The organism is Allobosea sp. 05T439, from assembly GCF_056396005.1.
Genome location: NZ_JBFTKP010000006.1, coordinates 115344 through 173014, shown reverse-complemented (window position 1 = coordinate 173014; position 57671 = coordinate 115344). Strand labels below are relative to the sequence as shown.

Below are 57671 nucleotides of genomic sequence, written 5' to 3'. Positions count from 1 at the left end.
GGCGCGGGCCGCGAAGCTCGAGCCCGAGATGATCATGTCGACGGTGCCCAGCGTCAGGCCCTGGTTGATGTCGGTTTCCTTGCCGAGTTGCGAGGCCGGGTAGACCGTGATCTCGTATTTGCCGTTGGTGCGCTTCTTGATCTCGTCCGCAGCCCAGACCGACTCGGTGTGGAACGGCTCGGATGTCTCGTAGACATGCGCCCATTTCAGCTTGGTCTGGGCCTGGGCCGGCGCCCCGGCAAGAACGAGGCCGGCGGCAAAGGCTGCAGCCAGTGTCAGATAGCTCTTCATCAGGTGTCCTCCCATGGACTCGAAGATCGTTGCTTGGCGTCAATTCTTGCTGGCCGGGCAGGAGTTGACGCTCTCCTGCCCGCTTGAAACCCCTTCACCGAAACTCTGCGAAAAACGCTCCTGCGAGCAGCGCAGGTGCCGGCGCATCGCGGTGCTGGCGGCCTCTCCCGATCCAGCGGCCAGCGCATCACGGATAACCCGGTGCTCGGCGACGGCGGTGCGCCAGGATGTCTCGTTCTCGAAGTAGCTCGCGAGTTGCTGGAAATACGGATTGATGCGCTGATCGAACAAGGTGCCAACAAAGCGCGCCAGAACGGAGTTCCCCAGGATTCCGGCGATCGCGACATGGAAGGCGCGGTCGAGCGCGACGAGTTCGTCGCTCGGCAATCCGGGAGCCTCCATTCCGCACAGGATTTCCTCGAGGCGCGCGAGATCCTCGCCCGTTGCCTGCCCTCCCGCCTCGGCGCAGATCGCGCTCTCCACCAGCTCGCGGGCCTTCAGGACCTCGAAAGGCCCCTCGGGCGCATCATCGGAGACAAGGATGGCGCTGGGAACCGGACGTGGCGGATCGATCACGTAGACGCCGGAGCCCATGCGGATACGCACCCGCCCCTCGACCTCGAGCGCGATCAAGGCCTCGCGCACTGAAGGACGAGAGACGCCGAGCTTTTCCGCGAGTTCCCGCTCAGGTGGCAGGCGTGCGCCAACGGGAAACTCCTGCCGGTCAATGAGATGACGCAGCTGATCGGCGATCTGACGATAAAGGCGCGGCGACTCGACGGCTTCGAGCGGCACGTGTCACTCCCCGGTCCATCCCCTGCCTCGGCAGTACCGAGGTCAATTTGGCCATGTGGTCAGGCCAATTTTGGAGAAGAAACCATCGTAGCGACCGGCATGTCAATGAGCCTTCGCAGGCAGGCGCCTTCCGTTCCAGCGATGGCCCTGCCCCTGCCGTTACGCCCCGTACCAGCAGCTCGGTCTTTCAGAACGCCAGCGGCCGATGGTACGGCTGAGTGCGACCAAGGTCGCGGACTTTGGTTTGTCGATTTGTCCGACCATGGTCTCTCCCCGCAGTCCGGCCTCATGGGTATAATTGTTGAGGCGGCTCGCACCCATTGGCCAGATGCGGGGAGGCGGACATGTATCTTCCGCGCGAGACCACCGGCGTCCTGTTGAAGGAAGCTGAGCGCGCTCTGGAAAACCGGCTCGAGATCGTCAGAGCCCTCGCCTTGGGGCAGATCACCAAACGCGATCTGCTGCGCTGGGGATATTTCGCGACCGGCGGGCTTCTGATMGCGAGGAACGGGCTCGGCCGGTTCGTCGGTAGCGCCTATGCCGACAGCGTGCCGCGCAGCCCGACTTTCGGCGCAGTCAAGTTCCAGACGCCGATGCCGCGGGCCGAGCTTCAGAGGCCGGTCCCGCTGCTGCGCCTGCCGAATGGCGATGCGGCCTGGCAGACGGGTGGGGGCGGTACGGAACTGGCCGCCAGGAGCTTTTCCTATCACACCGACTTCACCAATTCCGGCGGTGCGGTCTTCCGCAATCCGGTGACCGGTGTCGGGCCGTTCGAGGGGCGGCCGCCCGGCGAGTTCTTCGCGCATCAGCGCTGGGAGGAGCTTTACCCGAAGGTGGGCTATCTGCTGTCGGTCGGACAGGTCCGACCGGGCAGCAAATTCGGCCAAGGGCTGCCGGACCAGAACGCGAACTCCGTCTGGTCCTTCGGCCCCCGGCAGCCTGGGCAGACGGGGAATGCCGCCGGCCTGCGCACGGGGTTGGCGAGGCCCGTTCTGATCAAGGCCCGCTACGGCGAACCGATCCTCACGCGAATCTACAACGACCTGCCGGTCGACCGGGCCATCAATGGCGGATTCGGGCGCAACGAAAGCTCGGTTCACCTTCACAATTCGCATAACGGCGCCGAGAGCGACGGTGCCTGCAACGCGTTCAATTTCCCCGGGACTTTCTATGACTATCACTGGGCAATGGCCATGGCGCGGCGCGATTTGCCGAGCGTCTGGCCGACCAGCGACCGCGACTTTGCGCGCAAGGCCTCGGGACCCGACGATGGCAACGGCCTGGTTCAGGTCCCGGGCGATTTCCGGGAGATCCAGGGCAGCCTCTGGTTCCACGACCATCGCTTCTTCTTCACGGCGCAGAACGTCTACAAGGGCATGTTCGCTGTCTTCAACATCTACAGCGGCCCTGATCGAGGCCGCGAAGATCTCGATGACGGCATCAACCTGCGGCTGCCGAGCGGCTCGCAGCTCAAATGGGGCAATGTCGATTTCGACATCAACCTCGCGATCTCGAACCCGGCCTTCGACGCCAATGGGCAGCCCCGGTTCGACATCTTCGACACCGATGGCTTCCTGGGTGACATCCTGTTGGTCAACGGCACCTATTATCCGTATTTCGAGGTGCTGCCGCGACGTTACCGCTTCCGCCTCCTGAACGTCTCCGTCGCGCGCTTCATCAAACTGGCACTCGGGGTCAACAAGAGTGCTCGCTTCTCGCAAGCCACCAAAGTTCCGTTCTACTTCATCGCCAATGACGGAAATCTGGTTGTCAGTCCGATCGCCCTGACCGAGCTGGACGAGCAGGGCGTTGCGGAGCGCTACGACATCGTTGTCGATTTTTCCGCCTTTGCGCCAGGCGACAGCATCTATCTGGTGAACCTGTTGCAGCAGACCGACGGGCGCCGGCCAGACGGCGCCGTCTCGATCGACAGGGCACTCAAGGCTGGCGGTGACGATCCTTGTGTCGGCCCCTTCCTTGAGTTCCGGGTCGTGAATTCGCTGCAAAGCGTCGACAATCCCGGCAAGATCTACAATGCCAGCAATCCGCTCGACAAGGATCGCAGCGTCAATTTCACCGATCCCGAGTGGCGGTCCGGCGCCAAGACCCTGACCAGTCAAATCCCGATCGTCGCGCCAGTGCGTGAGCGGACCCTTGAATTCGGCAGGTCAGGGGGTGGAGATTCTCGCAATACTGCTGACGGGCAATGCATCCCCGATTGCGGCAATGCCGATTCCTTTCCCTGGACCATCAAAGTCAACGGCCAAGCAGCGCACTCGCTCAACGCCAACCGCATCTCCCTCCTGGTCCCCAAGCCGGGCGAGGTGGAGCACTGGACCCTCGTCAATGGCGGGGGCGGCTGGGACCACCCGATTCACCTTCATTTCGAGGAAGGCGTCACCATCGACCGCGGCGGAGCTGCCATTCCCGCAACGGAGCGCCTTGTACGCAAGGATGTCTGGCGCCTGCGGCCCTCGGGCAAGGTGAAATTCCAGGTGCGGTTCGGGGAGTTCGGCGGGGCCTATGTGACCCATTGCCATAACGCCACCCATGAGGATGCTGCTGCGGCTCCAGCTCCTGACGCCTCCACCCGGAGATCCGAACTTCAAGGGCCAGCCGCAATATGTGGTGACACAGACGCCGATCCCGACGCCGAACGGCGTGACCTTCAAGCAGCCCGAAATTCTACCTGAAGGAGATCCCCGGAAACTCAGAGTTGCAGGATCTGCACGCTCCTGACCAAGACAGGGCGACCGATCGCCGGAGCTCCGCTGCACAAGATCGCGGGCTAAGCCGCGCTCGCCATCACCTCTGCCCGGATCTCCTCGACCAGCCGCTCCTTGAGCGCGACGAATTCCGGGCTCGTCTTGATCGTGTAGGGCCGCGGATGCGGGAGGTCGACCGGGATGTCCGCCTTGACGCGTCCCGGCCGGGCGCTGATCACCACGACGCGCGAGGCCATGAAGATCGCCTCCTCGACGTCATGGGTGACGAAGAGCACGGTCTTCTGCTCACGCTCCCAGATGCCGAGCAGCATTTCCTGCATCAGGGCGCGTGTCTGGTTGTCGAGCGCGCCGAAGGGCTCGTCCAGCAACAGGATCTTTGGATCATTGGCGAGGGCACGCGCGATCGCGGTGCGCTGCTGCATGCCGCCCGACAGCTGCTTGGGGAAATGGTTCTCGAAGCCCTTGAGACCGATGCGTCCGGCMCAGTCGACGGCGATCCGCAGCCGCTCCGCCTCCGGCACGCCMTTCTCGCGCAGGCCGAAGGCGATGTTCTGCGCCACGGTCAGCCAGGGAAAGAGGGTATAGCTCTGAAAGACGAAACCGCGATCCGCACCGGGCCCTGTCACCGTCTCGCCATCGAGCAGGATGCGCCCTTCCGTCGGCGTCTCCAGCCCGCCGATCATGCGCAGCAAGGTCGACTTGCCGCAGCCGGAGGGGCCGAGAATGGTGATGAAGTCGTTGTCGGAGACGCTGAGGGACGTCGGCATCAGCGCCCGTGTCGCCTGCCCACCGTGACGCGCGGGGAAGGATTTTCCGACATTGTCGATGATGAGCTTGCTCATTTCGCGGCCCAGGGGAACAGGCGCTGATTGACCGCCTTGAACAGGAAATCCGAGATCAGCCCGATCAGGCCGATGACGATGATGCCGAAGATGATCTGCCCGGTGTTCAGCAGCGCCTGGCTGTCGGTGATCATGTGGCCGATGCCGGAGGAGGAACCGATCAGCTCGGCGACGATGACATAGGTCCAGGCCCAGCCCAGCACCATGCGCAGGATCTCGGCGATCTCGGGCGCAGCATTGGGCAGCAGCACGCGCATCACCACGGAACGGTCGCTGGCGCCCAGCGTATAGGCGGCATCGACGAGATCGCGCCGGATCGAGCCCACCGCGACGGCGATCATCAGGATGATCTGGAAGACCGAGCCGATGAAGATGACGAGCAGCTTCTGCGTCTCGCCGATGCCGGCCCAGAGGATCAGCAGCGGGATGAAGGCCGAGGCCGGCAGGTAGCGCGCGAAGGAGACGAAGGGCTCGAAGAAGGCCTCGATCGGCTTGTAGGCGCCCATCAGGATGCCGAGCGGCAGCGCGACGATGACCGCGAGGATGAAGCCGCCGAGGACACGCCAGATCGTCATGCCGATATCGAACGCGAAGCCGTATTCGACGAGCAGCTTGTAGCCCTCGCCGACCATGGTCAGCGGATCGGCCAGGAAGAGGCGCTGGACATAGCCGCCGAAGGTCGCGACCGACCAGAGCGCAACGAAGAGTACGAAGAAGCCGAGCCCCAGCGCGACGCGGGACGGGACGGAAACGGGCTGAAGCGGCTTCATCGTCAAATCGCCCGCKAACGCCAGGCCGAGGCCAGTTCCTGCCAGGGTTCGACCGACCAGAAGCCCGAGGCCGCGCCGGAGGTCGATGGCAGCACGAAAGTCGCGCAACCCGCGACATCAACCAGCTGGCGGCCATAGCCGATGGCAGCACTGGATTGACCCAGCACGGCCTCGGCCGCCCGCTTGCCGTTGAAGGCGATGAAGGCCGGAGCCGTCGCACGCATCTTCATCAAGAATCCTTCAACATCGAAATGAGCACGAACGAGCGCGGCATCCGGCCCGGAGGTCGCTTTCGCGACGTCGGTGAGACCAAACCCATAGTCGAGCAAGTGAGGAAAATCCTCAGGCCTGAATTGCCGGGGAAGAAGGCCGATGGTGTGAAGCACCCGCCAGAACTTGTTCCCCGGTCCGGCGTAATAGGCGCGCCGCAAGGCTGAGGCGCGCCCGGCCTGAGTGCCGCAGAAGACGATTCCCAGACGTGGCGCAAGCACGTCCGGCAGGATCGTCACATCGCACCGCCCGAAACGAAGCGCGTATCGACCAGCGTGGTGATATCGGGCTTCGACTTGATCAGGCCGATCTCGAGCAGCAGGTCGGCCGCCTTGGTGGTGAAGGCCTGCCATTCCCCGGAGAAGAACTTCTTGTTGCCCTCGGCATCCGACCAGCGCAGGAAGCCGGCGGATTTGCCGAACTGCTCACCGGACTGCTTCACGTCGGCGCCCATGATGCCATAGGCCTTGGCCTGATCGGCCTTGATCAGTTCGAGCGCCTCGAAATAGCTCTTGGTCAGCCCCTTCACGGCAGCCTCGTTGCCCGCGATGAAGGCCGGCGTGCAGCCGAAGGTGTCCATCACCATCGGATAATCGAGCGTGGTCGCGATGATCTTGCCGGCATCCGGCTTGTCGCGCACGGCAGAGAGATAGGGCTCATAGGTCATGGCCGCATCATTCTGGCCGGCGATGAAGGCCTGGGCCGCCGGGCCGGGCTCCATGTTGACCACGGTCACGTCCTTGACCGACATGCCGTTCTCCTTGAGGAACCAGGCGAGCGCGAAATAGGGCGACGTGCCGGGCGCAGAGGCAGCAACCGTCTTGCCCTTCAGATCCTTGATCGAGCCGGTCGCGCTACGCACCGCCATGCCGTCGGCGCCATAGCTCTTGTCGAGCTGGAAGAGCTGCTTGGTCTTGATCCCGGCGGCGTCCCAGACGATCCAGGTCTCGACAGTCGTGGCGGCGCACTGGATATCGCCGGAGGCGATGGCAAGGTGACGGTCCTTCTGCGGGATCTTCTTGATTGACACATCGAGGCCATTCTTGGCGAAGATGCCGGCCTCCTTGGCCAGCACCAGGGGCGCGAAACCGGTCCAGCCGGAAATGCCGATCGAAACCTTGGTCTGCGCCTGTGCGCCCGTGGCAGCCAGCAGCGCCGCGAAGCCAAGTCCGGCCGCGGCTCCGATACGCTTCAAACCTGTCATGTCGAAACCCTTCCCCTGGTTGATGTCGTTCGCGCCCGTGAGACTTAAAGCCCATCGCCTCATCCGAAGCGGGATGCAACCTTCATTCCAAGGCAGGTTAAATGCATATGCAAAACCGTCAAGGCGGCGATCAGTTTCCTGAACGAAGGTGATAAATTTCTCTTGTTTGACACCGGACGAGGGTTCCGTTCCCTTCGCAGGGTCCTGCGCGCCGCGCATCTCCCAAGAGGTCCTTCCAGAATGAACGGCGCCGACCGCCTTTGCGATACCCTCCTCGTCAATGACGTGGATGTCTGCTTTGCCAATCCCGGCACCTCCGAAATGCATTTCGTCGCGGCGCTCGACCGCAAGCCGGAGATGCGCTGCGTACTCGGCTTGTTCGAGGGTGTGGTGACCGGTGCGGCCGACGGCTACGCCCGCATGGCCGACAAGCCGGCGGCGACGCTGCTTCATTGCGGCCCCGGCATGGCGAACGCCCTTGCCAACATGCACAATGCAAGGCGGGCCTGGACTCCGATGATCAATGTGGTCGGCGATCACGCGACCTATCATCTCGTCCATGACGCGCCACTGACCAGCGATATCGAAAGCCTGGCCCAGCCGATGTCCCATTTCGTCCGTCGGATCACGACGCCCGAGGATGTCGGCCCGGCGATCGGCGAATCCTATGCCGCCGCCATGTCGCTGCCGGGCGTAACCACCGTGATCCTTCCGGCGGATTGCGCCTGGGGCAGCGTCGCGCCGGCCAAGCTTGCGCCGGTCGCGGTGCCCAAGCTGAAATCGGTCGATATGACCGCCGTGAAGGAGGCCGCAGCCGCCCTTCGCAAGCACGGCAAGCGTGCCGCCCTGATGATGACCAATATGGCTTTGCGCGAAGGCCCGATGGCGATGGCGGCGCGGATCTGCGCCGTCACCGGCGCGCGCGTTTTCGGCCAGATGTCGAATGGCCGCATCGAGCGCGGCGTCGGCCGTGTCGCCCTGCCGAAAGTGCCCTACCCGGTCGATATCGCGCTCGAGGCGCTCAAGGATATCGACCTTTTGGTTCTGGTCGGCGCCAAGGTGCCGGTCGGCTTCTTTGCCTATCCGGGCAAGCCCGGCCGCCTGATCCAGGACAGCTGCGCGGTGGTGACGCTGGCCGAGATCGGCGACGACCTGCCGCTCGCGATCGAGGCGCTGGCCGATGAGCTTGGCGCGCGCCAGAGCCAACCGCTCTATGTCGCGGAGCCTCGCAAGGAGGTTGCTGCCCTGCCGACCGGCGCGCTCGACGCCGACAAGGTCTGCACGATCGTGGCGACGCTGCTGCCCGAGAACAGCATCATCTGCGACGAGTCGGTCTCATCGGGCCGCGTCTTCTACCAGCAATGCCACAACGCCCCGCAGCACGACTATATCCAGCTCACCGGCGGCGCGATTGGCGAGGGCATTCCACTCGCGATCGGCGCAGCGGTGGCCTGCCCGGACCGCAAGGTCATCGGCATGCAGGCCGATGGCTCCGGCATGTATACGGTTCAGGGCCTGTGGACACAGGCGCGCGAGAATCTCGACGTCGTCACGGTGGTCTTTGCCAACCGGACCTACCAGATCCTGCATGGCGAGATGCGCGCCGTCGGTGTCAATGATTTCGGCCGCAACGCCAAGCTGATGCTCAATCTCGACGAGCCGGCGCTCGACTGGGTCTCGATGGCGCGCGGCATGGGCGTCGAAGCGGGCCGCGCGACCACCGCCGAGGAATTCACCAAGCTGTTCCAGGGCGCATTGTCCCGGAAGGGACCGTTCCTGATCGAGGCAGTGATCTGAACTTCGCCTGGCGCGGAGGCCGGGCTTGCCCCGGCCTCCGCGCCCTCGTTGATCGATTGTGGCTTCAAGGCGTGATGCCCGGCCCAGGGCCGGACATCACGAGGGCGCCGTCTTCAGGCGCCAAAGCCGGTCAGGAAGCCGTCGAGGCAGCCGCCGATCGCCTCGATCGCATAGCCCCCTTCCTGCACCACCAGGGTCGGCAATCCCATGGCCTTCACCTGCCGCCCGATCGTTCCGAAATCGCAAGCCTCGAGCTTGAGCACACCGATCGGGTCGTCCTTGTGCGCGTCATAGCCGAGCGCGATGACCAGCGCCTCGGCGCCGAAGTCACGGATGGCCTTGCCGGCACGATCGACGGCGGCTTCCATTTCGGCGCCGCCCGCGCCATGGGCGAGCGGCAGGTTGATATTGAAGCCCTCGCCCGCACCGTTGCCGCGCTCGTCCGCATACCCGGTGAAGAAGGGATAATAGTTCACCGGGTCGGCATGGACCGAGATCGTCAGCACATCCGAGCGGCGGTAGAAGATCTGCTGCGTGCCGTCGCCATGATGCGCATCGACATCAAGGATCGCGACCTTGCCGAACTTGGAGCGCAGGCGCTGGGCCGCAACCGCCGTATTGTTGATGTAGCAGAAACCGGTGGCGCGATCGGCACGGGCATGGTGGCCGGACGGGCGGCAAAGCGCATAGACCGCGTGCTCGCCGGCCAGGATGGCGTCAGCACCTGAGACCGCCGTCTCGGCCGAGCGCAGTGTCGAGGTCCAGCAGTGCTCGCCGACCGGCACGGAGAGATCGCCGAGGAACCAGCCGAGCTGGCCCATCAGGCCGGTTGGCCGACAAGGCGAACGCATGTCCTCATCGACCCTGCCGCTCCAATAGGGGAAAGTGTTGGGCCACGCTTCGGGGCCACGCTCTGGCAGTTGGACCCAGCGCTCCCACAGCGTCTCGAGGAAGCGGACGAATTCCTCGCTGTGCACGGCCAGGATCGGGTCGACGCCGTGAGCGCCGGGGCGCTCCGGCGTGATGCCATGGCGGGCGAGCGCGCCCAGCAATTGCTCCGTGCGTTCCGGCAGATCCTTCGGCGCGACAACGCGGCCGAAGCGCATGTATTGCTGCGGATCGTGAAGCGACTGGTCCGGGTGATAGAAGGCGCGCATGCGGAAACGGTCCTCGGATTGTTGATCTGCACCATCCCCTCGACGGTGCGCGAGCTTGCAATGACATGCTTAGCAAGCGCCGGGCGCGTGGTCAGGCCGCAGCCACGCCGCCCCGGTCTGCATCCATGGCGGGTTCGGCCGGCTGCAAGCCTGACTGCTGGCTCAGCCACGGCACCCGATGCGCCGGGACCGGACGGGAATAGCGATAGCCTTGCGCGAAGCTGCAGCCGCACTGGCGCAGGAAGGCCTCCTGCTTCCGTGTCTCGACGCCCTCCGCGATCAGATCCAGCTTCAGGTCGGCCGCGAGGTTGATGATCGCGCGCACGATGGCAGCATCCTCCCCACCCTCGTCGAGATGGCGGACAAATCCGCGATCAATCTTGATGACATCGACGGGGAAGCGCCTGAGATGGGTCAGCGACGCATAGCCGGTGCCGAAATCGTCCAGCGCGACGGAGACCCCGCGCTGGCGAAGCGTCTTCAGCGCGCGCTCGGCATCCCCGGCCGCGCGGGCCAGGAGCACCGTCTCGGTGACTTCGACGCCAAAGCAGGATGTCGGGACGCCCGCCTCTGCCAGCTGGGCCAGCAGCTTCTCCGAAAACTGCGGATCGCGGAACACCGCTGGCGCGAGATTGACCCAGACCCGCGGGACCGTGATCCCCGTTGCCAGCCAGTTGCTCAGATCGGCAATCGCCTTGCGCAGGATGACATCGCCGATCGCAGAAGCGGTCTCCGGATCTTCCAACCCATGGACGAACGCGGCTGCCGGTACGATCCCGCGTTCCGGATGGCGCCAACGTGCCAGCGCCTCAAGGCCATCGATGGCGCCAGTGACCAGTGAAACCTGCGGCTGATAGAAGGGCAGGATGCGGTCCTGCGCCAACGCCTCGGCCAATTCGCGGCAAATGGCGACGCGCGCGTTCATCGCCTCGCGCATGCCGCTGTCATAGACCACCGCCATGTTCCGGCCCAAGGCCTTGGCGCGATAGAGCGCGAGATCGGCATCCTTCATCAGCTCGATCGGAGCGCTATCATGCTGTGGCGCAAGCGCGATGCCGAGACTGGCGCGAGAGGAAATCGCGTGTCCGAGATGGCTGAGCGGGCCACGCAGCGCCGTCAGCAGCCGTTCCGCCTTGGCCTGAGCCTCGGGCACGTCCATCGTCTCGGTCGAGAGCACCACGAATTCGTCGCCGCCCAGTCGCGCGACGAGATCTCCGGGGGCCGTATGGCGCAGGAGGCGCGCGGCCGCTTCGTTCAGCAGGGCATCTCCGGCATCGTGCCCAAGCGTGTCGTTGACCGATTTGAAGTCGTCGAGATCGACCAGGAACAGGCTCACGGTCTCGCCATCGCCGAGATCCGCCAGGGCTTCCTGCAGACGCTCCTGGAAGAGCAGGCGGTTCGGCAGGCCCGTCAGAGCGTCATGCGTCGCCTGCCAGCGAACATGCGCTTCGGCGGCCTTGCGCTCGGTGATGTCGACAATGCCGGCGACGATCGTCGAGGACTGGCCCATCGACAAAGAGGTCGCGGTGATCAATGCGTCGCGGCTCGTGCCGGATCCGTCACGGATCTCGGCCTCGAACTCGCCGACATGCGCGCCGCGAAGCAATTGCCGGGTCAGGCTGCGCCGGCTTTCAGCATCGACGAAGACATCCGGCACAGCCACCTCGCGCAGATCGCCTCCCGCTCCCTTGCCGAAGAAGCGCAGCGCCGCGTCATTGGCCCGCACGAAGCGCCCATCCGCCACCGATGCGACGACGAGCGGGATCGGCACGGCCATGAAGAGGCGCTCGATCATGGCGCGGCTCTCGTCGAGCTCCTCCTTTGCAGCCCGCTCTGATTGGGTCGCAGTCCATTCCAGCCGCCTCAGGCGGTTGGCGTGGATCACGACCAGGCCGAGCGCGAAGTTCAGCATCGCCAGCACGAGCACCAGCCCGACGAAGGTGCTGGGATAGGGGCCCGAACCGAGATAGCCGAGCAGCATGAGCAGGCTGGTGCAGACGCCGAGGATGAAGGTCCAGCGGAAGGATATCGGCGCCACCAGATAGAAGATGGAGGGCAGCAGCAACACGACGAAAAGCGCCAGATCGCTGCGCGAGCTGACCAGGAAGGCGACCGCCACGGCGCAGCCGACCTCCCACAGGACGGTCACGGCCTCGGCCTGCTTGAAGCGGGTAGCCCTGCGGATCAGGATCGCACAGAGAACCGACACCGCCACGACGGAGAGGCGTGCTGACACCGCGACGAGGAAATGCGGCGTCCCGAAGAAGCGCCAGTCGCTGACGAGGAAGAACGTGTTCAGCAGCGCCGAGATCAGGAAGATCAGTCGGCACTGCCGGAGGGTCTCCGGCAACCGGGCCGCCTGGAAGATCTCCTCCCGGTCGGAATCGCGGAATTCTCCACCAAATCGGAACAAACTGTCGCGTTGCATGCCGCATCGTTACGATGCGAAGGTCAAAACCGCGTTAAGGCAGCCGGAACTTGTTGCAGCGCAATGCGTCAATCGGGCGTGGCAAGCCCGGCTCGCGGCGCAATCAGAGCGGCGAATTCGCGTGCCAGTTCCGGGATGTCGAAGCGCCCGGGGCGGTACCAGTCGGTGGAGCCGTTGAGGGCGCCGAGCAGGAAGAGGCGCAGCGCCTCCGGCGAACGCTCTGCGGCGATCACATCGGCGGCCTGAAGCTCGGCGATCAGGAGACGCCAGACGTCCTCATAAGCGCGGCGAACCCTGCGCACGCTGTCCGGCACCGACATCGCGCCGAAGGCAAAGGCCTTGATGCTCGCCGAGGTGTAATCGCCATGGCCATGCAGCGCCGTCAGATGTGCGTGAATCGCGCATTCCAGCCGGGCACGTGGCTCGGCCCCCTCGGATCCCTGCAAAGCGGCAACCACCGCCTCCTGAACGAAGCGAACGCCGTCATTGACGACGGCCTCGACGATCTCCTCCTTCGACGCGAAGTGATAGTAGAGGCTGGCCTTGCGGATACCGACCGCCTCGGCGATCTCGCGCAGGGTGGTCTGGTGATAGCCACCCTGGCGCAGCAGGCGTGCAGCCGTGTCGAGGATCAGCCGGCGCGCGCCCCCTTCTACGGCACCGCGCTCCGCTTTCGTCGTCTGAATGCTCACAACCGCTTCGCCACCTCTTCCAGCATGACTTCGGTGGCCCCGCCGCCAATCGACTGGACCCGCGCATCCCGCGTCAGGCGTTCAATGGCGCTTTCGCGCATGAACCCCATGCCGCCATGGAACTGCAGGCAGGCATACATCACCTCGTTGACCAGTTCGCCGCAATACGCCTTGACCATAGAGACCTCGCGCGTTGCCTCAGCGCCACGGGCGTCGAGCCAGGCGGCGTGATAGACGAGCTGGCGCCCCGCCTCGACCTTGGCGGAGAGCATGGCGAGCTTCTGGCGGATGGCCTGCTTTTCCCAGAGTGGAGCCCCGAAGGCTTTGCGGGTGCGGACATAATCCAGCGTGAGATCGAGCGCAGCCTGCGCCTCGCCCATCGCCATCGCGCCGATGACCGTGCGCTCATTCTGGAAGTTGCGCATGATCGCGTAGAAGCCGCGCCCCTCCTGGCCGAGCAGGTTCGCGGCCGGGATGCGGCAGTCCTCGAAGACGAGCTCGGCGGTGTCGGAAGAGCGCCAGCCGTGTTTGTCGAGTGCGCGTGAGACCCGGAAACCGGGCGTTCCCTTCTCGACCAGGAAGATCGAGACCGATTGCGAGGGCCTGGCCGAGAGATCGGTCTTGGCGGCGACGCAGTAGAGATCGGCATGGACACCGTTGGTGATGAACATCTTGGCGCCGTTCAGGACATAGGTTTCGCCCTCGCGCCGTGCCGTGGTGCGGATGCCCTTCACATCCGAACCCGCGTCAGGCTCGGTCACCGCCACCGCGCAGATCGTCTTGCCGGCGATGATGTCCGGCATGTAGCGGTCATGCTGCGCCTTGCTGCCGGCATTGAAGACATGGACAGAGGCCATGTCGGTATGGACCAACGCGGTGATAGCAACGCCGGAGAAAGTCGAGCGACCAAGCTCCTCGGCCAGGATCACGGTCGCCAGCGTATCCATCTCCGAGCCGCCGAATTCGGCGGGGTAGCGGATGCCGAAGAAACCGAGCTCGCCCATCCGACGCAGCACCTCCCGCGGCACGAAACCGGCCTCCTCCCAGGCGAGCGCATGCGGCTTGATCTCGGTCTCGACGAAGCGGCGCAATTGATCGCGCAGCGCCTCGTGCTCCTCGGTGAAGTAAGGCGAGCGGCGCAGCTCTTCGTCGGTCCTGGGCCCCAGTCTGTCCACCGCCGTCATCGCACTCTCCCCGCTGCTTGACCTCTCGGCGCAAAGTCGCCTACCTAACGGACGGTAGGTGACTTGATCAACGAGATCAAGGGCGAGCGCCGAGGCGGGAGGAACCATGTCTGCAGGCTCCACGAGCGAAGCGCGCGCAAACGTGCCCCCGCCTCTCACCGAGATGCTCGCCACCCTGCGCGAGCGCCATGCCCTCGTCGCCAATGGCGGCGGCCCCAGAATGCGCGAGCGGCACGAAACGCGCGGCAAGATCATGGTGCGCGAGCGCATCGACCTGCTGCTCGACGCCCAATCCCCCTTCCTCGAACTCTCGCCGCTGGCAGCCTGGGGGCTCTACGGCAACGAGGTGCCCGGCGCCGGCATCGTCACCGGCATCGGCACCGTCTCCGGCCGTGCCTGCATGCTGATCGCCAATGACGCGACGGTGAAGGGCGGCTCGTTCTTCGCCGAGACAGTGCGCAAGCATCTCAGGGCGCAGGAGATTGCCGAGGAACATCGCCTGCCCTGCCTCTACCTGGTCGATTGCGGCGGGGCCTTCCTGCCGGAACAGGACCGGGTCTTTCCGGACCGCGACCATTTCGGCGGTTCCTTCTACAACCAATGCCGGATGTCGGCGGCCGGCATTCCCCAGATCTCGCTCGTCTTCGGCGGCTGCACCGCCGGCGGCGCTTATATTCCAGCGCTGTCCGACGAAGTGATCATGGTCAGGGGCACCGGGCGCATCCATCTCGGCGGCCCTCCGATCGTGAAGGCTGCGATCCACGAGATCGTCGATGGCGAGACCCTGGGCGGGGCCGAGATGCACACCCAGGTCTCGGGCGTCAGCGACCATCTGGTCGAAACGGAAATGGAGGGCCTCGCCAAGCTCCGCGAGATCGTCGGCTCGCTCGGCGAAATCGGCAGGCTGGGCGCAGCGCCCTACCCGTCCGTGCCACCGCGGCTCGATGCGGCCGAACTCGAGCACATCGTCCCGACCGACCTACGCAGACCCTATGACGTGCGCGAGGTGATCGCCCGCGTCGTCGACGACAGCAGCTTCAATGTCTTCAAGCCCGATTATGGCGCAACCCTCGTCACCGGCTTCGCCCGCATCCACGGTTACCCCGTCGGGATCATCGCCAATAATGGCGTGCTCTTCTCAGAATCGGCGCTGAAGGGCGCCCATTTCATCGAGCTCTGCGACCAGCGCCAGATCCCCCTGATCTTCCTGCAGAACATCACCGGCTTCATGGTCGGCACCGCAGCCGAACGCGGGGGCATCGCCAAGCATTCCGCCAAGCTGGTCTATGCCGTCTCGAATGCGCGCGTTCCCAAATACACCGTGCTGATCGGCGGCTCCTATGGCGCCGGGAATTACGGCATGTGCGGGCGCGGCTTCCGGCCACGTTTCCTGTTCTCCTGGCCGAATGCCCGTATCGCCACGATGAGCCCCGAGGTTGCAGCCACGGTCGTCACGGAACTGCGCCGCCAGAGCCTGAAGGGCGCGGCCGACGAGGCAACGATCGCCGAGCTCGATCGCAGGACGCGGGCCCAGTTCGAGGAGCAGAGCGACCCGTATTATGCGACTGCACGGCTCTGGGATGACGGGATCATCGAGCCGGCGCAGACGCGCGACGTGCTCGGCCTGTGTCTCTCGCTTGCCGCAGGCGAAGCGCGCGACACCTCCCCTCGCCCCGTCTACCGGATGTGACCGCCGCCATGTTCGAGAGCATCCTGATTGCCAATCGCGGCGAGATCGCCTGCCGCATCATCAAGACCTGCCGCCGTCTCGGCATCCGCGCCATTGCAGTCCATTCCGATGCGGACCGTGACGCGCTGCATGTGCGCCTCGCGGACGAGGCCATTTCCATCGGCCCGGCCCCCGCGCGCGACAGCTATCTGCGAGCCGACCGGATCATCGAGGCTGCACTGGCGACAGGCGCGCAGGCGATCCATCCCGGCTATGGCTTTCTCTCGGAACGGCTCGACCTGATCGCCGCCTGCGAAAAGGCAGGCATCGCCTTCATCGGCCCTTCGGCCACCGCCATCGCTGCCATGGGCGACAAGATCCGCTCCAAGCAGATCGCGCGCGAGGCCGGCGTGCCGGGCGTGCCCGGATATGACGGGGCCGACCAGTCCCGCGACGTGCTGAAGCGGGAGGCGTTGCGCGTCGGTCTGCCTGTCATGGTCAAGGCCTCTGCCGGTGGCGGCGGCAAGGGCATCCGCAAGGTCGAACGGGAGGAGGATCTCGATGCCGCCATCTCCGCGGCGGGCAGCGAGGCACAAGCCGCATTCGGAGACGGGCGCCTGCTGATCGAGAAATTCGTGACGCGCCCGCGCCATGTCGAGGTCCAGGTCGCGGGCGACAGGCACGGCGCCATCGTCCATCTCTTCGAGCGCGATTGCTCGGTGCAGCGCTCCAACCAGAAACTGATCGAGGAAGCGCCAGCCCCGAACCTGCGGGATGAGACACGCGCGGCCCTGCATGACTACGCCTTGAGGTTGTCGCGCGCGATTTCCTACGACAATCTCGGGACCGTCGAATTCCTTGTCGATGCCGTGACGCAGGAGGTGTTCTTCCTCGAGATGAACACCCGACTGCAGGTCGAGCACCCGGTCACCGAAGCGATCACCGGGCTCGATCTGGTGGAATGGCAGATCCGCATCGCGGCAGGCGAGCCCCTGCCGCTGGCCCAGGGCGAGATCCGCTGCTCGGGCCACGCCATCGAAGCCAGGCTGACGGCAGAGCGGGCGGACCACGGCTTCCGGCCCGATACCGGTGTGATCAGGCTGTGGCGGGAACCGCAGGCGGCGCGCGTCGACAGCGGCATCGCAGCCGGCAGCGAGGTCACGCCGCATTACGATTCCCTGCTCGCCAAGGTCATCGCCCATGCGCCCGATCGCACGAGCGCGGCCCAGCGGCTCGCCAGAGGGCTGGATGGGATGGTGATGCTCGGGCCGGCGACCACCCGTGCGTTCCTGGCGGATGCCCTGAGAACTCCGAGCTTCACGAGGGGCGAGGCCACAACCCTGTTCCTGAGCGAGAATTTCCCGGGAGGCTGGAAGCCGCAAGCCGTGCCGCAGGACCTGCTCAATGCGGTGGCGGCGGCCCTCTGGCTCACGGCGCGCGGGACCGAGCCCGACGGCACGCCATGGCATGCGCTCAAGGGTTTTCGCCTTCTCGCGCCTGCCGGAAGGCCGGCGACCACGCATCTGGCCATCGGAGCCGGCGCAGATGCGACGCGGCTCACTATCGAAACCCATGATGGCTTCCTGCGCGTCGCGTCAGCCGGTGGCCAACATGATATCGCGCTCCGTCGCGGTGGCTCGGACGCCGAGTGGGTGGTGGCCATGAGCGGGGCGAGCCAGATGGCATACGCCGTCTGCGACACCCAGGGTCTGCTCCTGCGCCTCGGCGGCTTCGAAGGCCGGATCGAGATCGCGTTCGCGATCGAGGCCGCAGCAGCGCGCCGCGATGCGGGCGGCGATTCCGGCAGCACCGTGCGGGCACCGATGCCAGGAACACTTGCGGCGTTGCATGTCGCCGCGGGCGACACCGTCGAGGCCGGGCAGATCGTGGCCGTGCTGGAATCGATGAAGCTCTTCATGGAGTTGAAGAGCCCCGCCGGCGGAACGGTTCAACGGATCGGTCCGAGGGCCGGATCGACGGTGGCAGCCGGCGACATTCTGGTCGCGATCGAGCCGGTCTGAGCGCGAGCGCGGTGCCGATCGCCTCGCGTATCGGCCCKAACAGTGGATTGAGGCCCTCGGGAAAGCCGATGCAAACACCGAAAGTTAGATCTTCGGACCGGACAGGATCCGGTGCGATCGACTCTCATAATTTAGAGCATTCTCAATGCGAAAAACCGTTGCCACTCTTTCGCAGCATGCTCTAGGTGCCCACCGCCTTCGTCGGCGCGGACGTCTTCCTCACCGTAACCCGTGCCGAGGCGAGGCGCCTATAGAGCGTCCGCCGGCGAAGCATGGGCAGCCAGTCGTAGAGGAACATCTCGGCCGGCCTCCAGATCACGACCCAGCCGATGATCACGAAGCTCTCCTGAAGCACGCGCGCGAACGGGCCTTCGATACGCTCCGACAGCCACCAGCCGATGAAGAGACAGGCGCTCAGGACGATGAGGCCGATCAGGAAGGCCAAGCGACCGTCCCGAAACAGCTGCCGCATCGCCTTTGTCTCAGATCGCGCACGCCCGTCGAACCAATTGCCGATGGCCGCAGCAAGATCGGGCGCCGCGCCGCCGGATTCGCCGTCCGCCGCGATGTCGATGAGGATTTCAATGGCGCGATCCTTGGGCAGCTCCTCGGCCCATTCGACGATGTACTGCTCGGCATCCCCCGACAGGTCGCGCTGGCGGAAGGGAAACGGATCGAGCGTGTTGAACAACTGTGCACCATCGGTCAGGCTCAACTCAATCGTGCTCGCACTCCGCAAGCCCGGAGCTGCATTGTCAGCCATCAGTCACCGCCATTTCCCATGATCGCGCCAAGAGCTACCCCCATATTCCGGCTAAGGATATTGCATTGAATCCTGAACATCCTGCCGGCGAGCCGACTTGATTGAAGTCAATTCCCCGCGCCGGCGAATGCCGCATATGACAAGCCCCTCTTGCATAGGTTGCGCGGGCGTCTCAGTCTGGTGATATTGCAGTGCGAAAGATCATCGTGAAGTTTCTGACGTATCGGCCCCCCGGCCATATGAGGACAACGATATGGTGAGCGCATATTCCGTGACGTCGCCTGGCGCGACCGCTGCGATGGCCCATGCCGGCTCCGACCTCGCCGCGTATCTGGTCGACGTCGCACAGCGCAACGTGCTGATGCTCGATGTGTTGCGCCGGCGGGGCGACAATTACCTCGACCATCTGGCGATGGCGGCTCCCAATGTCCTCGGATTTGGCTTCGAGATCGTCATGAGCGGCCGTAGCCTGCCCCGTCCGGTCAATTACGGCCTGGTCCGGATCATTGCACCCGAAGGCGTCGTCACGGACGAGTCCTCACGCCCCTTCATCGTCGTCGATCCGCGTGCCGGCCATGGTCCGGGCATTGGCGGCATGAAACCCGACAGCGAAATCGGCGCAGCGCTCGCTGCCGGACATCCCTGCTATTTCATCGGCTTCCTGCCGGATCCGGTGAGAGGCCAGACGATCGAGGATGTGGGCTGCGCCGAGGCTGCCTTCATCGAGGCCGTCACCAGGCGTCATCCCGGTTACTCCGGCAAGCCTTGCGTCATCGGAAACTGCCAGGCCGGCTGGGCCGTGCTCGGGCTCGCMGCCGCCCGGCCCGAGCTGATGGGGCCGATCATGGCCGCGGGCGCACCGCTGGCTTATTGGAACGGCAAGGATGGGCTCAACCCGATGCGCTATTCCGGCGGCATGCTCGGCGGCTCCTGGCTCACCTCGCTGACCGGCGATCTCGGCGCCGGAATCTTCGACGGCGCTTATCTCGTTCAGAATTTCGAGAAGCTGAACCCGGCCAATACGTGGTGGAGCAAGCTCTACGATGTCTGGTCGAAGGTCGATACCGAAGCCGAACGCTTTCTCTCCTTTGAGAAATGGTGGGGCGGGCATGTGCTGCTCAACCGAGAGGAGATCGAGTTCATCGTCGAACAGCTCTTCGTCGGCAACAAGCTGACCAAGGGGGAACTGACGCTCTCTTCCGGCAAGCGGATCGACCTGCGCGAAGTCGCCTCGCCGATCGTCGTGTTCTGCTCCTGGGGCGACAACATCACGCCGCCGCAGCAGGCACTCGGCTGGATCACCGATCTCTATGGAAGCGACCTCGCGCTGATCGCAGCCGAGCAGACGATCGTCTACTCCATCCACCCGCAGGCCGGACATCTCGGCGTCTTCGTTTCAAGCTCCGTGGCGAAGAAGGAGCATACCGAGCTCACGGAGAACATGGATCTGATCGACATCCTGCCACCCGGGCTGTGGGAGGCGGTGATCACACCGCGCGAGCCCGGCCAAGACTACGCCGATCTTGTGACCGGCGACAATATCCTGCGCTTCGAGGCGCGCAGCCTCGACGACATTCGGGCCCTGGGACTGAACACGGCGGAGGATGACCGTCGGTTCGCGACAGTCGCCAAGGTCTCCGAGATCAATGCCAGTTTCTACAAGACCTGGCTGCGCCCATTCGTGCAGGCTGCCGCCACGGCGCCCGCTGCAGAGCTGGAACGCCGGCTCAATCCGCTGCGCTCACAGTTCGAGATCTTTTCGCACAACAACCCCTTCATGCGCGGCGTCAGCGGCTGGGCGGAACTCGTTCGGGAACACCGCCGCCCCGCGGCCCAGGACAATCCATTCCTGGCCTGGCAGGAGATCATCTCGCAGAACATCGTCGCCTCGCTCGACCTGTTCCGCGACATCCGGGATTCCACGACCGAACTCGTCTTCAAACAGATTTACGGCGCGCCTGCCTTGCAGGCGGCGCTCGGCGTCACCGACGAGACGGCGCGCCCGTGGCCAGCGGATCGCGACCGCGGCGTCGCGGCGCTCGAAGCAGGCCGTTCCGACCTGGCTCAACGGGTCGGACGCGTCAGCGCAAAGATCGCGATCCTGCGTGCGGTGATGTACGTCCTAGCGGCACGCGGCGGCATCGACGAACGGATCTTTGCCGTACTGCGTCGCCTGCACAGCAAGCATCAAAAGCTCGACGGCATGACGCTCCAGCAGTTCAAGCTCAACGTCCGCGAACAGTTCTTCATGCTGCGCTTCGACGGCGAAGCGGCGGTCGCAGCGATCGCCACGGTGTTGCAAACCGAGACCCCCCATCTATCGCTCGAGGAATTTCACGACATTCTGACCGCTGCAGGGCCGCTCGAAGGCGAAGCGCTTGTCCGTTTCGAGCGGATCAGCCGGATGTTTCCCGATCAGTCGCCGGTTCACGAAACGCGTGCGACCGCCGACAATCTGCATCGCTTGGCGAGCCGGTCGGTTGCACGCAAGGAGACAGCCCTCGACACTGCCTCGAAGGCAGCGCCCCACCGCAGTTCATCGCCCCGGAAGTGAAGCGCAGAATGTCTCAGCCTTCCCAAGCTGTCGCGAGCGCCCGATCAGGTCATGCTCACGACAAATATGAGCGCCTGATCGCGAAGGCGCGCGAATTTGCGCCGGTCATGACGGCGGTGGCGCATCCCTGCGACGAGTCCTCTCTCAGGGGTGCGCTCGACGCAGCAGCGCAGGGTCTGATCAAACCGATCCTCGTTGGACCCACCGCCCGGATCATCGCGACCGCCAAGGCTGCCGGGCTCGACATCGCGGGCTTCGAGATCGTCGATACGCCGCATAGCGTCGCTTCCGCGGCCAAGGCCGTGGAACTCGTCCGCAGCGGCAAGGCGGCCCTCCTGATGAAGGGCAGTCTGCATAGCGATGAGCTGCTCGCCGAGGTAACCAATAAGGAGACAGGCCTGCGCACCGGCCGGCGTATCAGCCATGTCTTCATCATGGACGTGCCGTCCTATGCCGAGCCGCTCTTCATCACCGACGCGGCCGTGAACATCTTTCCTGACCTCGAAGCCAAGCGCGACATCATCCAGAACGCCATCGATCTGCATGTCGGGCTCGGCCTGGGAGCCCCGAGGGTCGCGATCCTCTCGGCCGTGGAGACCGTGACCACCAAGATCCCCAGCACGATCGAGGCGGCAGCGCTCTGCAAAATGGCCGATCGCGGCCAGATCACCGGAGGCCTGCTCGATGGGCCACTGGCGCTGGACAATGCGATCAGCCCGGAGGCGGCCAGCATCAAGGGCATCGTCTCGCCGGTAGCAGGCCGAGCGCAGATCCTGGTGGTGCCCGACCTCGAAGCCGGCAACATGCTGGCGAAGAACCTGACCTTCCTGTCCGGGGCCGATGCCGCAGGCATCGTACTCGGCGCGCGCGTGCCGATCATTCTGACCAGCCGCGCCGACAATGTCCGGACCCGCCTCGCCTCCTGCGCCGTTGCCGGGCTCTATGCCCATGCGTTGCTGCAGGCCAAGCCAATCGGAGCCTAGCCGGTGACCGAGGTCCTGTTCGTCGTCAATGCCGGCAGCTCGAGCATCAAGTTCAAGCTCTACTGCGTCGCAGGCGACGATATCGAGCTGATGTTCGGCGGCGCCGTGGACGGGATCGGAACCCGTCCGCGGCTCAAGGCAAAGAGCCATGACGGAACGTCGCTGATCGAGCGCAGCTTCACCGTCGCGGAGGTTGCGAACTCGGCGCAGGCGCAACAGGTCGTTGCCGACTGGGTCGTCGGCGAGATCCGGGACATGGCCATCATCGGCATCGGCCATCGCGTCGTCCATGGCGGCCCGGTCTATTCGGCACCGGTGCTGGTCGACGACGCGGTAATGAAGACGCTCGAAACCTTCATCCCGCTCGCGCCACTGCATCAGCTCAGCAATCTCGACCCGATCCGCGTGCTGCGCCAACGCCGGCCCGACCTGCCGCAGGTCGCCTGCTTCGACACGGCCTTCCATCGCGGCCATCCCGAACTCTCAGACCGTTTCGCCCTGCCGCGTGCGCTCTATGACGAGGGCGTCCGGCGCTACGGCTTCCATGGCCTGTCCTATGAATATGTTTCGAAGGCGCTGTACGGCATCGCACCGGAGATTGCAGACAAGCGGGTGATCATCGCCCATCTCGGCTCCGGGGCTTCCGTCTGCGCCTTGCAGGGCGGCCGCAGCATCGAGACGACGATGGGCTTCACCGCGCTGGACGGACTGCCGATGGGAACGCGCTCGGGTTCGCTCGATCCCGGTGTCGTCCTGCATCTGATCGAGCAGAAGGGCATGAGCCCGGCCGCAGTCGGCCAGATGCTCTATCACGAAAGCGGCCTGCTCGGGCTGTCCGGCATCAGCAACGATGTGCGCGAACTGCAGGAGAGCGAGAGGCCCGAGGCCGCAATGGCGATCGACTTCTTCAGCCTCCGCGTCGCGCAAGCCATCGCCAGCCTGTCGGTCACGCTCGGTGGGCTCGACGGCATCGTCTTCACGGCCGGCGTCGGCGAGAACGCCTGGCAGGTCAGACAGAACGTGGTTGATCGCCTGCACTGGGCAGGACTGTCGCTCAAGGCCGAGGCCAACCGGCGCAATGACAGGCGCATCGATGCCGAAGGCAGCCGGACGCAGATTTTCGTCGTCGCGACGGACGAGGAACGCATGATCGCGCAGCATACGCTGCGGCTGCTTCGGAGCACCGGAGTGGCTGCGCGAGAGCCCGCGCGGTCATAACACAGGATCAGGAAGCAGCCGGTTCTCGCCGCAAGCGCAACCGCCGAGCTCGGAGAGTGATGATGATAGTGGTCCGTCTACCCGCAGCGACAGCCCTGGCGGTGGCGCTCCTGACCGTCGGCAGCGTGCTCGCCCCGGTCTCGCGCGACCTCTCGATCACGGCGCCGGCCCAGGCCCAGTCGAAGATCCAGGCGTTCCTCCAGCGCTTGCGCAGCGGCTCGATGCCCAGCGGGATTGCCAAGTCGAACGGCCGTATCGAGGCGACGCAGATCGATATCTCCGCCAAATATGCCGGCCGCCTGTCGCAAGTGCTCGTCAATGAAGGCGACGACGTCACCGCCGGGCAAGTGGTCGCGCGCATTTCGTCGCCGGAATACGAAGCCCAGCTTCGCGGCGCCCAATCCCAGGTTCTCAAGGCCAAGCATGGGCTGGCGGAAGCCAATGCGCTGATCGTCCAGCGCAAGAGCGAGATCACCCTCAGCCAGGCTGAGCTGGAGCGTGGCCAGCAGCTCGTCGACAAGGGCTATCTGACCAGGCAGACCTTCGACCAGCGCGTCGCCAAGGCGGATACCGCCAAGGCCGCGCTCGTCGCAGCCGAGGCCCAGCGCGACCAGGCGCAGTTCGCGATCAAGAGCGCCGAAGCCGAGGTCGACCGCATCGAGGCGGTTCTCGTCGACATGACGCTCGTCGCGCCCCGCAGCGGCCGGGTTCAGTACCAGCTCGCACGCGCGGGCGAGGTCGTCGGCGCAGGCGCGCGCATCCTGACGCTGCTCGATCTCAGCGATGTCTACATGACGATCTATCTCCCGGCCGCACAGGCCGGGCTGCTCGCCCTTGGCGACGAGGCCCGGATCACCGTCGATCCGCTGCCCCAATATGTCATCCCGGCCAATGTCGGCTTCGTCGCGGCGGACGCCCAGTTCACGCCGAAGAGCGTCGAGACGGCCGACKAGCGGGAGAAGCTGATGTTCCGCGTCAAGCTGCAGATCGATCCGCGCGTCCTGAAGAAATATCACCGCCAGGCCAAGACAGGGGTGCGCGGCATGGGCTTCGTCCGGACCAGCCCGTCGATCCAGTGGCCCGAAGATCTCACCGTGAAGCTCCCCTGATGAACGACGGCGTCATTGCCAAGGTCGAGCATGTCTCGCACCGGTACGGCAAAACGGTTGCGCTCGACGATGTCTCGATCGACTTCCCCTCCCGCCGCATGGTGGGGGTGATCGGTCCCGACGGCGTCGGCAAATCTGCGTTGCTCGCCCTGATTGCCGGCGTCAGGGAAATCCAGACCGGACATGTCACGGTCTTCGGTGGCGACATGGCCGACAAGGCCCATCGCGAGAAGCAGGGCGCCCGCATCGCCTATATGCCGCAGGGCCTAGGCCGCAATCTCTATCCGACGCTGAGCGTCTTCGAGAATATCGACTTCCATGGCCGGCTCTTCGGCCAGGGCGAAGCTGAGCGCAGGCGGCGGATCGACGAGTTGCTGAAGGCGACGGGTCTCGACCCGTTCGAAGGCCGCCCGGCCGGCAAGCTGTCGGGTGGCATGAAGCAGAAACTCAGCCTGTGCTGCGCCCTGATCCACGACCCGGACCTCCTCATCCTCGACGAGCCGACCACCGGTGTCGACCCGCTGTCGCGCGGCCAGTTCTGGGACCTGATCAACACCATCCGTGGCCGGCGGCCGCAAATGAGCGTGATCGTCGCCACCGCCTATATGGACGAGGCCGAACGCTTCGACTGGCTGGCCGCCATGGATGACGGCAAGGTGATCGCCTCGGGGCCGATCTCCGAGATCCTGGGGAAGACAGGCCAGACATCGCTGGAAGCCGCCTTCATCGCGCTGCTCCCGGAGGCGAAGCGGGCGCAGCACCAGGAGGTCATCGTACGCCCGCGCCCGGCCAGCGACAGCGCCGTGCCGGCGATCGAGGCCGAAGGATTGACCCGACGCTTCGGCGATTTCACGGCCGTCGACCATGTCAGCTTCCGGATCGAGCGCGGCGAGATCTTCGGCTTCCTCGGCTCGAACGGCTGCGGCAAATCGACGACGATGAAGATGCTCACCGGCCTGCTGCCGGCGACCGAGGGCTGGGCCAAGCTGTTCGGCAAGCCGATGGGCTCCAACGACATGGAGACGCGCCGGAATGTCGGCTACATGTCGCAGGCCTTCTCGCTCTATACCGAACTCACGGTCCGGCAGAATCTCGAACTCCACGCAAAGCTCTATCACCTGCCGAACGATGAGATCGAAGGTCGCATCGCGGAGCTGCTCGAGCGCTTCGACCTCAGGGATGTGGTGGACTCGCGGCCCGACAGCCTGCCCCTCGGCATCAAGCAGCGCCTGCAGCTTGCGGTCGCCGTACTCCATCGGCCGGCCATGCTCATTCTCGATGAGCCGACCTCCGGCGTCGACCCGATCGCGCGCGACGCCTTCTGGCGCACGCTGATCGATCTCTCGCGCGATGACGGCGTGACGATTTTCCTCTCGACGCATTTCATGAACGAGGCCGAGCGCTGCGACCGCATCTCCCTGATGCATGCCGGCAAGGTGCTCGCAGTCGGCACACCGGAGGAACTGGTCAGGGAACGTGGAAGCTCCTCGCTGGAGGACACCTTCGTCGACTATCTCGCCGAGGCCGCAGGGATCGATCGCGAAGCGAAATCGGAGGCGCCTGACCCGAACGCGGTACTCCCGCCACCGGAACCCATCCGGGCCCCGCGCCGCTTCGACCCGAAGCGGCTCTGGGCCTATTCGCGGCGCGAGACGATGGAGCTGCTGCGCGATCCGATCCGGCTCGCCTTCGCCTTCCTGGGCCCGCTCGTCCTGATGATCGCCTTCGGCTTCGGCATTTCCTTTGATGTCGAGAACCTGCGCTTCTCGGCGCTCGACCAGGATAATACCCCCGAAAGCCGCCAGCTGATCGAGGCCTTTTCCGGCTCGCGCTATTTCGACGAGCGTGCGCCGATCAGGACGGCCGAAGAGCTCGACCAGCGGCTGAGGAACGGCGAGTTGCAGCTCGCGATCGAGATCCCGCCCGGCTTCGGGCGCGACCTGCAATCCGGCAGGAAGCCGGAGGTCGCGGTCTGGCTCGACGGCGCCATGCCGTTCCGCGCCGAGACGACGAAGGGCTACGTCACCGGGCTTGCCGCGCAATACGCCAAGGAATGGCTCGCCCAGAACAGTGCCGGCACGAGCGCGGCCAGTCTCGTCAATGTCGAGACCCGTTTCCGCTACAACCAGGCCTTCAAGAGCGTCAATGCGATGGTGCCGAGCGTGATCATGCTGATGCTGATCCTGATCCCGGCCGTCATGTCCGCCATTGCGGTGGTGAGGGAGAAGGAGACCGGCTCGATCGCCAATTTCCAGTCGACGCCTATCACCAAGTTCGAGTTCCTGTTCGGCAAGCAGCTGCCCTATATCGCGATCGCGATGATCAGCTTCGTGCTGCTGGTGCTGCTTGCGATCATCCTCTTCGGGGTGCCGATCAAGGGCTCGATCGCGATGCTGGTGCTCGGCACCCTGCTCTACGTGATCGCGACGACGGGCTTCGGCCAGTTGATCTCGACCTTCACCAGGACACAGGTCTCCGCCGTATTCGCCACCGCGATCCTGTCGATCATACCGGCAGTGAACTTCTCGGGCCTGCTCGTTCCGGTCGCCTCGCTGTCGGGCGGAGCACGGATGATCGGGCTCGGCTTCCCGACGGCCTGGTATCAGCCGGTCAGCGTCGGCGCCTTCACAAAGGGCCTGGGGTTCGACGACCTGTCGTTCAACCTCATCATGCTCGCTGGCTTCGCAGTCCTTTTCCTCGTCGTCTCGCAGCTTCTCCTGCGCAAACAGGAGCTCTGAGATGTCGCCGGAGAGAACCAGCGCCACGACGGAACCAGCGCAGCAAGGGCCAACGGGCCTTCGGCTGCATCTGGCCAATATCTACCAGCTCGTCATCAAGGAACTGCGCAGCATTCGGGCTGACCCTGTCATGCTCATCCTCGTGGTCTATGCTTTCAGCATCGCCGTCTACACGGTGGCGACCGGTGCCTCGACCGAGGCGAAGAACCTGACCGTCGGCATTGTCGACGAGGACCGCTCCGATCTCTCGCGCCAGATCCAGAACGCACTGAACCCACCGCTGTTCAAGAGCGCGCTGACGATCAGCGCACGCGACATCGACGAGGAGATGGATCACGGCCGGCTGGTCTTCGTGCTGGAAATCCCGCCCTCCTTCCAGGCCGATCTTCTCTCCGGCCGGCGGGCATCCGTGCAGCTCAATGTCGATGCCACCGCGATGACCCAGGCCGGAAACGGCTCGGTCTATATCCAGTCGATCATCGCGCAAGAGGTGACGAATTTCCTGGCCGGCCGGGAAACCGTGACCAGCGCCCCCATCAATGTCGTCATCCGCTCCAAGTTCAATCCGAACCTGAATTCGGCCTGGTTCACCTCGGTGATGCAGGTGATCAACAATGTCACGTTGCTGACAGTGATCCTGACCGGCGCGGCGCTGATCCGCGAACGCGAACAGGGCACGGTCGAGCATCTGCTGGTGATGCCGGTCGTGCCGGCCGAGATCATGCTGGCGAAGATCATCGCCAACGGGCTCGTCATCCTGGTCGCGGCCGGGCTGTCGCTCGCGGTCGTCGTGCAATGGTGGCTGCAGGTGCCGATCGCCGGCTCGCTGACGCTCTTCCTGGCGGGTGCGGCGCTCTACGCCTTCACGGTCGCGGCGCTCGGCATCATGCTCGGCACGCTCGCCACCTCGATGGGCCAGTTCGGGCTGCTCGCCATTCCGATCCTGGTGATCATGCAGCTCCTGTCGGGTTCCAGCACGCCGATGGAGAGCATGCCCGTCTGGCTGCAATATGTGATGCAGATCATCAGTCCGACACCGCATTTCGTGGGGTTCTCGCAGGCCGTGCTCTATCGCGGCGCGGGCCTCTCCGTGGTCTGGCTGCAGCTCGTCGCGCTCGTCGTCATCGGCAGTGTATACTTCACCTATGCGCTCAGCCGTTTCCGCCGCGTGATCTTCGGAGACTAGCCAGATGGGCACGATCGACGACATCGTCCGCGGCAAGAAGGGCCTGATCGTCGGCATCGCCAACGAGGACAGCATCGCCTTCGGATGCGGCAGGGTCCTGCACCGGCTCGGCGCGGAGCTGGCCATAACCTATCTGAACGCCAAGGCCGAGAAATGGGTGCGCCCGCTMGCGGAGGAACTCGGCAGCCCGATCATCATGCCGCTCGATGTCGAGATGCCCGGGCAGCTCGACGCCGTGTTCGAGGAAATCACAAGGCGCTGGGGCAAGCTCGACTTCGTCATCCACTCGATCGCGTTTGCACCGCGCGACGACCTGCATGGCCGGGTCGTCGATGTGACGCGGGACGGCTTCGAGCAGGCAATGCGCGTCTCCTGCTATTCGCTGATCGAAATGGCCCGCAAGGCCGAGCCGCTGATGAGCGCGGGCGGCGCGATCCTGACCATGAGCTATTACGGCGCCGAGAAGGTGCTCGACAATTACAACATCATGGGACCGGTGAAGGCTGCGCTCGAGAGCACGACCCGCTATCTCGCCCATGAACTCGGCCAGAAGGGCATCCGCCTGCACGCGCTCTCGCCGGGCCCGTTGAAGACACGCGCMGCCGGCGGCATCGCCGGTTTCGACGAGCTTCTGTCCCAAGCCGCGGCGCGGGCTCCGCAAGGGCGCGTCGTCACCATCGACGAGGTCGGGCAGGTCGCCGCTTTCCTGATCAGCGATGCCGCCACCGGCATGACCGGCAACACGATCTATGTCGATGCCGGCTATCACATCATGGGTTAGGTCATCGGACCGGACATCGTATCCCGGCCGGTGATCTTCTGCGTTTGCATCGGCCCTCCCGAAAACCGTCATCCACTTTTCGAGCCGATGATTCTCTGTGCTTGCATCGGCTTTCCCGAAAACCGTAATCCACTTTTCGGGCCGATGCCTGAGGCTGCCCGCCGCACGCTTCAGGCGGGGACAGCGCGCGGCGTTCCGTCCGGATCCGTCGCTTCCGGCTCCTGCGAGATCGGTGCCGTCAATGGGTCGATGATCTCGAAGGGACGCTCGACCCGGACAGGCGGCGCCTTGACGAGCACGCGCAGGCCGGAGACCGCGGCGAGCAGGATGGTCGCGGCCGCCATGAAATAGAGCAGCCCGCCAATATCGAAGCGCGACATGACGGCGGCGCCGAGCATCGGCCCCAGGGCCGAGCCGAAGCCGCTGACCAGGATCAACCTGCCGCTGACGGCAACGACGCGATCTGAGGGCATGCGATCGAGCGCATGGGCGACGCAGACCGGATAGAGCGTCGACATGAAGCCGCCGAGCACCGCCGCCACGGGCAGCACCGCTGCAAGCTTCGGGGGCAACATGACCAGCAGCAGCGCCGCCGCCGCAAAGCCGAGCGCGAGGCCGGCCAGAACCAGCCGGCGGTCGCCACGATCAGACAGGCGCCCAACCGGAACCTGAAGCGCCAGACCGCCCAGCACCGCGACCAGCATGAAGAGCGCGATCGTCTGCTGCGGCACGCCATTGCTCAGCATCCAGGCCGGTACGAGCGCGTAGAAGGCGCTGCTGATCATGCCACTGATGACGCAGCCGACCACGGCCACCGGCGCCTGCCGGGTCAACTCGCCATAGCGCAGCGTCGCCTCCGGTGCGATCCCCGGCGCCTCGGCGCGCGTCGTGCTGACCATCACCAGGGCAAGTGCAAAGAGCACGGCGATGATGTTGAAGGGCGTCATGGAGTGAATGGCGAGTTTGCCGATCAGCAACTGGCCGAGCGCCAGCGCCAGGAACGTGCCGACCATGTAGATCGAGAACACCCGCCCGCGCTGATCCGCCTGCGCCTTGGCGTTCAGCCAGCTCTCCGTGGTGATGAACAGGCCGACGCAGCCCATGCCGATGACGGCGCGGCAAACGATCCAGGCCAATGGCGAGACAAGAAGCGGCATCGTGGCTGTCGCAACCACCACCATGCCCGCGAATGCGGCATAGGCGCGGATATGGCCGATGCGCTGGATCACCTGCCCGGACCCGACCGCCCCGATGGTGAAGCCGATGAAATAGGCGCTGAGCACGACGCCGTTCAGCGTGGAACCGAAATCCTCGATCGTCAGCCGCAGGGACAGGAAGGTGTTGAAGAAGCCGTTCGCGAGCTGAATGAGGCTCGTCGCGGCGATGAGAGTTCCGATCTGCACGAGCATCGGCCAGGCTCCTTTCGCTAGCGGCCGAGAGATGCCGGCCAGAGTGTCGCGCGCCCGCAGGAATGCGACGTCCGCCCCGGAGATTCTTCGGGCGGTCCAGGGTGGCTAGCGTGAGAATGTGGGCTGAGTGCGTCGCAACATGGACTCGGGTGCCTGCCAGTTCGCGACGGGCGAGCAGCAGAACCGTCCGCTGGATGTCAGTCGTCCTGCCTCAGCTCCCAGGCGAGCATGGCATCATGGATCGCGTCGAGTTCCTCGTCCTTCGCCCGGCAATCCGGCCTGGTGCGCAGTTCCTCGAGGCGCTCGCAAGCGCAGGCGTAGTCCTCTTCCGAGTAGATAATGACCAGCCGATTCATGACCAACTCACCAAGCATAAGACGGGCCAGGCCGCCCGCGATGACGACATGGGCTGGTCTAAAGACCGCCTGCATGACCTGCAGATGACAGCCGCGGGTGCCACATGGGATGCGCCCTGGGCGCTATCCGAACCGGCCGCTTCCGATATGCTCGTCGAACGATCGCCACGCCCGAGCCAAGCCGCAGACCGATATGGATGAACACGCCCTCCTGAGCCGCCTCGCCGTTTCCCTCGCCATCGGGCTCGTGGTCGGTCTCGAACGTGGCTGGCGCACGCGCGACGAGGATGACCACCAGCGCGCCGCGGGCCTGCGCACCTTCGCGCTGTCCGGGCTGCTCGGCGGCGTGACCGGAGCCATCGGCCAGCAGCTCGGGGGCATCGCGATCGGCCTGGTCTTTCTCGGATACAGTGCGGCTTTCGGCGCCTTCCACTGGCTGGAGGCGCGCGCCGAGCAGAATGTCAGTGCGACCTCAGTCATCGCCGGGATGCTGACCTTCATGCTGGGCGCGCTCGCCGTGGTGGGCGATCTCACTGCGGCGATTGCAGGCGCAGTCGCGATGACCTTGCTGCTGGCGTTGCGCGAACAGCTGCACCGGTGGGTGGCCTCGCTGAGCTGGCAGGAAATCCGCTCGGTCCTGACCCTGCTCGCGATGTCGTTCCTGTTGCTTCCGATTTTGCCGAACCGCCCGATCGACCCATGGGGATCGATCAATCCCTATTCGATCTGGCTGCTCGCCATCCTGATCGCGGCCGTGTCCTTCGGAGGCTATGTCGCGGTCCGGATCTTTGGCGACCGCCTTGGCGTGATCATGGCGGCGGTCGCCGGYGGCCTCGCCTCCTCCACCGCGACAACGCTGACCCTGGCCGGGCTCGCGCGCCAGCATTCTGATTCCGGCCGTCTGCTCAGCGCCGGCATCCTCATCGCCGGGGTGGTGATGGTCCTGCGCGTCGCTGTGGTCGCGATGGCATTGAACCCGGTCCTGATCCCGCTCCTTGCACTGCCCCTTGCCTGCGCCGGCGGCGTCCTGGCGGCAGGCGCCGGCCTCATGCTGATCAACACTGGCGGCTCCTCCGAGCGCCCGGAGCTGAAGATCTCGAATCCACTGGAACTCGGCTCCGCTCTGAAGATGGCAGCGTTCATCGCGGTGGTGATGCTTGCCGCACGCCTGCTGCAGCAGCATTTCGGCGATGCGGGCGTGCTCGCCACGGCCGCTCTGTCCGGCATTGCTGATGTCGATGCCGTCGTGATCTCGATGTCGCGCATGGCGCTCGGCGTCATTGACCCGACGCTCGCGGGCCATGCGATCCTGCTCGCGACAGGCGTCAACACGTTGGTCAAGGCCGGGCTCGCCGCCTCCACGGGCGGCATGGCGCTTGGCTTGCGCGTCGGCTGCGTAAGCGGCCTCGCCGTCGCAGCAGGGCTTCTGGCGGGGTTTCGATAGGTCGCGCCTTCCAGCGGGGCGCGAGGCGTAGTTGGCTCGGGCTCCCGTCGGGCTCAACGGCCTCCGTTCGGCAGCCTCACGGCACGACATGGCCCCGCGCGCGTTTGCCATTGGACAATCGGCATGAGCACCCGGACCTGACAGGCGCCGTGCCCTTCAGCACGCAGATCCGGCTCGATGTCTGGCAGTGCCGGCCGGTCGTTCTGACCGCGCGGCGATCGACCATGCCATATCCGGCCCCGATGCCGGCGTTGCCCAGCGGCTGCGTGCCTCCATAGCCGATCGGCGGGCCTGCGCCCGGGATCCCGCCGCCACTCGAATGCAATCGGATATCCGGCACACTGTCGCTGAGCGAGGGGGGCCCAAGACCTTGCCTGGGGCCACCAGGTGTGAGCGGCGCGTTCCCTGGCGTGCCGATCTGCGCCCCGGCCGGCGCTGCCAGAACCAGGGAGAGCATGAAGGACAAAGCTGCGGTGAACCTGCGCGTCATGGTGAGACCTCCCGGAACAACCAGCACTTGCACGGCTTGGAAGGCCTGCGTCGTCGCAGCCCTCGGCGCTCTTGTCGAGATCACACCTGTTGCAGGCCCGTGTCGAGTCGCGAGTCGGCGCCTCCGGTGGCTGCCGCTCGTCATTGACCGAGGCTGCGATCGACCTGTGAACGCGGCGGGCGAGCGAGCTGACGCGGCATGACACCGTCAAGCGGCCCAGGCGATATCCGCCAACATCGGGGCTCGGGGACTGCCCCGGGGCAAGCAGTACGACTGCCCGAGGTCGGGCCGTGAGCTATCGAGAGCGAGCCCCGGGGGCCTGTGCGTGTTGGCTACCGAGTTGAACGACAATCAGATCTAGCCTGCCGTMGGGAGCGATGCGGATCACGCTGCCGTCTTCGTTCAGGATATAGGCTGACAGGCCTGCCTTCTGCGCGCGTTCGACCTCCCTGCGCCGGAACTGCTCAAGCTTCTCGTCACAGGTGGGGCTCATGGTGCGCTCCGACATTCGTCAGTGCGTGAAAGACTACGCATTCCGGCCGGTCGGATATGTGAGGCACCTCACTTAGCGTGACGCAGGGATGCCCGAGTGGGAATGCTGGGTCCGGGACGGCATGCCCAAGCGACGTTCCGCCGTCGTCGGACACGGCTCTCGCTACGCCAAATTGTGACGCCGATCTTCATCAGCTGGCTGGCACCAACGCCCGGCGTTTTCGTCGAGCGGCCGCCTTGCCGTATAGCTCTGCTCATCGAATCGCCATTGACGGAAGAGATCATGCCTAAGCTCTGCAAGTTCACTTCGCCCTCCGATGGGAAGCCCGTCTACGTCAATCCCGCGCAGGTCAGCGTGGTCTATACGTTCAAGGGCAACCCGCCGGACACCATCATCGGCTTCCGCAAGGACTTCATGCTCGGCGTGAGGGAGAGCCTGGAAGAGGTGGTCGAGATTCTCGACAAGGCGACGGCCGAGGAGACGGCTGGCAGCTAGACCTGCGAAACATGGGGCAGCCGGGTCGCTCGGGCCGTTCCGGCTCGCGCGGGAGCGTCCCGGCCTTGCTCCCGATTGACCTTATCCTGGTCAGGACAGCCGCCTGTCGCGGATGTCGAAAATGCGCTCGCATATCCCGAGATGTTGGGCGAGCAGCGTCTGCAGAGGCGTCAGCGGCCGGAAAGCGCGCATGTCCTGCTCGAAATCGACCTCCTCGGCCCAAGCCGCGATCGCCTCATCGGCAGCGAGCAATTGCTCCTCGGTCGGGGCCCCGACGTGGGGTTGGCCCCTCTCTTCCGCGAGGCTCAGCGCGATCGTCTGCCGCAGCTCCTGCTCCAACCGAATGAGCGGCTCGAGTTCATCGACATAGGACATGAAATCTCCTCCTGCAGGCGCAGCGAGCACTCGCTGCTGATCGGATCGTGTGTGAGCCATTCAGGCAGCTCGCGAGTAGGTACCTTCCGCCTGCCACACACCCATATCGTTCAGCGCCTAGAGCCTGACAGCATGGCATTTGCGAGCGGGAAGCCGACTTGCCCGCATTGCTACCGGACATATGCAAAGCAGGCCGCCACTCGGAAGTGATGCTTCGCGATTCGTGATCAGCAGCATAAGACCGAGGAAACGCTCGGCTCTTTGCCCCAGATTGGCCCTACGGCTGATCCGGAATGCTTGTGAAACCAAGCTAAACAATGGTGCGCAGGAGGGAACCGTAAGAAATCTATATGGCATTCAAATTTAAAATATTTTTCTAATTCAAGTATCCATAAGGCCAACAATCAAAAACGCCGCGGCGCTCCAAGTGAGCTTTCCACAGGCGGAAGCGTTTTGAAGCAAGTCTGGCGATACGCCCCTCACGGCGCTTGCCCAACGTCTAGCAAAAATGGGCGCGAATGCTATCTTCGCGCCGGGATGACGCAAGAGACTCGACGGCAGGTGGTCACGATGAAACAGGCATTGTTCGCGGCAGTTGCCGTCATTGGCATCAGTGGTACAGCCACCGCCCAAAATTGCCCCTATGATTCCCGGTGCATCAACAATCCGTATGGAGCCGGTAACCCGTACAATCCGGACAGCTTGAACAACCCCTACGGCCGCTACGGCTCGCCTTACAGCAACGAGTCAGCAAAGAACCCTTACGCAACAAACGCGCCGAAGCTCTATGACCAAGACGGTAACTATCGAGGTCGCCTCAGCGCGAATCCATACGATCCAGACAGCACGAGCAATCCTTACGGACGATACGGCAGCCCGTATTCGTCTGACAGCATCAACAACCCCTACGGGGCAGGAAATCCGTATGGCCGACCGCTAACCGTTGTGCCCCAGAACTGACTACTTGACTTATTGGCCGCAGAGAATTGGTTCGAGCCTAGGAGCCGTGGGCGCTTGGTCTCGAGCGGCGGCCTGCACTGTGAACTGATGGGGTGGATGCCCCCCTCCGGCCGGCACCGTAAGGTGCCCGCGAGCGCCATGAAGGCGCGTTGGAAGGAGGAGCCGTGGCGATCGATCTCGCCAAGCGAAACTTCCAAGTCTGCGCGACTTCAGGCCGGAATTATCTAGGAAAATCGACAACCTCAAGGGGTTGGATGGTGCCGCAAGAGGGATTCGAACCCCCGACCCCCTCATTACGAATGAGGTGCTCTACCAGCTGAGCTATTGCGGCGACGGGTGGGGCTCTACCAGCCCTGCCCAATCTTGGCAAGACGAACGGAGCAGAACATGCCCCGTCTTCTCACGATTTGCGCAGCTTTTCCGTTTCGGGCTTTTCCTGGCCGAGCGCGACGATGCCACGGCGGATGGCGCGGGTGCGGGTGAAATGCTTGTGCAGGGTCTCGCCATCGCCGAAGCGAATGGCGCGGGTCAGCACCGAAAGGTCTTCGCTGAAGCGCCCCAGCATCTCCAGAACCGCTTCCTTGTTGTGCAGGAAGACGTCGCGCCACATCGTCGGGTCGGATGCCGCGATGCGGGTGAAATCGCGAAAGCCGCCGGCCGAGAACTTGATCACCTCGGACTGGGTCACCGCCTCGAGATCCTCGGCCGTGCCGACGATATTGTAGGCGATCAGGTGCGGCAGATGGCTGGTGACGGCAAGCACGAGATCATGATGCTGCGCACTCATCACCTCGACCAGGGCGCCCATGCCCTCCCAGAAATGCCGGGTGCGCGAAACCGCGCCGTCATCGCTGCCGTCCGGCGGAGTGAGGATGCACCAGCGATTCAGGAAGAGGCTGGCAAAGCCCGCATCCGGGCCGGAATTCTCTGTGCCCGCAACCGGATGGGCCGGGACGAAATGCACGCCCGCTGGCAGATGCGGCGCGACAGCCTCGACCACCGCGTTCTTGACCGAGCCGACATCCGAGACGATCGCGCCCTGCTTCAGGGCAGACGCGATCTCACCTGCGACCGCACCGCAGGCGCCGACGGGCACGCAGAGAATGACCAGATCGGCATCGGCCACGGCGGCCTGCACGGTCTCCGCCACCTCATGGCCGAGATCGAGCTCGCGGGCGCGGGCCCGCACGCCCTCGTCCCGGTCGCTCAGGACGATGCGCCCGGCCAGATTGAGATCCTTGGCCGCATGGGCGATCGACGAGCCGATCAGCCCGATGCCGATGATCGCGAGGCAGCCGAAGATCGGCTCCTCACGCCGCGGAGCAAAGCTCTCGGTCGTCGCCGTCATTGCTTGCCGGCCAGGAAGTCGCCAAGCGCCGCAACGACGAGGCGGTTCGCCTCCTCGGAGCCGATTGTCATGCGCAGCGCGTCCGGCAGGCCATAGGCCCCGACGCTGCGCAGGATCAGCCCACGCTGGCTCAGGAAGGCGTCAGCCTCCTTCGCCGTCTTGCCGGAGGTTTTTGGGAAATGGATCAGGATGAAGTTGCCGACCGACGGCGTGACGGTCAGGCCGAGCCTTTCCACCTCGGCCGTCGTCCAGGCGAGCCAGGTCTCGTTGTGCTGGAGCGCGGCCGCGACATGGGCTTCGTCGGCGATCGCAGCGGTGCCGGCCTCGATCGCCGCGCCGTTGACGTTGAACGGGCCGCGGACGCGGTTGAGCGCATCGATGACATGGGCAGGCCCGTAGAGCCAGCCGAGGCGCAGATTGGCGAGGCCGTAGATCTTTGAGAAGGTGCGCGCCATCACGACGTTCTCGTTGGTCGCCACCAGTTCGAGCCCCGACGCATAGTCGTTGCGACGGACATATTCGGCATAGGCGGCGTCGAGCACCAGCAGCACATCGGAGGGCAGGCCGGCATGCAGGCGCTTGACCTCCTCGAAGGGCAGATAGGTGCCGGTCGGGTTGTTGGGATTGGCGAGGAAGACGATCTTCGTCCGTGGCGTCACCGCCTTCAGGATCGCGTCGACATCGGCGGTGAGATTGGCCTCGGGCACGACCACGGGCTTGCCGCCGGCCGCCAGGATGGCGATGCGGTAAACGAGGAATCCGTGCTCGGTGAAGATGCCCTCGTCATCGTCGCCGAGATAGGTCTTGGTGACGAGTTGCAGCAATTCGTCGGATCCCGAGCCGCACACGAGGCGTGCGGGGTCGAGGCCGTAGCGCGACGCGATCGCCTCACGCAGCTTGGTGGCCGAGCCGTCCGGATAGAGCTCGAGCTTGCCCTTGAGGCTGTCAAAGGCGGCGATTGCCTTCGGGCTCGGGCCGAGCGGGGTCTCGTTCGAGGAAAGCTTATGCAGCTTCACCCCCGCCGGAGCCGTGGACTTGCCGGGCACATAGGCCTCGATATCGAGGACACCGGGACGCGGAACAGGGCGGGAAGCAGGCGTGGCCATGGCTTGTGGACCTTGTCAGGGGAATGAGATGGAGATCAGCGGACTGGCTTGACGGCAAAACGGGCGGCGTGGCTGCCGATTTCGGCGAACTCGCTGAGGCCCGCAGGTTCGAGCGCGGCACGGATCGCGCTCTGCTCGACTTCTCCCGAAGCAGCGACCAGCAGCGAAAGATGCGAACCGTCGGCGGCGCTGGCGGAGACCTCGGCGAGATGCTGGGCGAGACCTGCACGCAGCGTCTCCGACCAGCGTTCAACCCTGGCGGCATAAAGCACGATCTCGCGCACGGCCGCATCCGCAAGCGGCTTGGCGATGCAGTAGACCGGTGTGCCCGCGGGATGGTCAGGCCGCTCGATGAAGGGCAGGCGCGCGATGATCTTCGGCCGCTCCGGGCCGATGAGATCGCGCCACCAGACACCGGCGCTGGCGCCGAGGTCCATGCGGAAGATGCCGAGATCCCCAGCGGATTCGGCAACGGCAGCGATCACCGCACGCGCATGCTCGTGGGTAACGAAGGGCACGGTGAAGCCGAAATGGAACCGCGCGGAATCGCGCATCGCCGCGTCGCCGCCCGAGACATCGGCATGGACGGCGTAATTCGCCTGAACATAGGTGAAGGTCGCGATGATGATGCGCCAGATGCCCTCGACGGTGTCGAGTGGCAGCAGGCCCTTATGACGCAGCGCCAGCCGCTTCATCATGTCGGCCTCGCGGCCGGGCCGGAATGCCGAACCCGACACCTGCGTCTTCTTCACGGCGATCAGCGTTTCGATGATCTGCGAGCGCTCCATCAAGAGCGCGTGCATCTCGCTGTCGATGCGGTCGATCTCACCGCGCAGATCGGCAAGGGTGGTCGGAGCGATTTCGGTCATGGCGTGATCTTGGCGCGTGAGGCGACGGACGCGCGTCTCTTAGACCTCAAGCCCGCGCTTAGCAAAGCCAGCTTCGCGCGGGGCCGCGTTGACAGCGCGCCTGCGGCACGCCATCGGTAAGTTCGATCTTTCGAACGAGCCGACCGGCAAGACAAATCAGCCTGTCAAAGCGGACGACGATGCGCGACGAAATCCTGAGCCTTGCAGACCCGCTGAAGGAAGCGAACGATCCCTCGAGCCCGGTCGTCCGGTTCGACGCAGCCACGCCGCTGGTGATGGATTGCGGCGTGGCGCTCGACAGCTGGCAGATCGCCTACCAGACCTATGGCGAACTCAATGCGGCCCGGTCGAATGCCGTCCTCGTCTGTCATGCCCTGACCGGCGACCAGCATGTCGCCAGCCGCAACCCGATCACCGGCAAGGGCGGCTGGTGGGCGGCGATGATCGGCCCCGGCAAACCGATCGACACCGACCGCTTCTTCGTGATCTGCGCCAATGTCGTCGGCGGCTGCACCGGCACGACGGGGCCGGCCTCGACCAACCCGGACACCGGCAAGCCCTGGGGCCTCGGCTTCCCGATGGTGACGATCCGCGACATGGTGCGGGCACAGGCGCATCTGGTCGATGCGCTCGGCATCGAGTCGCTGTTCTGCGTCGCCGGCGGCTCGATGGGCGGCATGCAGGTGCTGGAATGGGCAGCGAGCTATCCCGCACGCGTCTTCTCGGCGCTGCCGCTTGCGACCTCCGCCAAGCACTCGGCCCAGAACATCGCTTTCCACGAAGTCGGCCGCCAGGCGGTGATGGCCGATCCTGACTGGCGCGGCGGGCGCTATCTCGAAGAAGGCACGCGTCCGTCCAAAGGCCTCTCCGTGGCGCGCATGGGTGCGCATATCACCTATCTGTCGGAACCCGCTCTGCACCGGAAATTCGGCCGCAAGCTGCAGGATCGCGAGGCGCCGACCTTCTCCTTCGATGCCGATTTCCAGGTCGAAAGCTACCTGCGGCACCAGGGCCTGAGCTTCGTCGAACGCTTCGACGCCAATTCCTATCTCTATGTGACGCGCGCGATGGATTATTTCGACATCGCCGCCGATCATGACGGCGTGCTCGCCAAGGCCTTCGCGGGCACGAAGACGCGCTTCTGCGTCGCCTCCTTCACCTCGGACTGGTTGTTCCCGACCGCGGATTCGCGTGCCGTCGTTCATGCGCTCAATGCTGCCGGCGCTTCGGTCTCCTTCGTMGAGCTTGAAAGCGACAAGGGCCACGACGCCTTCCTGCTGGAGGAACCGAACCTGTTTGCGACCACGCGCGGCTTCATCAATGCGGCAGCTCGGGCAAGAGGGTTGTGAGGCCATGGCGCTGAGCGAGACCTATACCAATCGCATCGACCTCAAGCTCGTCGCCGAGATGGTGACGCCGGGCACGCGCGTGCTCGATGTCGGCTGCGGCGACGGCGCATTGCTGGCCCTGCTGGCCGAGACGCGCCAGGTCGACGCACGCGGCATCGAACTGTCTCGCGAGGGTGTCGCGGGCTGCGTCGCGCGGGGGCTGTCGGTGATCCAGGGCGACGCCGATACCGACCTCGCCGACTATCCCGATGATTCCTTCGACTACGTCATCCTCTCCCAGACGATCCAGGCGACGCGCAATCCGCGCCTGGTTCTGGAGCACATGCTGCGCATCGGCCGTCGCGCCATCATCTCCTTCCCGAATTTCGGGCATTGGCGCATGCGCAGCCAGATCTTCTTCCGCGGCCAGATGCCGGTGACCGATGCCCTGCCCTATTCCTGGTGGGACACCCCGAACATCCATTTCTGCACGATCCGCGACTTCGTCACCCTGTGCGATGTCGTCGGCGCACAGAAGGAGCGCGCCGTCGCGCTCGATGCGGCGGGCGGCAAGGTTGGCGTCAGCGCACCCTGGTGGTTCTGGAACCTGTTCGGCGCGCAGGCGGTGTTCCTGCTGAAGCGAGGCTGAGCCCTCCCGCTCCCGAGACCGAGTGCCGGACGAAGCGTCGGCGGATCGGCGCAGCGCAGCCCTAAAACGAGAAAAGGGCCGCTTGCGCGGCCCTTCCCTCATCCATCTCGCGGCGGTCGCTGCCTCCTTCCCAGTTGGGAAGAACGAGGTCGTACCGTCCCTATTAGTTCAGCGGCACGCCCTCAGGCCGCCTTTCGCGGGTGACGCTGACATCGCCCAGCATCAACCCGGTCGGCCCAACGGTGACCTTCACCGTCTCGCCATCCGTGACCTTGCCGGCGAGCAGCAGTTCCGCCAGCGGGTCCTGCACCGTTTTCTGGATTACCCGCTTCAGCGGACGTGCGCCATAGGCGGGATCGTAGCCCTTGTCGGCCAGCCAGGCGCGGGCGTCTTCGGAGAGATCGAGCACGATCTTGCGGTCGGTCAGCAGCCTGGCGAGGCGTGCCAGCTGGATATCGACGATCGCCCCCATATCCGCCCGCTTAAGGCGATGGAACAGGATGATGTCGTCGATACGGTTCAGGAACTCGGGCCGGAAAACCTGCCTGACCACGCCCATGACATCGTCACGCACGGCGTCGCTGTCCTGCCCTTCGGGCTGGTTCACCAGGAACTCCGAACCGAGATTCGAGGTCATGATGATCAGCACGTTGCGGAAATCGACCGTGCGGCCCTGACCGTCCGTCAGACGACCATCGTCGAGCACCTGCAGGAGCACGTTGAAGACGTCCGGATGCGCCTTCTCGACCTCGTCGAAAAGGACGACCTGATAGGGTCGGCGCCGTACGGCTTCGGTCAGTGCTCCACCTTCTTCGTAACCGACATAGCCGGGAGGCGCGCCGATGAGACGCGAGACCGAGTGCTTCTCCATGTATTCCGACATGTCGAGGCGCACCATCGCGGTATCGTCGTCGAACAGGAACGACGCCAGCGCCTTGGTAAGCTCGGTCTTGCCGACACCCGTGGGTCCGAGGAACATGAAGGAGCCGATCGGCCGGTTCGGGTCCTGCAGGCCGGCACGGGCACGCCGCACGGCTGTCGAGACCGCCTCCACCGCCTCACGCTGGCCGACGACTCGCGCTGCCAGCACCTCCTCCATCCGGAGCAGCTTGTCCTTCTCGCCTTCAAGCATGCGGTCGACCGGCACACCGGTCCAGCGGCTGACGACCTGCGCAACATGGTCAGGCGTCACCGCCTCTTCCACCATGCCAGAGGTATCGCCAATCGCCTCGACCTCGGCGAGCTGCTTCTCCAATTGCGGGATCTCGCCATAGGCGAGCTCGCCTGCACGCTGATACTCGCCCTTGCGCTGCGCCTGGGCCAGTTCGTTGCGGGCATTGTCGAGCTTGGTCTTGATCTCGGCCGCCTGGCCGAGCTTGTCCTTCTCCGCCTTCCAGCGGGCCGTGATTGTGGCCGAACGCGTTTCAAGATCGGCGAGTTCGGATTCCAGCCGCTTCAACCGCTCCTTCGAGCCGCTGTCGCTCTCCTTCTTGAGAGCCTCCTGCTCGATGCGCAGGCGCACGATCTCGCGGTCGATCGAATCCAGCTCCTCGGGCTTCGAATCGACCTGCATGCGTAGGCGCGCCGAAGCCTCGTCGACAAGGTCGATCGCCTTGTCGGGCAGGAAGCGGTCGGTGATGTAGCGGTTCGACAGGGTCGCGGCCGAGACAAGCGCCGAGTCCGTGATGCGAACGCGGTGATGCTGCTCGTATTTCTCCTTGAGGCCGCGCAGGATCGAGACCGTATCCTCGACCGTCGGCTCGTCGACAAAGACGGGCTGGAAGCGGCGTGCAAGCGCGGCGTCCTTCTCGACATATTTGCGGTACTCGTCGAGCGTGGTCGCGCCGACGCAGTGCAGTTCGCCGCGCGCGAGCGCCGGCTTCAGCAGGTTCGAGGCATCCATGGCGCCGTCCGTCTTGCCCGCACCGACCAGGGTGTGCATCTCGTCGATGAACAGGATGACGCCACCATCGGAGCTGGAGACCTCGTTGAGCACCGCCTTCAGGCGCTCCTCGAACTCGCCACGATATTTCGCACCCGCGATGAGCGAGCCCATGTCGAGCGCAAGCAGTTCCTTGTCCTTCAGGCTCTCCGGCACGTCACCATTGACGATGCGCAACGCAAGGCCCTCGGCGATGGCGGTCTTGCCGACGCCGGGCTCGCCGATCAGGACGGGATTGTTCTTGGTGCGGCGGCTCAGCACCTGGATGGTGCGACGGATCTCCTCGTCGCGGCCAATGACCGGGTCGAGCTTGCCCTCGCGGGCAGCAGCGGTGAGATCCCGCGCATATTTCTTCAGCGCGTCATAGGCCTGCTCGGCAGAGGCTGAGTCCGCGGTGCGACCCTTGCGGATCGCCTCGATCGCGGCATTCAGCGCCTGCGGCGTCACGCCGGCCTTGGCCAGCGCCTTGCCGGCCTCGGTTTCCTTCTCGACCGCGAGGGCCAGAAGAAGGCGCTCGACCGTGACGAAGGAATCGCCGGCCTTGTCCGCAGCCTTTTCCGCCGTATCGAAGACACGGGCGAGGCCTGGCGTCAGATGCAGGCCGCTGGCGCCACCGCCGCTGACCTTGGGCAGCTTTGCGAGCGCCGCATCGGTCAGTTGCAAGGCAAGTTTCGACTGGCCACCCGACCGATCGATCAGGCCGGCTGCCATGCCCTCGCTGTCATCAAGCAGCGCTTTCAAAAGATGTTCGGGCGTAAACTGCTGGTGTCCGTCGCGCAGCGCAATCGTCTGCGCCGCCTGCAGGAAACCCTTTGCCCTGTCGGTGTATTTCTCAATGTTCATATTGTCGCTCCGCCCGCCGGCACGCCCCGTGGCGACGCATCCGGCTGCCTTTCATCAGGATAGGGCTCCCGAGGGACACCCTTCGCAACCAAAGATAGTGTGACATCCGCGCAACGGAAGGGGGCCCCTTGCGAATGATTGACGGCGCCCTTCCGACAGGCTCAGCCTTGGCCATGGCGGGAACAAGGCGACAGCAGGCGATTCGCAAAGCGTTGAGGGCGCTCGCCCCCGGCATTCCGCTTGCCGATGCCGAAGCGGTCCTGGCGCTCGCCGAGCGCCGCCGCATGAAGGATCTGCCGCCCTCGACGGCGCTCTGGCTCGCTCTCGGCAGCCATGTCCGCCACGTCCATACCGATTACGAGCGGCTTCTGGCGGAAGGGTACGACCGCGACGCGGCGCGCTTTTTCGTCGTCGAGGACACCGATGCAGTGCTCTCCGCCTGGGGCTGCCAGCGCTCCGTGGAGAACGAAGAGGCCGAGGCCGAGGAGGCTTGAAGTCAACCTGATCGAACCGATGCAAGGATTTGATCGGTCCCGCCTCGTAGAACCCGCTATATCACCCCTGCCCGATCAGCCTGCGGACTGAAAGACTCCATGCGTGTCGCCTCGCTCTATCGCTACCCCGTCAAGGGTCTCTCGCCCGAACCCGTGCAATCGGCTTCGCTGAGCACGGGGGGCTTTTTCCCTGGAGACCGGCTTTTCGCCATCGAGAACGGCCCTTCCGGCTTCGACCCGGCCGCGCCCGTCCATCAGCCGAAGATCAAGTATCTGATGCTGATGCGCAATGAATCGCTGGCACGGCTGCAGACGCGCTATGACGACGAAAGCCGCGCGCTTGTCATCAGGCAGGATGGACGCGAGACCGTGCGGGCCGACATGACGACGCAGGACGGCCACGCGGCCCTGACGGCCTTCTTTGAAGGTTTCATGCCGGACGAGCTGCGCGGCAAGCCGCAATTGCTCACCGCCCCGCAAAGCTATCGCTTCATGGATTCACGCTCGGGGTTCATGTCGATCATCAACCTCGCCAGCGTCGCGGATCTCGGCAACCACCTTGGCACCCGGCTCGATCCGCTGCGCTTCCGCGGCAATGTCATGGTCGAGGGGCTGGCCGCCTGGGCGGAGAACGACCTGGTCGGGCAGGAGCTGTCCACGCCGTCGGGCCTGCGCCTGCGTGTGATCAAGCGAATCGAACGCTGCGCGGCAACCAATGTCGACCCGCAGACCGGAGCCCGCGATCTCCAGATCCCGAAGGCGTTGATGAAGACCTATGGCCATGTCGACTGCGGAATCTACTGCGAGATTCTGAGTAGCGGCACGCTGACCGCTGGCATGCATCTCGAAAGCCAGGCCCCGCAAGCGACGCTCGACCTCGGCGTCGCCTGAGCCAAAAAAAACAGGGGCCCGTCGGGCCCCTGTCATATCTGGTCAAACCGGAGCGCCTTACTCGGCAGCGCTATCGGTTTCCGAACCCAGCGCGTCCATGACTTCGCGTGGCGAGCGGCGGCGGCGCGTGCGCTTCGGTGCGGCAGCCTCTTCGGCGGCCGGCGCTTCGGCAGGAGCAGCAGCAGCCTCGACCGGTGCCGCAACGGGCTCCTCGGCGACGGCGATCGGAACCCGGACCGGATTGGTCAGGAAGGACGGAAGCGAAGCAGCGACATCGTTCGCCTCGCCTTCAGGCTCGACCTCCCGGCGCGGACGACGCTCGGCGCGCTCGGGACGCGGCCCCCGCTCCGGCCGGTCGCCGCGCTCGAAGCGACGCTCGCCCTGGCTCTGCGCCGGGGCGTTCTCGCCCTGCTCGGTAGAAGCCGGCTGCTCGGAACGCGGCGCGAAGCCCCCGGGCTGGCCGTTCTGCCCGCCTTCGGGACGGTCGAACCGGCGTTCACCACGATCGGGGCCACGGTCCTGGCGATCATTGCGATCGAAACGGCGGTTGTTGCGGTCGTTGAAGCGATCGGTGCGGGGCGGGCGGTCGAAGCGTTGGCCGTTGTTCTGCTGGCCATCCTGGCCCTCGCCATCCCCACGGGGGGCAGCATTCTGGCCATAGCCGTTGCCGTTCACGCCTCCCTGAGCCTGATGCCGCAGCTCAGGCTGAGGCGAGCCCTGCGGGAAGGCAGCGTTCTCATCGCCGTCACCCTCATCGTCCCCCTCGTCGCCCTCCTCACCAAAGGCGCGATTCGGCGGGAAGCTATGGCCGTATTGCTGGGCCATCTGCTCCTGCGCCGCGAGAAGGATGCGATAATAGTGCTCAGCGTGCTGGAAATAGTTCTCAGCTGCGACCGGATCACCCGACGACTGGGCATCGCGCGCCAGCTGCAAGTACTTCTCCGCGACATGCTGAGCGGTACCACGAACTTTGACGTCCKGGCCGTTCGACTCGTAGCTGCGCTGCAACGGGTTGGGCGACTTTCGATTGCCGTTGTTGTTATTGTTATTGTTGTTGTTGTTACGGCCGCGCATACGCCGGTTCTGACCTGGTCTCATTCGCGTCTATCTCGCGCTCTGTCTGTTCAAAGCAACCGGGTCACTGTCATACGCGTACCGGCACGCGGCGGGTTGCGGCGCCGTGCCGGAGGGAGTCGACCTGAAGGGGCAATGCGCCGTTCTTGGTCTTCACGCGCTCGTTTCCAAAAGAGGCGGTAACTCGCCCCATGAGCCGAACGGCACATCCATGCCTTCGGAATTCCGATCTTGCTTTGTCAGTTCCGTCAAACTTCGGACGTGTCCGGAGGCAAATCCTCGTCAATCAGGAGGAGGTTGCCCTAGGCTCGGCGCTGACGACACCAGCTTCGGCTGGTATCTGCATAGCGGCTTTTGCGTCCGGTTCCAAGCAAATTCGCACAATCTCTGTGCGTATCCGGTTCAGCGGGAGAAGATCAGCGCGCGCTCGTGTCCACCAAGGTCCTTGCGCGCTCCGTGATACCGGAAGCCTTCGGCCCGCATCAAGGCAGAGACATCCGGCTCCTGCCCGGCACCGATCTCGAAAATAACGATGCCACCCGGTGCCAGAAACGGCGTCAGCTCGCGCGCGAAGAGCCGATACGGAACGAGCCCGTCGATCCCGCCATCCAGCGCCAGGAGCGGATCATAGGCGCGCACAGCCACATCCAACCCGGGAATCTCATCGCCTGGAATATAGGGCGGATTGGAGACGATCAGGTCGAAGCGGCCCTCAAGGTCCTTCACCCAGTCGCCTTCCCGAAACGCCACGCGGTCACCGACGCCATTTGCAAGGGCATTTGCGGCTGCGACCTTGCAGGCCTCTCCCGACAGGTCGATACCCAGGCCCCTGGCCTGCCTGAACTCACTCAGGATCGCGATGAGCAGGCAGCCCGTGCCAGTCCCGAGGTCCAGCACCGACAACGCGTCCCCGCGCCTCTCACGAAGGGAATGGACCGCGGCCTCGACGAGCGTCTCGGTATCGGGGCGCGGCTCGAGCGTCGCTGGCGAGAGCTTGAAGGTCAGTCCCCAGAACTCACGCTCGCCGAGGATGCGCCAGACAGGTTCGCCTGCCAGCCGCCGCGCGACGTAGCCATCCAGATCCGCGGCGGCCTGCTCACCGAGCAGAGCGTCGTCCTCCCCGCCGGCCCCAGCCACGGCTTCAACAAGAAGGCGCGCATCAAGTATCGGCGTATCGCCCCCCGCAGCGCGCAGACGCGCCGCAAGCTGCCGGCGTGCCTCCCGAATGGTCAGCACACCGACAGCTTGTGGCGAAGGCGTTAGAGCGTCGCCACCGCTCTGCAGTGGCGACGTCACTGGGTTGGTGCTCGCATCGACATCAATTGCCCTGCATCTTGTGGTCCATGCAAATCTTCATCTTCTGATTGATTGAAGATTTACTCTCGCGCGCTCCGTGCATTTCCTGCGAACACGCCTTGCGCGCCTGCGACTGCGTCATCGCATTCTGCAGCGGCACGGCCTGTCCCTGGACGACGCGGCCAAAAGTCTGAGTCTGCGCCTCAGCGGTCCCTGCCGTAGCCAGCGCCATCAGACCGGTCATCGCAATCACTGATGCAAGTTTCATGGTTTCCTCCAGCCTGCTTTCAGGTCGATATGGAAACAACGCCAGTCCGGTAAAAAGGTTTCACGCGCCGCTTTGCGCTGCAAGCAACGTCGCCTGGTGCTCCGCCGTAAGGGCATCGATGATCTCGTCGAGCGCCAGCCCCTGCATCATCTCGTCGAGCTTGTAGAGCGTCAGGTTGATGCGATGGTCGGTCACGCGGCCCTGCGGGAAATTGTAGGTGCGGATCCGCTCGGACCGGTCACCGGAGCCGATCTGCGAGCGTCGGTCCGCCGCGCGTTCGGCGTCGGCCTTCATGCGCTCCATGTCGTAGAGCCGGGCGCGCATCAACTCGAAGGCACGCGCCTTGTTCTTGTGCTGCGAGCGCTCATCCTGGACCACGACCACGATCCCGCTCGGGATATGGGTCAGGCGGACGGCCGATTCGGTTTTGTTGACGTGCTGGCCGCCGGCGCCCCCGGCACGCATCGTGTCGATGCGCAGATCGTTGTCATTGAGCGCGACGTCGACCTCGGTCGCCAACGGCAGCATCGCCACCGTCGCGGCCGAGGTGTGAATGCGGCCGCTCGCCTCGGTATCCGGCACGCGCTGGACGCGGTGAACCCCGGATTCAAACTTGAGCTTGGCATAGACGCCCCGGCCCGAGATCTCCGCGATGACTTCCTTGTAGCCCCCAACCGTGCCTTCGCTCTCCGAGATGATGTCGACGCTCCAGCCCTTCTGCGAGGCGTAGCGCTGATACATCCGCAGCAGGTCTCCGGCGAAGAGCGAGGCCTCGTCGCCGCCGGTGCCGGCCCGGATTTCCAGAATGACGCCGCGTTCGTCGGCAGCGTCCTTGGGCAGGAGAGCGATCAGGATCTGGTGGGCACGCGTGTCGATCTCGGCTCGAGCGGTGTCCCGCTCCTCATAGGCGAGATCGCGGAATTCGCTGTCGGTCGCCGGATCGTCGATCAGCCCCTGCGCCTCGTCGAGAGAGGCCTGCGCATTGCGCCAGGAGGCAATCGCTGCAACGACGGGTTCGAGCTCCGCCAGCTCCTTGGCAAGCTCTACCGTACGCACGGCATCGGTCGAGCGATTGATCTCGTCGGTGGCAACGGCGTGGCGAGCGACGATGCTGTCGAGACGGTCTTGAGGAAGCTGAAGGGACATCAGGAACTCGGAAACACTGTTTGGGGACCGGCGAAGCGCGCTTCAGCGTCGCTAGACCGGCACTTTCAATTCGGTCGCCAATGCCGAAAGCTGCGAACGCAGGCTCGATGCACCATCGGAAGAGGCGAGCATCCAATCCATACGCTCGCGCAGCTTCCTGACGTCAAGCGCACGCAGCATCGCCTTGACCGGCCCGAACGACGCCGCCGACATCGAGAAGGAGCGATAGCCTAGGCCGATCAGCGCCATCGTCTCCAGCGGCTTGCCACCCATTTCACCGCAGACCGAGACCGGGCAACCTGCCTCGCCCGCAGCCTCAACGATCGTGCGCAGCGCGCGGAGCGCTGCAACGCAAAGCGGATCGAAACGCTCGGACACCCGGCGGTTCTCACGATCGGCTGCGAACAGGAACTGCATCAGATCATTCGTGCCGATCGACAGGAAGTCGGCCTCGCGCGAGATTTCTGCCAGTTCGAACAGCAGCGATGGCACTTCGACCATGACGCCGAGCTCGAGATTGGTGGGCGCCGGACGCTCCTGCTTCTCCATCATGGCGAGCTCGCGGCGCACGATGAAGCGCGCGCGCAGGAACTCGTCCACGGTCGCGACCATGGGCAGCATGATGCGCATGTCCTGGCCGGCTCCGGCCCGCAGCATCGCCCTGATCTGGCCGCGCAGCAGGCGCGGCTTGTCGAGGCCGATCCGGATCGCGCGCCAACCGAGCGCCGGATTCTCCTCCTCGACGCGTTCCATATAGGGCAGCACCTTGTCGCCGCCGATATCGAGCGTCCGGAAGACAACCGGCCGGCCCTGCGCCGCCTTGAGCACGGCCCCGTAGAGAGATTGCTGTTCGGTCGTCGTCGGCATGTGCTGAGCGACCATGAATTGCAGTTCGGTGCGGAACAGCCCGATCCCTGCGGCGGCGGTCTCATCGAGACTGTGCATGTCGACCAGAAGGCCGGCATTGATCTGGAGGTTGATCTCGACCCCGTCCTTGGTGACGGCCGGCAGATCCTTGAGCTTGCGGTACTGTTCCTGCTTGCGGGCGCGCAGGCGGGCCTTGTCCTTGTAGGCGTTCTCGACGTCCGGCTGCGGACGGATCTGCACCTCGCCAGCCTGGCCATCGACGATGACGGCGTCGCCGGACTGGATCAGCGCGGTTGCGTTGACGATCTCGCCGACGGCCGGAATGCCAAGCGCCCGCGCCACGATGGCGATGTGGCTGGTCGGTCCGCCTTCCTCGAGGATAAGCCCACGCAAACGGACGCGGTCATAATCGAGCAGCGCCGCCGGCCCCATCGAGCGGGCGATCAGGATGGCGTTCTCGGGCAGCTTCTCGTGAGCAACGCCATTCGCCTTGCCCATCAGGGTCCGCAGCAGCCGATTGGCGAGATCGTCGAGATCGTGCAGGCGCTCCCTGAGATAAGGGTCGGTCTGGCGCAGCATTTTGGCGCGGGTGTCGGATTGCACACGCTCAACCGCCGCCTCGGCGGTGAGGCCGGTCATCACCACCTCGCGCATCCGCCTGAGCCAGCCCTGGTCATGGGCGAACATGCGGAATGTTTCGAGAACGTCACGATGCTCGCCGGTATGAGCCACGTCGCCACGCTCGATCAGTTCGTCGATCGCGGTGCGCATCTCGGCGATAGCGGCCTCGAGCCGCTTGACCTCGCGGGCAGGATTCTCGGCAATCAGATTGGTGATCGCGACCCGGGGTTCGTGGAGAACGGCGTAGCCGAGCCCGACACCGTCCGCCAGCTTGACGCCGACACCGTGAATCGGCCGGTCGAGGCCAATCATGCTGCCGGGCGGCGCCAGCGATTTCAGCCCGCCGGCCGCGATCATCTCCGCCATGATCATGGCGGTGGTCTGCAGTGTCTCGATCTCTTCCTCGTTGTAGAGCCGCGACGCGCGATTCTGGATGACGAGGACGCCCATCACGGCGCCGCCGCGCAGGATCGGGACGCCAAGGAAGGAATGATAAATCTCTTCGCCCGTCTCCGGACGATAGGAGAAGGCCGGGTGCGACTGCGCGTCGGACAGGGCTACAGGCTCGGCTTCGCTCGCGATCAGGCCAACGAGACCTTCGTCGGCGCGCATCCGGGTCAGGTGCACCGCCTCGCGATTCAGGCCCTCGGTCGCATAGAGTTCAAGCGAACCGTCCTCGAGCAGGACATAGACCGAACACACCTCCGCGACCAGATTGCCGGCGATCAGGACGACAAGCCGATCCAGCCGCTCCTGCGGGCTGACGGGCGCTGCCATGACCTCGCGGAGACGGCGCAGCAGAACGCCCGGACCTCCGAGAGCGCCTCGCATCAAATCGGCCCTCCGCCCGCCTCCTCAGACATCGTTGCCGATGCCGCTCGCAGACCTGATACCTGGCTCCGGATGAGTCGGCAGCATGCCCCGGTTCTTGTCGCCTTCTAGCGAGCGAAAGGAGTGTTCGGCAAGGGCCGCCGTTACAACCCCGAGGTGAAATCGGCGGCAGCGCTTCTCATTAATGTGGCAAGCGCCCGTTTCCAGCCGCGATTTGTGACAGATCCGACAATGTCGGAACGGTCGTTGCGGCGCCGCTTGCGGATTTGGCCGGAGCGCGCGAAGTCGCCGGTCGCTGCTTGGCTCCGGTCGCCGGCTTGGCGCGAACCGCTCTCTTGGTCGCTGGGAGCGTCACCGGAAACCCGGCTTCGCCCTCTGAGAGCGCGGCAAGATAGGTCTCGGTCCACCAGCCGATATCGGTTGCTGCGATGGTGGCGTAGAGCTTCTCGAAACGCCGGATTCGTTCCGGCTTCGGCATGACCAGCGCCTGCTGGATCGCCTCCGACATTTCCGAGAGATCGTAGGGATTGACGATCAGCGCGTCCTTCATCTGGCGCGCCGCCCCGGCAAAGCGCGAAAGGACCAGCACGCCGGGATCGGCGGGATCCTGCGCCGCAATGTATTCCTTGGCGACCAGGTTCATGCCGTCGCGCATCGGCGTCACCAGCCCGACTTGGGCACGGCGATAGAAGCCGGCCAGGACATTGCGGGAATAGGCCTTCTTGACCACGCGGATCGGCGTCCAGTCGAATTCGCCCAGCGCTGCGTTGATCCGCCCGGCCGTCTCGTCCGACTGGCGATCGAGTTCCGCATATTCAGGAACATCTGAGCGGGAGGGTGGCGCGATTTGCAGCATACCGACACGGCCGCGCTGCTCGGGATTTTCCAGCAGGAAGCGCTCGAAGGCCTCCAGGCGTTGGACGATTCCCTTGGAGTAATCGAGGCGATCGACGCCGATGACCAGCTTGCGGTCTCCAAAGGCCTCGGTCGCGCGCCGGATCGACACCGCGGTCGTGCGCGCAGAACTCGTCGCAAGCTTGCGAAAGCCTTCGACATCGATGCCGATCGGGAAAGATTTGACCTGGATCGAACGCCGACCGAGGCGGACCCCGTCGCCATCGACCTTTGCGCCGCAGAGATTGACCAGTCCGCTCACCACATTGCGCGCATCGATCTCGGTCTGCAGTCCAACGAGGTCATAGGCGCCGACCGTCTTCATCAGGGTGATGCTCGAGGGCAGAGCGCCAAAGACCTCGGAGGGCGGCCAGGGGATGTGGTGGAAATAGCCGATCCGGTTCTTCACCCCGAGCCGCCGAAGTTCCGCAGCCAAGGGGATCAGGTGGTAATCGTGAACCCAGATCAGGTCGTCCGGCCGCAACATCGCGACGAGCGCCCTGGCAAAGCGGCGATTGACGGCGAGATAGCCCGCATAGTCGGCMCGCGAGAACTCGGTCAGACCGAGCCGGTAATGCATGTTCGGCCAAAGGGCCCGGTTCGAGAAGCCGAGATAATAGGTCTGCCGCTCCTCCTCGCTCAGATCGGTCACCGCATAGGTCACCTTGCCGCGCTGGAGCGTCCGCACCGCACGGGTCTTCTCTTCGCTGACATGCCCGCTCCAGCCGAACCAGAGCCCGCCATGTTTCTCCAACGCCTCCCGTAACGCGACGGCAAGACCGCCGGCGGCGACCTTCTCGCTGCGGTCGGGAATGGTGACGCGATTGGAAACGATGACGAGACGCATGTCCGGGAAAACTCCGATCAGCCGGCTGCCCGAATTTCGACACCGGAAGCGGGAACAGAACGCGCCGGCGCACGTAATGTTTCCGAGGGGCTTCGGATGTCAGATGGCGAAGCCGCGTCAGGCTCGCGCTGAAATCATGATGACTGTGGCAAACTGAAAGCAGAATGTGGCAAGTTCACTAACATCCGCCCATAGCGCGGATGATGCAAGAACCCTCGCTCAGGCATTGGACAGCTCACCTGTCGTTCTTTCGCCCGTTTCGTCACGCAAACAGAACGAGATGATGGAACTGATCGAATCGGAATCTACCAACGAATCCCGCGACTTCACCAAGGTGGCGAAGCAGGTCGCTCTGTTTCTCGACTTTGACGGAACGCTGGTCGAAATTGCGCCGATGCCCGACGAGGTCAAACTCGACAGGCAGCTCGCGCCGGCGCTCGATACGCTGCGCTCTACGCTGGGCGGAGCGCTGGCGCTTGTCTCCGGGCGCCCTATCCCCGACCTCGACGGGTTTCTCGCCCCCTATCACTTCGACATCGCCGGCCTTCATGGCGCACAGATCCGCCTCGGCGGAACCATCCGCAGCCAGGCGGACGCTCCCGAAGCCCTGCGCGAGGCGCTGCGGGAGCTCATCCGTTTCGCCAACAGCCATGTCGGCATCCTCGTCGAGGACAAACGGATCTCGGCCGCTCTGCACTGGCGCCTGGCGCCGCAACTCCAGGATGAATCCCTCGCGCTGGTCAGGAAGCTTGCAGCCGGGATGGGCCCCTCCGTGCGTTTGCAGGAAGGCAAATCGGTCGCCGAGCTGGTCCCAGCCGGGGCCAGCAAAGGCAACGCCATTTCCTGGCTGATGCGGGAAGCACCCTATAGCGGCCGGACACCGGTCTTCATCGGCGACGACATTACCGACGAGGCGGGCTTTGCCACGGTGAACGCGCTGGGCGGCCTGTCGATCCGCATCGGTGCGGGCGAAACCTGTGCCGGCCAGCGCCTTGCTTCCCCGACAGCGCTCCGCACCATCCTGCTCGCCGCCGCAGAAAGCGGCAGCCTGACGACTGACGCTTTCTGCCAAGGCTGATCATGACCGTAGAAACCTCCACCACGGCGCGGCATTCCGCCTCGCTCGATCTCGGCGTGATCGGCAATTGCTCGATCGCCGCACTGATCGACCGGCGCGCCCATATCGTCTGGGGCTGCTTTCCCCGCTTCGACCGCGACCCGGTTTTCTGTTCGCTGATCGACAACAAGCCCGATGACGGCGACGCCATGCCCGAGAAGGGCGTGTTCGCGATCGAACTCGTCGGCATGACGCGATGCGAACAAAGCTATCTCGACAACACCGCGATCCTTTCCTCAGTCCTGTCCGACGACCAGGGCAACGCCATCGAGATTCTCGATTTCGCGCCTCGTTTCGTGCGCTACGAGCGTTCTTTCCGGCCGCCGCTGCTGGTGCGGCGCGTGCGCCGGCTTTCTGGCCGGCCGCGTATCCGGGTCGTGCTGAAGCCATGCCTCGGCCTCGGCGAATTGCCGGACGAGATTACGCGCGGCTCCAACCATGTCCGCTATGTCGGCGCCGACCAGACGATCCGGCTGACGACGGATGCGCCGATCTCCTATGTGATGGACAGCGTCCCTTTCGCGGTCGACCGGACCTTCTCCTTCTTCATCGGCTCGGACGAGGCATTGCGCGCCGAGATCGAGACGACCGCGCGCGAGTTCCTGGACAAGACGACGGATTACTGGCGCGACTGGGTGCGCTCCCTCTCCATCCCCTTCGAGTGGCAGCAGGAGGTCATTCGCGCCTCGATCACGCTGAAGCTTTGCAGTTTCGAGGAGAGCGGCGCCATCGTCGCCGCGCTGACCACCTCGATTCCGGAAGCTCCCGGCACCCAGCGCAACTGGGACTACCGCTTCTGCTGGCTGCGCGACGCCTATTTCGTGGTGCATGCGCTCAATCGGTTGGGCACGACGCGGACGATGGAGGATTACCTCGGCTTCATCACCAATATCGTCGACACCTTCTCCGAGAGCGGAGCGGAGCATCTGCCGCCACTCTACCCGATCACGCGCGGCGGCGTGCTGACCGAATTCGAGGTGCCAAACCTGTCAGGCTATCGCGGGCACCAGCCCGTGCGTGTCGGCAACGGCGCAGCGACGCAAATCCAGAATGACGGCTACGGCGCCGTGGTGCTCGCGGCGACGCATTCCTTCTTCGACCGCCGCCTGATCCAGCCCGGCAAGGACGCGCTCTTCGGGCAGCTCGAGCGAATGGGCGAGCTCGCGATCGCAGTCTTCGACAAGCCCGACGCCGGCCCGTGGGAGCTGCGCGAGAAGCAGGTCGTGCATTCCTTCTCCAGCGTGATGTGCTGGGCGGCCTGCGACCGGCTCGCACGCATCGCCGGGACGCTCGGTCGCACCGACCGCAAGGACTATTGGCGTGGAGAGGCCAAACGTCTGAAGGGCGTCATTACCGACCAGATCTGGAACCAGGAGAAGGGCACCTTCGTCTCGACCTTTGGCGGCAGCGATCTCGACGCGACCCTGTTGCTGATTGCGGAGCTCGGCTTCGTCACGGCGGAGGATCCGCGCTATATTGCGACCGTCGAAACCATCGGCCGCGAGCTCGGCCGCGGCGACCTCCTGCTGCGTTACGGCACGCAGGATGATTTCGGCTTCATGCATACCGGCTTCTTGATCTGCGCCTTCTGGTATGTCGACGCGCTGCATGCGATCGGCCGGCGCGACGAAGCCAAGGACCTGTTCTGCCGCATCCTGAAACGGCGCAACAGCTTTGGCCTGCTTTCGGAGGATGCCGATCTCGAAACCGGCGAGCTCTGGGGCAATTTTCCGCAGACCTATTCCATGGTCGGGCTCATCAATTCGGCGATGCGGCTCAGCCGAAATTGGGAAGAGGCGTTCTGAGGGCCCACTGAAACAAGGGGCCATTCCCGCCATCGACGCTCGCCCCGGGAGCGAGCATCGATGCAGTTTGCGTCGCCGCCCTGTCAGCAGCGATTCGGCCGACGGATGGTCGGCGCGCGACCGCGCATCCGCGTCGGGGCAATGCGCCCGGACCTCACTCCATGCGCGCAGGCGTGCGCATCACGGCAAGCGCCAGCACCTGCGCCGCCGGCACGATGCTCTCGACTTCGAGGAATTCGTCGGGAGTGTGCGCCATTCCGCCGATCGGGCCGACAGAGCACAGCGTCGGGCAACCCTGCGCCGCAGTGAAGCCGGAATCCGCACAACCACCGGTGAACTCGGCGCTGACGCTGATCCCGAAGCTCGCGGCGGCATCACGATAGGTATCGTAGAGGGCAGCGGCCTCGGGGGTTTTCTCCAGCGGCACGAACTCGCCCTTGATGGTCAGTTTCGCACTCGAGCCTTCGACGATGGGGGTCTCGATGATGCCGCGGATCGCGCTGACCAGTTCATCGCGCTGCGCGGCCGTGACATAGCGCAGATCGATTTCGCACCAGGCATGGGGAGCGACCGTATTGACGGTCTGGCCGCCGCCGATCAGCCCGACATTGACGGTGACGCCTCGCTCGAGATCGGTCAGCCCCTGAAGCTTCGGGATCTTGTGGCCGAGGTCGACAATGGCCGAGACGCCCTTCTCGTAATTTGCGCCGGAATGGGCGGCCTTGCCGACGAATTCGGCACGCATGAAGACGCCACCCTTGCGGCCGCTGGTGATCGACTGCTTGTGATCGCGCAGGAACTCGGTGCCAGGCGGCAGCCGGCTCGGCTCGGCATTGAAGACACAGCGCGATTCACGCGCCGCCGCCTCGATGATCGGGCGCGAAGAGGGGGAAGCGATCTCCTCGTCGCTCGTCGTCAGCATGGTGAGCGGAGCGGAAAGCCCACCGCATTCGGCAAAGGCGGCGGCGACGAAGGCCTCGATGACGAGACCAGCCTTCATGTCGGCGACACCGGGACCATAAGCCCGGCCGGCCTTGATGGTGAAGGGCCGGCGCGTCGGCTCGCCTTCCGGGAAGACGGTATCGCGATGTCCCAGCAACAGCACCGGGCGCTGGTCGTTGGCGGCCGGATTCGGCAGTCGCGCCTTGACGGCATCGCCATAACGAGCATCCGGGATGATCTCGACGCTGAGCCCGTTCGCTTCGTGGAACCGGGCGAGCACCTGCCCTGCCCTGTCGACGCCCGGCTTGTCATAGGAGCCGGAGTCGGTGTCGACCATCTCCCGCAGGAGCGCGACCATCGCGTCCTTGCGGCTGGCAAGCCACGCCGTCACCTTGGCTTCGTCCGGGGTCAACTCACTCATGGCCTGCGCTCTCTTGGTTCCGAATGGGACCGCGAAGCTAGAGCAGGACTGCGAAGTCTGGGAACGGGCATTTGCGCCGGACAGCCCTGCTTTTGCCGAGCAGACCTCTTCACGAGAATGCGCCCGCCGCATTGCGGCGAGCCTCAGCCGTCAGATCAGCGGATCGTATCGGGTCCGATGATCTGACCTTCTGTGCTTGCATCGGCTTCCCCGAAAGCTGCAATCCACCCTTGGGGCCGATTCCCAAACCGCCCGGTTACGCGCCTTGGGCGAGATGCGTGATGGCTGCAGCAACGCCACCGGCACCATGCGGGATATTCTGCGCCTGCAAGGCCATTTCGACGGCGCTCAGACTGCCAAGCACCATCGGCGCATTGACATGGCCCATATGGGCAATGCGAAAGGCCTTGCCGGCGAGATCGCCGATCGCGAGCCCGAGCGTCACGCCGCAGACCGTCCGCGCATAATCGGTGATCGAACTCGGATCGCCCTGAACGAGGATTGTCGTGACCGAGGGCGCCCGCTGCGATGGTTCCTCGATATTGCAGGTCAGGACCTGGCCCTCGGCCCATCGCGACATGGCAGCATGGGTTGCCCCGGCAAGCAGGGCATGACGGCGCCAGACAGGCTCCAGTCCCTCCTCGAGGATCATGTCGAGCGCGGCGCGCAGGCCGAACATCAGATGCTCGGGCGGAGTGCCGAAATGCTTCATGTAGAGGAGCGGGCTCAGCCGTGAGGTCCAGTCCCAGTAGGCCGTCCGCATCGTCGCGTGCGGATGCGCGTGCAGCGCCTTCCCGCTCGCCGCGACGAAGGCCAGCCCGGGCGGCGTCATCAGCCCCTTCTGCGACGCAGACATGGCAATGTCGACGCCC

Annotated in this window: 47 protein-coding genes and 1 tRNA gene (2 of these 48 cut by a window edge); 20 read left to right on the top strand and 28 right to left on the bottom strand. The window is 64.8% G+C overall.

Features of this window, described 5'->3' with window-relative positions:
- Nucleotides 1-291, bottom strand: the 5' portion of a protein-coding gene (locus tag AC1DIO_RS09265) for a sialic acid TRAP transporter substrate-binding protein SiaP (RefSeq protein ID WP_476853352.1). 684 nt of this gene lie to the left of the window's left edge; 291 of the gene's 975 nt are visible here — the first part of the coding sequence; it begins with the start codon at nt 289-291; its stop codon lies beyond the left edge, outside the window.
- A gap of 39 nt (nt 292-330) precedes the next feature.
- A complete protein-coding gene (locus tag AC1DIO_RS09260; protein ID WP_441506086.1) occupies nt 331-1086 on the bottom strand; it encodes a FadR/GntR family transcriptional regulator in 756 nt (251 codons plus the stop codon).
- Between the two features lie 344 nt (nt 1087-1430).
- On the opposite strand from AC1DIO_RS09260, the gene AC1DIO_RS09255 reads away from it, so the two are divergent.
- Nucleotides 1431-3779, top strand: a complete 2349-nt coding sequence (locus AC1DIO_RS09255; RefSeq protein ID WP_441506085.1) for a multicopper oxidase family protein — start codon at nt 1431-1433, stop codon at nt 3777-3779.
- 95 nt (nt 3780-3874) lie between these two features.
- Here AC1DIO_RS09255 and AC1DIO_RS09250 read toward each other — a convergent pair whose 3' ends face one another.
- From AC1DIO_RS09250 to AC1DIO_RS09235, 4 genes are read right to left on the bottom strand one after another with little or no spacing between them, the layout of a single operon-like run.
- Entirely contained in the window at nt 3875-4654 is a 780-nt protein-coding gene (locus AC1DIO_RS09250; RefSeq protein WP_476853351.1) for an ABC transporter ATP-binding protein, read from the bottom strand.
- Nucleotides 4651-5424 (bottom strand): ABC transporter permease, encoded by a 774-nt coding sequence (locus tag AC1DIO_RS09245; protein ID WP_069877596.1) that lies wholly within the window; start codon nt 5422-5424, stop codon nt 4651-4653. Before AC1DIO_RS09245 ends, AC1DIO_RS09250 begins: the two co-directional genes overlap by 4 nt.
- Before the next feature lie 2 nt (nt 5425-5426).
- The gene (locus tag AC1DIO_RS09240) at nt 5427-5933 is read right to left on the bottom strand and encodes a mismatch-specific DNA-glycosylase (protein WP_476853350.1); all 507 of its coding nucleotides are present in this window, start codon (nt 5931-5933) and stop codon (nt 5427-5429) included.
- Nucleotides 5930-6898, bottom strand: coding sequence for an ABC transporter substrate-binding protein (locus AC1DIO_RS09235; RefSeq protein ID WP_441490064.1), 969 nt, complete (start codon nt 6896-6898; stop codon nt 5930-5932). Before AC1DIO_RS09235 ends, AC1DIO_RS09240 begins: the two co-directional genes overlap by 4 nt.
- A 240-nt stretch (nt 6899-7138) precedes the next feature.
- On the opposite strand from AC1DIO_RS09235, the gene AC1DIO_RS09230 reads away from it, so the two are divergent.
- Nucleotides 7139-8695 carry an acetolactate synthase large subunit gene (locus tag AC1DIO_RS09230; protein WP_441506082.1) on the top strand — a complete coding sequence of 519 codons (1557 nt, stop codon included), beginning with the start codon at nt 7139-7141 and terminating at the stop codon, nt 8693-8695.
- 113 nt (nt 8696-8808) lie between these two features.
- On the opposite strand, the gene AC1DIO_RS09225 is transcribed toward AC1DIO_RS09230, so the two are convergent.
- From AC1DIO_RS09225 to AC1DIO_RS09210, 4 genes are all read right to left on the bottom strand, one after another.
- The gene (locus AC1DIO_RS09225; RefSeq protein ID WP_441506081.1) at nt 8809-9852 is read right to left on the bottom strand and encodes a histone deacetylase family protein; all 1044 of its coding nucleotides are present in this window, start codon (nt 9850-9852) and stop codon (nt 8809-8811) included.
- A 91-nt stretch (nt 9853-9943) separates the two neighbouring features.
- Nucleotides 9944-12280 (bottom strand): putative bifunctional diguanylate cyclase/phosphodiesterase, encoded by a 2337-nt coding sequence (locus AC1DIO_RS09220; protein ID WP_476769003.1) that lies wholly within the window; start codon nt 12278-12280, stop codon nt 9944-9946.
- 68 nt (nt 12281-12348) lie between these two features.
- Nucleotides 12349-12972, bottom strand: coding sequence for a TetR/AcrR family transcriptional regulator (locus AC1DIO_RS09215; protein ID WP_441506079.1), 624 nt, complete (start codon nt 12970-12972; stop codon nt 12349-12351).
- The gene (locus AC1DIO_RS09210; RefSeq protein ID WP_441490070.1) at nt 12969-14156 is read right to left on the bottom strand and encodes an acyl-CoA dehydrogenase family protein; all 1188 of its coding nucleotides are present in this window, start codon (nt 14154-14156) and stop codon (nt 12969-12971) included. The genes AC1DIO_RS09215 and AC1DIO_RS09210 overlap by 4 nt, the downstream gene beginning before the upstream one ends.
- Nucleotides 14157-14262: 106 nt before the next feature.
- On the opposite strand from AC1DIO_RS09210, the gene AC1DIO_RS09205 reads away from it, so the two are divergent.
- A complete protein-coding gene (locus tag AC1DIO_RS09205) occupies nt 14263-15846 on the top strand; it encodes an acyl-CoA carboxylase subunit beta (protein WP_441506078.1) in 1584 nt (527 codons plus the stop codon).
- 8 nt (nt 15847-15854) lie between these two features.
- Nucleotides 15855-17846, top strand: coding sequence for an acetyl/propionyl/methylcrotonyl-CoA carboxylase subunit alpha (locus AC1DIO_RS09200; protein WP_441506077.1), 1992 nt, complete (start codon nt 15855-15857; stop codon nt 17844-17846).
- Between the two features lie 181 nt (nt 17847-18027).
- On the opposite strand, the gene AC1DIO_RS09195 is transcribed toward AC1DIO_RS09200, so the two are convergent.
- Nucleotides 18028-18537 carry a hypothetical protein gene (locus tag AC1DIO_RS09195; RefSeq protein ID WP_476823946.1) on the bottom strand — a complete coding sequence of 170 codons (510 nt, stop codon included), beginning with the start codon at nt 18535-18537 and terminating at the stop codon, nt 18028-18030.
- Nucleotides 18538-18862: 325 nt separating this feature from the next.
- Between AC1DIO_RS09195 and AC1DIO_RS09190 the strand changes: the two genes are divergently transcribed.
- The 7 genes from AC1DIO_RS09190 to fabI all read left to right on the top strand — a co-directional run bounded on the left by AC1DIO_RS09190 (nt 18863) and on the right by fabI (nt 29178).
- Nucleotides 18863-21163 carry a DUF3141 domain-containing protein gene (locus tag AC1DIO_RS09190; protein WP_441506075.1) on the top strand — a complete coding sequence of 767 codons (2301 nt, stop codon included), beginning with the start codon at nt 18863-18865 and terminating at the stop codon, nt 21161-21163.
- Between the two features lie 8 nt (nt 21164-21171).
- Nucleotides 21172-22146, top strand: coding sequence for a phosphate acetyltransferase (locus AC1DIO_RS09185; protein ID WP_441506074.1), 975 nt, complete (start codon nt 21172-21174; stop codon nt 22144-22146).
- Between the two features lie 3 nt (nt 22147-22149).
- Entirely contained in the window at nt 22150-23364 is a 1215-nt protein-coding gene (locus tag AC1DIO_RS09180) for an acetate/propionate family kinase (RefSeq protein WP_441506073.1), read from the top strand.
- A 62-nt stretch (nt 23365-23426) separates the two neighbouring features.
- Complete coding sequence (locus AC1DIO_RS09175) at nt 23427-24473, top strand: HlyD family secretion protein (protein ID WP_476853349.1); 1047 nt, start codon at nt 23427-23429, stop codon at nt 24471-24473.
- The gene (rbbA, locus tag AC1DIO_RS09170) at nt 24473-27211 is read left to right on the top strand and encodes a ribosome-associated ATPase/putative transporter RbbA (protein ID WP_441506072.1); all 2739 of its coding nucleotides are present in this window, start codon (nt 24473-24475) and stop codon (nt 27209-27211) included. Before AC1DIO_RS09175 ends, rbbA begins: the two co-directional genes overlap by 1 nt.
- Before the next feature lies 1 nt (nt 27212).
- Nucleotides 27213-28397 (top strand): ABC transporter permease, encoded by a 1185-nt coding sequence (locus AC1DIO_RS09165; RefSeq protein WP_441506071.1) that lies wholly within the window; start codon nt 27213-27215, stop codon nt 28395-28397.
- 4 nt (nt 28398-28401) lie between these two features.
- A complete protein-coding gene (gene fabI / locus AC1DIO_RS09160; protein WP_441506070.1) occupies nt 28402-29178 on the top strand; it encodes an enoyl-ACP reductase FabI in 777 nt (258 codons plus the stop codon).
- A gap of 170 nt (nt 29179-29348) precedes the next feature.
- Here the strand turns inward: fabI and AC1DIO_RS09155 are convergent, their stop codons facing one another.
- A complete protein-coding gene (locus AC1DIO_RS09155) occupies nt 29349-30587 on the bottom strand; it encodes an MFS transporter (RefSeq protein WP_441506069.1) in 1239 nt (412 codons plus the stop codon).
- Nucleotides 30588-30784: 197 nt separating this feature from the next.
- On the bottom strand, nt 30785-30943 hold the full coding sequence (locus AC1DIO_RS09150) for a hypothetical protein (RefSeq protein WP_441490082.1): 159 nt from the start codon (nt 30941-30943) through the stop codon (nt 30785-30787).
- A gap of 193 nt (nt 30944-31136) precedes the next feature.
- Between AC1DIO_RS09150 and AC1DIO_RS09145 the strand changes: the two genes are divergently transcribed.
- Nucleotides 31137-32387, top strand: coding sequence for an MgtC/SapB family protein (locus AC1DIO_RS09145; protein WP_476853348.1), 1251 nt, complete (start codon nt 31137-31139; stop codon nt 32385-32387).
- Nucleotides 32388-32463: 76 nt separating this feature from the next.
- Here the strand turns inward: AC1DIO_RS09145 and AC1DIO_RS09140 are convergent, their stop codons facing one another.
- The gene (locus AC1DIO_RS09140) at nt 32464-32877 is read right to left on the bottom strand and encodes a hypothetical protein (protein WP_441506067.1); all 414 of its coding nucleotides are present in this window, start codon (nt 32875-32877) and stop codon (nt 32464-32466) included.
- A 775-nt stretch (nt 32878-33652) separates the two neighbouring features.
- Here AC1DIO_RS09140 and AC1DIO_RS09135 point away from each other — a divergent pair.
- Complete coding sequence (locus AC1DIO_RS09135) at nt 33653-33865, top strand: hypothetical protein (RefSeq protein WP_441506066.1); 213 nt, start codon at nt 33653-33655, stop codon at nt 33863-33865.
- Between the two features lie 90 nt (nt 33866-33955).
- Here AC1DIO_RS09135 and AC1DIO_RS09130 read toward each other — a convergent pair whose 3' ends face one another.
- Nucleotides 33956-34240, bottom strand: a complete 285-nt coding sequence (locus AC1DIO_RS09130) for a hypothetical protein (RefSeq protein ID WP_441506065.1) — start codon at nt 34238-34240, stop codon at nt 33956-33958.
- Nucleotides 34241-34810: 570 nt separating this feature from the next.
- Here AC1DIO_RS09130 and AC1DIO_RS09125 point away from each other — a divergent pair.
- Nucleotides 34811-35200 (top strand): hypothetical protein, encoded by a 390-nt coding sequence (locus AC1DIO_RS09125; RefSeq protein WP_441506064.1) that lies wholly within the window; start codon nt 34811-34813, stop codon nt 35198-35200.
- A 255-nt stretch (nt 35201-35455) separates the two neighbouring features.
- Here the strand turns inward: AC1DIO_RS09125 and AC1DIO_RS09120 are convergent.
- From AC1DIO_RS09120 to AC1DIO_RS09105, 4 genes are all read right to left on the bottom strand, one after another.
- Nucleotides 35456-35531 (bottom strand) — tRNA-Thr (locus AC1DIO_RS09120).
- Between the two features lie 69 nt (nt 35532-35600).
- Nucleotides 35601-36548, bottom strand: coding sequence for a prephenate/arogenate dehydrogenase family protein (locus AC1DIO_RS09115; protein ID WP_441506063.1), 948 nt, complete (start codon nt 36546-36548; stop codon nt 35601-35603).
- The gene (locus AC1DIO_RS09110; protein ID WP_441506062.1) at nt 36545-37654 is read right to left on the bottom strand and encodes a pyridoxal phosphate-dependent aminotransferase; all 1110 of its coding nucleotides are present in this window, start codon (nt 37652-37654) and stop codon (nt 36545-36547) included. The genes AC1DIO_RS09115 and AC1DIO_RS09110 overlap by 4 nt, the downstream gene beginning before the upstream one ends.
- A 35-nt stretch (nt 37655-37689) precedes the next feature.
- On the bottom strand, nt 37690-38523 hold the full coding sequence (locus AC1DIO_RS09105; protein ID WP_441490091.1) for a chorismate mutase: 834 nt from the start codon (nt 38521-38523) through the stop codon (nt 37690-37692).
- A 179-nt stretch (nt 38524-38702) separates the two neighbouring features.
- On the opposite strand from AC1DIO_RS09105, the gene metX reads away from it, so the two are divergent.
- Both metX and metW read left to right on the top strand, forming a co-directional pair.
- A complete protein-coding gene (gene metX / locus AC1DIO_RS09100; RefSeq protein ID WP_441506061.1) occupies nt 38703-39872 on the top strand; it encodes a homoserine O-acetyltransferase MetX in 1170 nt (389 codons plus the stop codon).
- 4 nt (nt 39873-39876) lie between these two features.
- Nucleotides 39877-40500, top strand: a complete 624-nt coding sequence (gene metW, locus AC1DIO_RS09095) for a methionine biosynthesis protein MetW (RefSeq protein WP_441490093.1) — start codon at nt 39877-39879, stop codon at nt 40498-40500.
- 163 nt (nt 40501-40663) lie between these two features.
- On the opposite strand, the gene clpB is transcribed toward metW, so the two are convergent.
- Nucleotides 40664-43285 (bottom strand): ATP-dependent chaperone ClpB, encoded by a 2622-nt coding sequence (clpB, locus tag AC1DIO_RS09090; RefSeq protein ID WP_441506060.1) that lies wholly within the window; start codon nt 43283-43285, stop codon nt 40664-40666.
- A gap of 173 nt (nt 43286-43458) precedes the next feature.
- On the opposite strand from clpB, the gene AC1DIO_RS09085 reads away from it, so the two are divergent.
- Together AC1DIO_RS09085 and AC1DIO_RS09080 are read left to right on the top strand one after the other, a co-directional pair.
- The gene (locus AC1DIO_RS09085) at nt 43459-43779 is read left to right on the top strand and encodes a DUF2293 domain-containing protein (RefSeq protein WP_441506137.1); all 321 of its coding nucleotides are present in this window, start codon (nt 43459-43461) and stop codon (nt 43777-43779) included.
- Nucleotides 43780-43878: 99 nt separating this feature from the next.
- Nucleotides 43879-44670, top strand: coding sequence for an MOSC domain-containing protein (locus AC1DIO_RS09080; RefSeq protein WP_441506059.1), 792 nt, complete (start codon nt 43879-43881; stop codon nt 44668-44670).
- Nucleotides 44671-44727: 57 nt separating this feature from the next.
- Here the strand turns inward: AC1DIO_RS09080 and AC1DIO_RS09075 are convergent, their stop codons facing one another.
- From AC1DIO_RS09075 to otsA, 6 genes are all read right to left on the bottom strand, one after another.
- The gene (locus tag AC1DIO_RS09075; protein WP_476853347.1) at nt 44728-45744 is read right to left on the bottom strand and encodes a DUF4167 domain-containing protein; all 1017 of its coding nucleotides are present in this window, start codon (nt 45742-45744) and stop codon (nt 44728-44730) included.
- Between the two features lie 402 nt (nt 45745-46146).
- Entirely contained in the window at nt 46147-46980 is an 834-nt protein-coding gene (prmC, locus tag AC1DIO_RS09070; RefSeq protein WP_441506136.1) for a peptide chain release factor N(5)-glutamine methyltransferase, read from the bottom strand.
- Between the two features lie 82 nt (nt 46981-47062).
- On the bottom strand, nt 47063-47308 hold the full coding sequence (locus AC1DIO_RS09065) for a hypothetical protein (RefSeq protein WP_441490096.1): 246 nt from the start codon (nt 47306-47308) through the stop codon (nt 47063-47065).
- A 60-nt stretch (nt 47309-47368) separates the two neighbouring features.
- Nucleotides 47369-48454, bottom strand: a complete 1086-nt coding sequence (prfA, locus tag AC1DIO_RS09060) for a peptide chain release factor 1 (protein WP_441479668.1) — start codon at nt 48452-48454, stop codon at nt 47369-47371.
- 51 nt (nt 48455-48505) lie between these two features.
- Nucleotides 48506-50773 carry a phosphoenolpyruvate--protein phosphotransferase gene (gene ptsP, locus AC1DIO_RS09055; RefSeq protein ID WP_441506057.1) on the bottom strand — a complete coding sequence of 756 codons (2268 nt, stop codon included), beginning with the start codon at nt 50771-50773 and terminating at the stop codon, nt 48506-48508.
- A 181-nt stretch (nt 50774-50954) separates the two neighbouring features.
- The gene (gene otsA, locus AC1DIO_RS09050; RefSeq protein ID WP_441506056.1) at nt 50955-52514 is read right to left on the bottom strand and encodes an alpha,alpha-trehalose-phosphate synthase (UDP-forming); all 1560 of its coding nucleotides are present in this window, start codon (nt 52512-52514) and stop codon (nt 50955-50957) included.
- A gap of 283 nt (nt 52515-52797) precedes the next feature.
- On the opposite strand from otsA, the gene otsB reads away from it, so the two are divergent.
- Together otsB and AC1DIO_RS09040 are read left to right on the top strand one after the other, a co-directional pair.
- The gene (otsB, locus tag AC1DIO_RS09045) at nt 52798-53592 is read left to right on the top strand and encodes a trehalose-phosphatase (protein ID WP_441506055.1); all 795 of its coding nucleotides are present in this window, start codon (nt 52798-52800) and stop codon (nt 53590-53592) included.
- 2 nt (nt 53593-53594) lie between these two features.
- Nucleotides 53595-55436 (top strand): glycoside hydrolase family 15 protein, encoded by a 1842-nt coding sequence (locus AC1DIO_RS09040; protein WP_441490100.1) that lies wholly within the window; start codon nt 53595-53597, stop codon nt 55434-55436.
- A gap of 154 nt (nt 55437-55590) precedes the next feature.
- On the opposite strand, the gene AC1DIO_RS09035 is transcribed toward AC1DIO_RS09040, so the two are convergent.
- Both AC1DIO_RS09035 and AC1DIO_RS09030 read right to left on the bottom strand, forming a co-directional pair.
- Nucleotides 55591-56799: a M20 family metallopeptidase gene (locus tag AC1DIO_RS09035; RefSeq protein WP_476767876.1), complete on the bottom strand. Its 1209-nt coding sequence runs from the start codon at nt 56797-56799 to the stop codon at nt 55591-55593.
- 256 nt (nt 56800-57055) lie between these two features.
- Nucleotides 57056-57671 carry the 3' portion of a pyridoxal-phosphate-dependent aminotransferase family protein gene (locus tag AC1DIO_RS09030; RefSeq protein ID WP_441490102.1) on the bottom strand. 560 nt of this gene lie beyond the right edge of the window, so 616 of the gene's 1176 nt are visible here — the last part of the coding sequence; its start codon lies beyond the right edge, outside the window; it ends in the stop codon at nt 57056-57058.

What these genes read in the sequence shown, in the direction of transcription:
- AC1DIO_RS09245 (WP_069877596.1), bottom strand. Translation starts at nt 5,424, where the DNA reads ATGAAGCCGCTTCAGCCCGTTTCCGTCCCGTCCCGCGTCGCGCTGGGG.
- AC1DIO_RS09235 (WP_441490064.1), bottom strand. Translation starts at nt 6,898, where the DNA reads ATGACAGGTTTGAAGCGTATCGGAGCCGCGGCCGGACTTGGCTTCGCG.
- AC1DIO_RS09230 (WP_441506082.1), top strand. Translation starts at nt 7,139, where the DNA reads ATGAACGGCGCCGACCGCCTTTGCGATACCCTCCTCGTCAATGACGTG.
- AC1DIO_RS09225 (WP_441506081.1), bottom strand. Translation starts at nt 9,852, where the DNA reads ATGCGCGCCTTCTATCACCCGGACCAGTCGCTTCACGATCCGCAGCAA.
- AC1DIO_RS09220 (WP_476769003.1), bottom strand. Translation starts at nt 12,280, where the DNA reads ATGCAACGCGACAGTTTGTTCCGATTTGGTGGAGAATTCCGCGATTCC.
- AC1DIO_RS09210 (WP_441490070.1), bottom strand. Translation starts at nt 14,156, where the DNA reads ATGACGGCGGTGGACAGACTGGGGCCCAGGACCGACGAAGAGCTGCGC.
- AC1DIO_RS09205 (WP_441506078.1), top strand. Translation starts at nt 14,263, where the DNA reads ATGTCTGCAGGCTCCACGAGCGAAGCGCGCGCAAACGTGCCCCCGCCT.
- AC1DIO_RS09200 (WP_441506077.1), top strand. Translation starts at nt 15,855, where the DNA reads ATGTTCGAGAGCATCCTGATTGCCAATCGCGGCGAGATCGCCTGCCGC.
- AC1DIO_RS09185 (WP_441506074.1), top strand. Translation starts at nt 21,172, where the DNA reads ATGTCTCAGCCTTCCCAAGCTGTCGCGAGCGCCCGATCAGGTCATGCT.
- rbbA (WP_441506072.1), top strand. Translation starts at nt 24,473, where the DNA reads ATGAACGACGGCGTCATTGCCAAGGTCGAGCATGTCTCGCACCGGTAC.
- AC1DIO_RS09165 (WP_441506071.1), top strand. Translation starts at nt 27,213, where the DNA reads ATGTCGCCGGAGAGAACCAGCGCCACGACGGAACCAGCGCAGCAAGGG.
- AC1DIO_RS09155 (WP_441506069.1), bottom strand. Translation starts at nt 30,587, where the DNA reads ATGCTCGTGCAGATCGGAACTCTCATCGCCGCGACGAGCCTCATTCAG.
- AC1DIO_RS09150 (WP_441490082.1), bottom strand. Translation starts at nt 30,943, where the DNA reads ATGAATCGGCTGGTCATTATCTACTCGGAAGAGGACTACGCCTGCGCT.
- AC1DIO_RS09140 (WP_441506067.1), bottom strand. Translation starts at nt 32,877, where the DNA reads ATGACGCGCAGGTTCACCGCAGCTTTGTCCTTCATGCTCTCCCTGGTT.
- AC1DIO_RS09135 (WP_441506066.1), top strand. Translation starts at nt 33,653, where the DNA reads ATGCCTAAGCTCTGCAAGTTCACTTCGCCCTCCGATGGGAAGCCCGTC.
- AC1DIO_RS09130 (WP_441506065.1), bottom strand. Translation starts at nt 34,240, where the DNA reads ATGTCCTATGTCGATGAACTCGAGCCGCTCATTCGGTTGGAGCAGGAG.
- AC1DIO_RS09125 (WP_441506064.1), top strand. Translation starts at nt 34,811, where the DNA reads ATGAAACAGGCATTGTTCGCGGCAGTTGCCGTCATTGGCATCAGTGGT.
- AC1DIO_RS09115 (WP_441506063.1), bottom strand. Translation starts at nt 36,548, where the DNA reads ATGACGGCGACGACCGAGAGCTTTGCTCCGCGGCGTGAGGAGCCGATC.
- AC1DIO_RS09110 (WP_441506062.1), bottom strand. Translation starts at nt 37,654, where the DNA reads ATGGCCACGCCTGCTTCCCGCCCTGTTCCGCGTCCCGGTGTCCTCGAT.
- AC1DIO_RS09105 (WP_441490091.1), bottom strand. Translation starts at nt 38,523, where the DNA reads ATGACCGAAATCGCTCCGACCACCCTTGCCGATCTGCGCGGTGAGATC.
- metW (WP_441490093.1), top strand. Translation starts at nt 39,877, where the DNA reads ATGGCGCTGAGCGAGACCTATACCAATCGCATCGACCTCAAGCTCGTC.
- clpB (WP_441506060.1), bottom strand. Translation starts at nt 43,285, where the DNA reads ATGAACATTGAGAAATACACCGACAGGGCAAAGGGTTTCCTGCAGGCG.
- AC1DIO_RS09085 (WP_441506137.1), top strand. Translation starts at nt 43,459, where the DNA reads ATGGCGGGAACAAGGCGACAGCAGGCGATTCGCAAAGCGTTGAGGGCG.
- AC1DIO_RS09080 (WP_441506059.1), top strand. Translation starts at nt 43,879, where the DNA reads ATGCGTGTCGCCTCGCTCTATCGCTACCCCGTCAAGGGTCTCTCGCCC.
- AC1DIO_RS09065 (WP_441490096.1), bottom strand. Translation starts at nt 47,308, where the DNA reads ATGAAACTTGCATCAGTGATTGCGATGACCGGTCTGATGGCGCTGGCT.
- prfA (WP_441479668.1), bottom strand. Translation starts at nt 48,454, where the DNA reads ATGTCCCTTCAGCTTCCTCAAGACCGTCTCGACAGCATCGTCGCTCGC.
- ptsP (WP_441506057.1), bottom strand. Translation starts at nt 50,773, where the DNA reads ATGCGAGGCGCTCTCGGAGGTCCGGGCGTTCTGCTGCGCCGTCTCCGC.
- otsB (WP_441506055.1), top strand. Translation starts at nt 52,798, where the DNA reads ATGGAACTGATCGAATCGGAATCTACCAACGAATCCCGCGACTTCACC.
- AC1DIO_RS09040 (WP_441490100.1), top strand. Translation starts at nt 53,595, where the DNA reads ATGACCGTAGAAACCTCCACCACGGCGCGGCATTCCGCCTCGCTCGAT.
- AC1DIO_RS09035 (WP_476767876.1), bottom strand. Translation starts at nt 56,799, where the DNA reads ATGAGTGAGTTGACCCCGGACGAAGCCAAGGTGACGGCGTGGCTTGCC.